This is a genomic window from Ramlibacter sp. AN1133 (genome assembly GCF_037890035.1).
Taxonomy (GTDB): Bacteria; Pseudomonadota; Gammaproteobacteria; order Burkholderiales; family Burkholderiaceae_C; genus Ramlibacter.
Genome location: NZ_JBBKTQ010000006.1, coordinates 165,191 through 221,679 on the forward strand (window position 1 = coordinate 165,191; position 56,489 = coordinate 221,679).

Here is a 56,489-nt window from a genome sequence, read left to right on the forward strand (position 1 = left end):
GGCGCAAGCGGACAACGACGACGACGACTCCGGATCTGCCGCGGCCGCCTACGGCGACGCCGACGGCGACCAGGACGGGTACGACGACGGCTTCGGCCGCTCCGAGTCGTTCGCGCAGTCCGGCCGCGAGCCGTACCCGCAGGTGCACGCCTACGAGGAACAGGCGGAGGACCGGTCCCACGGCGGCGACTACGCCGGGCACCGCGAGGTCCATGCGTACGCCTCCGAGGCCGCGCGCGAGCCGGTGCCCGAGATGCTGCCGGACGAGGACGCCGACAGCGCCCACAGCGCGCAGGCCGGCGAGCACGACGAGGACGAAGTCGAGATCGAGGCGTCGGCCCAGGCCTATGGCGAGGAGTCCGCCGACGGCTACCCCTGGGGCCAGGCCCAGGCCAGCGAACCGGCGCGCGTGCCCTTCGACATCGCCGCCTGCAAGGCGATCCTCGCGCGCATCATGCCCTTCGAGTCCGGCAGCGAAGGCTTCGCCCGCGTGCTGGAAGACGGCGAATACGCCGGCCGCTGCGGCACCGGCCACCCCGCGTACCAGCGCTTCCACCTGGGGCTCACCTTCGGCGGCTTCCCCTTCGTGCAGGAAACCGGCACGCTGGGGCAGTTGCTGGTGCTGATGCGCGAGCGCGACCGCGCCACCTTCGACCAGCTGTTCCCCGATGCCGACACGCTGATCGCGGTGACCACCGCGGCCGACGGGCCGCGCGCGTGGCAGTCCGGCGACGGCTTCTCGCAGCGGCTGCGGCCGGTGGGCGGCCAGCGCCTGTGGCAGGAGCCGTGGCCCGGGCGCTTCCGGCGCGCCGGCCAGCATCCGCCGTTCCAGGCCGCGCAGAACGAACTCGCCGCGAGCCTGTACGTGCAGCCGGTGATCGGCATCTGCCGCCAGATCGGCCTCGACTCCGAACAGGGCCTGGCGATGGCGATCGACCGCGCCGTGCAGATGGGCGCCGACGGTGCGCTGGCCTGGCTGCTGGAATGCGCGACACCCGTGGAAACGCTCGCGATGAAGCAGGCGGCCCTCACGGCGCTCGGCGCTGCGGACCTGCAGTCCTTCCAGGCGGCGCAGAAGCTGCCGCCCACGGGCACCTGGGACGTCGCCACGCATGCGGCGCTGATCGCGGCGATGCGCGCCAGCCCCAACAGCGCGTCTCCGGTGCTGGGCCGCGACGAGATCGTGGCGGCCATGCTGCGCCATGCCCAGGGCACGCCGTGGGCCGAGCGCATCCGGCGCATCCGCGATGCCTCGGCGGCCGACCGCCTGTTCCGGCTCTGAGCGGCCACGCCCACCGCCATGCGCGACTCCACCTTCGCCCCTGCCGCCCTGTCCGGCCACGAGATCGCCGCCGTGCAGCAGCTGCGGCAGGTCGTCCACCGCGCGCCGGCGTACCACGCGCTGAACCACGAGGCGCGGCGCGAGTTCGACCGCTCGCTGGAGCGCATCCAGCAGGTGCTCGCGCCGGCCGCGGGTTTCGCCGGCGCGCCGCGCCTGGCCGGGCAGATGGCACCGGACCTGCGCTCGCAGCTCGCGCCGGGCGGCGGTGGCGCGCCGGGGACCACCGCGCCACCGCAGTCCCCGCAGCCGATGCCGGGCGCAGCGCCCGCACCGGCGGCGGGACCGGCCGGCAGCGGCCCGGTGGGCCGCGTCGGCGAGGTCGCGCGGGCCACGCTCAACGCGATCGACTTCCCCACCTTCGTCGCCTCGCTGATCCAGGGCACCTTCCAGGCCATCGTCGACGCATCGATCCAGCAGATGGAGGCGTATGCCGAACTGCTGAAGAACGTCGCCGGCACCGTCGACCGCTTCATGGGCGACAACGTGTCGGACGGCATGGCCAAGGACTACCTGGCCGACCAGTACAGCGGCGTGCTGGGGCGCGACACCAGCGGCGGTGCCGCGAAGATGGTGGTGCGCCAGACCGGCGGCGAGCTCCCAAGCTTCTTCAAGGACCTGGGGCTGGACACGCCCGACCAGCTGACCGAGCAGAACATCAACGAGGTGGTGGTGCCCGCCACGCGCAGGCAGATGGCGGAGCGGCGCCAGCAGACGCTGGCCACGATGGTGCTCATGGGCATCAACCGCGTGATCGTCAAGGACGGCGAGATCAGCGCCAAGCTGATGTTCCACATCGACGCCACCGAATCCACCAACATCAAGTTCGACCAGAACAAGGTCACCAGCGGCAACATGAGCGGCACGGCCGGCCGCAACCCCTTCGGCGCCACCAGCGTGATGGTCAACACGACCAGCCTGAACGCGCAGAGCGCGATCAACGTGCGCGCCGACCTCACCGGCCAGGTCACCGTGCGCTTCGCCAGCGAGACCTTCCCGCTGGAGCGCTTCGCCGATTCCGCGGCCATCCAGTTGATCAACAACAACGCGAAGGTGCCGGCCCCCGCCGCGCCCGCGGTGGTGGTGCCGGGAACGCCCGCTGCACCGGCCGCGCCGCCCGCGCCGCCCGCGCTGCCCGCGCCGGTGGCCGCCGCGCCCGGGGTCGCTGCCAAGCCCGCCGCGCAAGGCATGGCCCTCGCGCCCGACCCCTGGGCTCCCGTGGGAGCCGCGGGATGAACACCGAGCTGGCCGTGACGCTGCTGCAGCTGTTCGAAGGCCTCGCCGCGCCGCCCGGAAGCGGCCTGGTCGTCACCTCGGTGGACGTCGACATGCCGCTGGAGATCACCGCTGCCGTCCGTGGCGACGACCTCGTGTTCCTCGCGCAGGCGCCCCATTCGCGCTGGGAGGCGGGCTTCCTGCCGCCGGTGCAGCGCCTGAGCCTGAAGCTGGCGCTGGAGGAGTGATGACTTGGCCGATCGCAACACGTCCGCCGGCGCTGCGTTCCTGGTCGAGGACTTCATCACCTCCATCACGACCCAGCTCGATCGCGTGCAGGACGCGCTGCGCATCAAGGCCGTCAACCGTCCCCTCACCTACGCACTGAAGGAGCTGCACCTGGAACTCAAGGTGTTCGTCGACATGGATGCCCAAGGACACGTGATGCTGCGCGCCGCCGGCCCCAACGAGGCCGGGGCCAGCACGCTCGCGCTCGACTTCACCACCATCACCAAGCCGATGATCGAGGAGAACACGATCTCGCTGGCGGCCACGCGCTCGACGCCCCTGGACAACCTGGGCCTCAAGCCCGAGGAGCAGATGCGGCTGGAGCGCCTGGGCGTGACCAACCTCGCGCAGCTCGACCGGCTCAAGGGCAGCACCGGCATGAGCACGGTCGCCCGCATGGCCGACATGCCGGTCGAACGGCTGCGGCGCGCCCTGGTGGCCGGGCGTCCGCAGATCGGTCCTTCCCCGGCGCCGGCGCCGGCGCCGCGTCCGCCGGCCGTGACGCCGCGTCCGCCGGTGGCATCGCCTCCGGTTGTCTTGCCGCGCCCGCCGGTGGCATCGCCTCCGGTTGTCTTGCCGCGTCCGCCGATCGCCTCGCCTCCGGTGGGCTCGCCGCGCCCGCCGATCGGCCTCCCGCGGCCGCTGCCCTCGCCGGTGCTGCGCGCGAAGCTGGGCCAGCCGTTCGAGGACGCGGATCTGGCGTCATCGCAGGCGTCGGCGGCCGACGATGCCGCGGTCCCCGCCGGCGTGCTCGAAGTCGCCCCCGGCACCCGCCGCCTCACGCTTGCGGGCCGCAACCTCCAGCACGAAGCCTATCCGCCCGCCGTGCGCCTCAATGGCGAGGCACTGGAGATCGACGAGATCGACGACGACCGACTGGTGGTGCTGCTGCCGCACGGCTTCGCGCCCGGCGCGCTGGAAGTGAGCCTGGGCGACGAGGCGCCGCACTGCTTCGCGCTGGTCCACCCGCTGCACATGGCACCGCCCGAGGCCGCGGGCGACGACCCCTGGGCGCCCGCGGGCGCCAGGAGCCGGCCATGAAGCGCGACGGCTTCCTCACCCTCACGCTGCGCTCCGGCGTCGCCGCGGCGGTCGTGCCTGCGCACCTGGATTGCCTGTCCGGCGCCGGCCGGCCCAGCCCCGTGCTCGATGGCGGGCGCATCGACGCGCTGGTGCGCCGGCAGGCCGACGGCGCGCGCTTTCGCCGCATCTTCCACGCGCGGCGCTCCCTCGGCCGCCCGGGCGAGCAGCACGTCGGCTTCGACGACGAGGAAGAGGCCCTGGGCCTGTCGCGCAGCTACCAGGTGGAACTCGGCAACCCCGACGCCGCGGTCCGTGTGCGCGAATCGCTGCGCGACCTCGGTTCGGTGGAACAGTGCCAGTTGCAGGCCCTGGCCGTCGCGCCGCTCGAAGCGGGCCCGCGCGCGGCCACCCCGCGCCGCGTGCTCACCCGCGAGGAAACGCTGGAGCCGCAACGCCGCATCCGTGCGATCGAGGCGCTCGCACGCGAACCGGGCGATGCCTCCCTCACCGTGGCGGTGGTCGACACCGGCGTGGTGGTCGGCCATCCGGAGTTCCAGCGCCGTTGCCTGGCCGGCTACGACACCGTGGACCTGGGCATGGGACGCCTGAACGCATCGACGAAACTGGTGGGCGACTCGCGCGGCTGGGACTACAACCCCTACGACGAGGTCGGCCACGGCTGCCTGGTGGCGGGCATCATCGGCGCGCAGGGCTTCCGCGTGCCGCGCGGCGTGGGCGGACTGTGCATGCTGCTGCCGGTGCGCGTGCTGGCCGCCGCGCAGCGCGACAACGCCAGCGGCCGGCTGATGGGCGTGGGCGCCCTGCCCGACATCGATGCCGGCATCAAGGTCGCGGTGGACCTCGGCGCCGTCGTCATCAACCTGAGCCTGGGCTCCTCGCTGGACGCCAGCGATGCCCACGCCGCGCCGCCCCATCACGCCGTGGTGCGCTATGCGACGGCGCGCGGCTGCGTGCTGGTGGCGGCGGCCGGCAACAGCGGCCAGCGGCAGATGTTCTATCCGGCCGCCCTGCCGGAGGTGATCGCGGTGGGCTCCGTCGACGCGCTCGGGCATCGCTCGCGCTTTTCCACCTGGGGCCCGCAGGTCGCGCTGTGCGCACCCGGCGAAGCCGTCGCGGGCGTGGGCCGCCGCGGCTACCAGACCAGCTCCGGCACTTCCTTCGCCTCGCCCTTCGTGACCGGCGCCGCGGCACTGCTGATGGCGCGCGCGCGCCGGCGCGGCCAGCGGCTCGACGCCGCGGGCGTGCGCCGGCTGCTGTGCGGAAGCGCTCGCGCGCTGCCCGGCGGCGCGGGCGAGGAGACCGGGGCGGGCCTGCTGGATTGCATGGCCGCGATCGAGGCGCTGGATGCCTCGCATGCCGAGACGAGGTGAACCATGGTGGCGAAGTCAACCCACAGCGACGATTCGAATGCGTGGACGCTGCTGCTCGACGAAATCGCGCGCCTCTCCGCGGCCGACCGCAGCCAGGCGATCCGCCAGCTGCAGCAGGCCCTGGGGGCCAGCGACGCCGCGACGGCGGAACTCCTGCTGACCCTCCTGGGCCGCGGCCCGGCGAAGGCGGCGCGGGCTCCCAGCGGGCCCGCACCGCCAGGCTACATCGCGATGCTGGCGAGCCTGCTGCGGCGGGCGTCCGAACGCCATCCCCTGCTGAAGACGCCGGAGGACAAGCTCAAGTCCCTGCCGGCAACGCTCGAGCGACGTCCCTTCGCTTCACTCCGGCCGCTCGTCGGGCCGGCCCTGCGCGTCGTCATCGGGCGAGCCACCGACGCCGACGTTCACCTGCTGGTCCAGTTCCTCAAGGAGATTTCCATGGCCACCACCTTCTTCGTCGACCCGAGCCCGATTCCCCTGTTCCAGGACCCGAGCACCCGCGATGCCCTTGTCAAGGCGCTGAGCGACAAGGTCACGAGCGAGCTGCAGCTGACCTTCGGCGTTTCGCCGGCGCAGGCCGACGTGAAGACGGTGCCCTCCGCCGCGGCCGTCCTGGGCATGCTGGTGCTCGATGGCGAGGCCGACGCCAACTCGGGCAGCCTGCGCACCGCCATGCAGCGCGCGTGGCTCGAGTCGATCGGGGAGATGCCCTCCACCGGCGCGCCCCCCAACGACAAGGTGCCGCTGTCCGAGGTGTACAAGTTCATCGCCGACACGCTGCCGAAGTTCAAGGGCGGCAACACCAACATCGCCGACCAGGAGTTCGCCTTCGTCGCACGCAACGTGATCGCCGGCGGCTCCAGCATCAAGTTCGGCCACCCCGATTTCGAATCCGCGATCCGCATCGCGCTGGACCAGTACGTGCAGACGCGCGCCACCGGCGACTCGCTCACGCTGCCGCCCGGCACCCTGCCCGGCGGCACCCAGAACGCCGGCGGCGACGCCGACCTGAACAGCGACAACATCCGCGTGATCGGCCTGGTCTACCCGCTGGCGCTGCTGGAGAAGGCGCTGCCGCTTCGGGTGGCCGACCGCGTCGCCGAACTGTTCATGAACGGCCTGCTGCCCTTCGGCCAGGGCTCCGCCGGCAAGGCGATCGACGACTACTACTGGGAGGCCGAGGACCGCCTCACCGAGGCGCAACGCCGCTCGCAGTACGCCCGCATGATCGGCATGCCGGGCGGCGAGGTGTCCAAGGAAGTGGCGCCGAACAAGAACTTCGAGCAGCTGTTCCTGCGCTTCATCTCCGCGGTCTCGGAGTTCACGCGCCAGCGCGAGGTCGACCGCATGTTCACCAACCGCACCGCGATCCTCGCCATCACCGACGAACAGGTGCGCAAGTGCGCCTTCGAGGTGGCGCAGAACGCGTCGCTCTATGCCTGGGGCGGCAGCTTCCACGTCGCCGCCCGCATCAACCGGCACCTGCAGCGGGCCATCGAGATCCTGAACCAGCCGCAGGTGCTGCGCACCTATGCCGCCAGCAACCACTGGCAGGTGATCGAGCGCGTCGGCCAGCAGGACTTCGGCGGCGCGCCGAACTGGGCCAAGTACAGCACCATGGCGCAGGCGGCCAGCCGCATCTTCGACGTGCTGGCCCGCAACACGCCGGCCCTTTCGGCCAGTGCGAGCGGCCTGCCCTTCCTGTTCGACCCGGCGCTCGCCGGCAACAGCAGCTTCACCATCAGCACCACCACCACGCGCACGAGCGGCCTGAGCCCCGGCGACACCAACCAGATCCTCACCAGCGTGCAGCTCTGGCTGGCCGTCAACGGCGTGCGCGACGAACAGGTCAAGCAGTACGCGCAGCCGGTGGAGATGAACACGCAACCCAGCATCCCGACCCTGCCCGGCCTGCCGGGCGGCGGCGACAGCTCGGGGCTGGAGGTGCTGAACAAGTTGAAGCAGCTCACCGCCGGCGGCACGCCCAACCCCGAACAGCTGCAGCAGCTGCTGGCCACCCTGCACTAGGGAGCACGCCGTGAAGCCCAGAGACACCCTCGCCCTGCGGGCGCGGCGGCTGCTTGCGCAGTCGGCCCGCCAGCTGGGAACCGCCGACCCGCTCGACGACGTCGGCGCGGCGCTCGACGAGCAGCTCGACGTCCCCTACGGCGAACCGACGGACGACGCGCCGCTGTCCACCCACTTCTCGGAGCAGACCCCCGAGCACCTGAACTTCGTGATGCGCGCCACCGGCCGCGGCGTCACCGGCGCCGACCGCATCGCGAGCGCCAGCCGGGCGATGACGCACGTGGTGGATCGCCACTTCGGCCGCGGCGCGCGCCACTGGCTCGACAACCAGCTGGAGACGATCCGCTCGCAGGACAACGGCCACCACGCCTCCTGGGGCGCGGCCTTCGGCAGTGCCTTCGACCGCGCAGGTCTCGCCGAATCGTACGTGCACTGCGAGTGGGGGCCCGGGCTGATGGATGCCCTGCCCGCACCACTGCACCGCATCGCGCGGCTCGCGCTGGAGGCGATGCCGGGGCTGCGGCCGGTGATCATGTCGGTGCGCTGCGGGCGTGCCGCGGGCGCCCAGCAGCTGTCGTTCGAGAGCGAACGGCCCCTGTCGCTGCCGGCGCTGCAGCCGCTGATGGACCAGCTCGGTCTCGCGCACCGCCATGCCGGCCTCATGAGCGCCGTGGCCTTCATCCTCGGCGCCCGCTTCGTGCTGCCCGCGGAAGCCGCGATGGTCACGCTGCGGCCGCTGCGCAACGGCGTGGAGATGCGGCTGGACGTGAGCCTGGACGCGATCCCCGACCTGCCCTCGCAGCTGATGGCGCTGATGCGCCTGCAGATGAGCGAGCGCCCGCGCAGCGTGCAGGGCATGGACCGCTGGCTGACCGCGCTGACGCCGGACGGCTATCCAGGCCCCGGCACCGTGTCGGTGCTGTCGGTCTGGGTGCGGCCCGACCTGCCGGCGCGCGTGGCGCTGTACCTGCGGCCCGCCTCGCTCGACCCGCGGCTGGAAGGCATGCGGCAGCGCAGCGCCGCGCCGGCTGCACCGCCGATGCCGGCGCCGCGGGCGCCCGAGCCGGTCGCCGGCCAGGCGCTGTGGTCCTCCTCGGCCTGGATGCCCGTCGCCTGACCTTCACCGGAGCCTGCCATGAACGCTGTCGCACTCCAGGACGATCGATTGCTCGGCGACATCCGCGCTCGCGTGCGGCAGGCCCTCACCAGCAGCTCCGCCTTCAACGCGCTGCCGGCGACGAAGCGCTCGGAGATCGCCCACGACACGGTGCGCGCCTTCCACTACATCCTGGGCGGCGCCGACGGTCGCTCGCGCCCTGGCGGCGTGGAGCTGGCGGGCAACAGCAGCGGCTACGCGCCGCTGGCGCAGGCGCAGGCCGGCGCCACCCCCGCCAGCGGTTTCGTGCCGCTGAAGACGCAGCCACAGGGCCCGCCGCCGATCGGCGAGGCCGCGCGCCAGGGCGGCAGCGCGATGGCCAACCTGGTGCAGGAGGTCGACTTCCCCTCCTTCGTCGGCGGCCTGGTGGACGGCGTCTTCAATTCCATCGTCACCAGCTCGATCAAGCAGATGGAAGCCTATGCGGAGCTGGTGAAGAACGTCAGCAAGTCCGTCGACCAGTACATGAAGGACAACGTCAGCGAGGGCAACGCGCGCGACTACCTGGTGCAGCGCTATCCCGAGCACCTGGAGATGGACTACACGCAGGAGACGCCCAAGCTCAAGCCGCGCGAAGGCGCCGACGAGGCCAACCTGCCCGACTTCTTCTCCGACCTCGGCCTCAAGATGCCCCTCGCGGGCGGCCTGGACCAGGACACCGCCGAACAACAGCTCGTGCCCGCGGCGCGCCAGCGCATCGCCATGGACCGCCAGCAGATGCTCGCCACCATGGTGATGATGGGCGTCAACCGGCTGGTGGTCACCAACGGCACGATCGAGGCCTCGTGCATGTTCCGGCTGGACACGCGCGACACGCGCGTGCGCGACCGCACGCGCACCAGCGGCGGCACCAGCACCAGCGGCAGCCACGACGAGTGGGGCGGCAAGGGCGACTACCACTCGGAGGCCGAACGCAAGGAGAACGACTGGATCAAGAGCGGCAAGTACGCGGGCAACCAGAGCTGGTACAACGGCCACACGCGCGACAGCACCGCCACCTTCAGCGTGTCGACCGTCGACACCAACAAGAACGAGGAGGAGATCAAGCTGCACGCCGAGCTCTCGGGCAAGGTGAAGCTCAATTTCAAGAGCGACTACTTCCCGATGGAGCGCATGGTCGACGCGCTGCAGATCAACCAGATCCGCGACAAGGTGCCGGCCGCCGCGCCGGCCCCCGCCGCGGCCGTGCCCGCCGCGCCGCCGCTGCCACCCATGCCGGCGCTGCCGCCGGTGCCGGGCGTCACCGCGCCGGCGCGCTGAGGAGGGAATGCCATGGCCATCGAAGACGACCGGCTGCTCCCGCTGATCCGCGAGCGCGTGAAGGAGGGCCTGACCTCCAGTGCCGCCTTCGCCCGCCTCCCCGCCGCGCAGCGCGCCAAGGTGGCCAACGACACCGTGCGCGCCTTCCACTACATCCTGGGCGGCGCCGACGGCAGCGTGCGCCCCGACGCCGTCACGCTGGCCGGCCGCACCCCCGTGGCGGCGATGGCCGACAAGCCGCCGCTGCCCGAGGGCGACAGCGCCGGCTCGCGCTTCGCCGAGAGCGGCGCCGTGGCCGCGCGGCAGGGCTCGGACGCCTTCACCGAGATGATCCAGAAGGTCGATTTCCCGCAGTTCGTGGCCGGTCTGATCGACGGCGTGTTCAACGCCATCGTGCATTCGTCGATCCAGCAGATGGAGGCGTACGCGGAGCTGGTGAAGAACGTCAGCAAGTCGGTCGACCAGTACATGAAGGACAACGTCAGCGAGAACAACGCGCGCGACTACCTGGCCGAGCGCTACCCCGAGCACTTCGAGATCGACATCTCCGGCGACAAGCCGCGCGTGCGCCAGCGCCAGGGCGCCAGCGAGGAGAGCCTGCCCGACCTGCAGGGCGACCTCGGGCTGCCGCAGCCGCTGACATCCATCGACGACGACGCGATCGAGACGCAGCTGGTGCCGGCCGCGCGCCGCCGCATGGCCCTGGACCGCCAGCAGCTGCTCGCCACGATGGTGATGATGGGCGTGAACCGGCTGGTGGTGACCAACGGCACCATCGAGGCGTCCTGCATGTTCGAGCTGAACACCACCGATGCCGTCAAGCGCCGCATGAAGCAGGATCGCGCGTCGGACTGGCATTCGCAGAACAAGTCCGAAGCGGGCTACGAAGGCAGCTACAGCCGCGAGAGCTCCGGCTTCCTGGGCCTGGGCGCCAAGAAGAAGCTCAACCAGAGCTGGTACGGCAAGTCCAGCCACGAGGACTCCGCCAACTTCTCGGTCAGCACCTCGCGCAGCGACGACTCCGAAGCCAAGGTGCAGATGCACGCCAAGCTCGCCGGCAAGGTCAACGTGCAGTTCAAGAGCGACTACTTCCCGATGGAACGCATGGTGGACGTGATGCAGATCCAGGCGATCCGCGGCAAGACGCCGGAAGGCGCGAAGCCGGCCGCCGGTGCGGCACCGGGCGCCGCGCTGCCCGCGCCGCGGCAAGCGGTGGCCGTGCGCTGAAGGGCCCGCCATGCGCAGCGCCCTCGACGTGCTCTCCCTCGCCCTGCGCACCGCGCAGGCCGGGCTGGCGACGCGCGTGCGGGCGATGGCCGCGGTGGACGACCCGCTGCGCCTGGCCTTGCCGCCGCTGCCCGCCGGTCCCGCCGCCATGCCGGGCGCCGACGTGCTGGCGGCGTACGCGGCGCTGTACCTGCACGCGGAGCTGGAAGAAGCCGGCGTGCAGCCGGCGGTGGAAGCGCTCGCCGACCAGCGCTACACCCTGTCGCTGCAGGACCGCGGCACGGCCGGCCGGCTGGAACGCTTCGCGCTGTCGGCGCGCGACCATCCTTCCCGCGCCGAGCGGGCGCTGATCTTCGGCCGCCTGTTCGGGCTCGGCGGCGGCCGCGCCGACGACGCCCGGCTGGATTTCATGCAGCGCCTGCTGCGCCTGGCCACCGCCGCCGTGCGGGCGGACCTCGAACGCAGCCGCCTGGGCGGCCAGCCGGGCCTGGCGACGCAGGCCGTCTGGCAGGCGGCCGCGCGGGACCTGCTGGCGCTGGTCGCCGCGCAACCGGCCGGCTGGCTGGTGCAGTGCGCACGCCGCATCCACGCGCGTTCGCTGCAGGCCTTCGAGATCCTCGGCGACGCCGGCCTGATGCGCGCGCTGCTCGCCCGCTCGCCGTGGGAGTCGCTCACCAAGCTGCTGCCCGAACAGGGCGCCGCGCAACGCGATGCCGCCGCGCGGCGCGGCGCTGCCGGCCAGGCGCTGCTGCGCGCCCTGCCCGCCACCGCATCGGCGCTGCCGGACGCGGACACCGTGCAGGCGGCGGTACGCTGGCTGGTCGCCAGCGGCCTGCCGGTGCCGCAGGTGCAGCTGCTGCCGCCGGCCTCCTCCACCATCGGCGTGCCGGACACCGCGTTCGGGATCCGCGAGCCGCCGGCGGGCGCCCTGGCGGACGATGCCTTGCCACAGGACAGGTGGGCGGAGGAGGTCGCATGACGACCGCCTTGCTCGCCCGCCCGGCGCGCGAGCTTGCGCTGCGCCCGGCGCCGCTGCGCCAGGTCCATGCCCCACCCAGCACGACGCTCAGCGGCGCCTTCGCCACGCCGCCCGACCCGAACGGGATCCTGCCCACGCCGGCCACCGAGAGCCTGGTGCGCTCGCAGGTCGCGAGCCTGCTGGAGGCCACGCCCTCGTACCACCAGCTCGCCGACGACGAGCGCCGCGGCCTCGAGGACAAGCTGGTGCGCGTGGCGGCCTATGCCGCCGAGTGCCTGCGCGACATCTACTGGCAGTCGGAGCGGCTCGGCCAGACGCCCGTGCTGAAGGAGACGCGCACCAGCCGGCCGCTGGCGGCGGCACCGACGCCCGCGCAGCAGCACCCGGCGCTGGCGGCCGCCCAGGCCAACGACTTCGCGCCGCGCGCCGCCAGCCAGATCGGCAACGTGACGCAGCAGACCCTGCGCGCCATCGCCTTCCCGACCTTCGTCGCCGACCTGATCCGGGGCACCTTCGACGCGATCTTCCAGACCAACATCAAGCAGATGGAGGCCTTCGGCCGGCTGCTGTCGAACGTGTCGAAGACGGTGGACCAGTACATGGAGGACAACGTCACCGACGAACAGGCCCACGGCTGGCTGGCGCAGACTTACCCCAAGCACCTGACGATGAAGAACGGCAAGGCGGTGCCGCGCGACAACGCGGACGAACTGCCGCCGCCGAACTTCGAGAGCGAGCTGCACACCAGCGCGAGCCTGGACGAATCGTCCATCGAGGAGACGCTGCTGCCGGCGGCGCGCCGCCGCCTGGCCGAGACGCGGCTGCAGATGCTCTCGACCATGGTGCTGATGGGGATCAACCGCATCGTGGTCACCGCCGGAAAGATCCGCGCGACGATGGCCTTCCACATCGACACCAGCGACAGCGCGTTCGAGCGCACGGCGGAGGACGTCGACGCGCGCATGGCGATGCGCGGCCACTACAACGCGCTGGTGTGGGGCGTGGAGGCCTCGGCCTCGCTGGCGTACGTGAGCAGCAAGCGCGCCGGCAGCGACGCCGAGATCAACACCAGCACGGACCTCACGGGCGAGGTGGAGCTGCACTTCAAGAGCGACTACTTCCCGGTGGAACGCTTCGCGACGGCCGGCACGCTGCGCACGATCTCCGGCAACACCGCCGTGCCCGAGGCGAATCCGCCGCCGACCTTCGCGCCGCCCACCGTGGGCGCGCCGCCGCCGCCGCCCGCCCCGGTGCGGCGCAAGCGCGAAGCGCCGCCGACGATGACGCCGGTCGGTTCACCCTTGCCCGCCGCACCCGCGCTGCCCGTCGCCCCGATCGGCAAGGGCACGCTCGATCCGGGCGCGAACGATCCGGTGCCGCAGCCGCAAGCGCCCAAGGAAGACGCCAAGGGCGAAGCGAAGCCGAAGGACGAGGGCAAGCCCGAGGACGGGACGAAGGGCAAGCCGAAGGACAAGGCCGAGGGCAAGCCCGCCGACGACAAGGCCGGCAAGACCGCCGGCAAGGGCGGCGCCACGAAGCCCGGACCCGAGCCCGAGCCCGAACCCCAGGCCGAGGATGCGGCGGCGCACGGCCTTGCCGTCGCCGCGAAAGGACTGCCATGGACCGTTCACTGAACGCCGTCGCGCCCAGCCTGCCGGGCCCGTTCGACACGGCGCCGCTGGCCCAGGGCATGTGCATCACCCCGCCCGTCTCGCGCCTGGTGCATGCCCAGGTGCGCGCGCTGCTGGAATCCAGCCCCGCGTTCCACGACCTGCCGGGCGAGCGCCGCGAGCTCATGGGCCGCGACCTGGAAAAGATCGCCGCCTACACCGCCGCCCTGGTGCACGAGGAATGGGCGCAATCCAAGCGGCTCGGCCAGACGCCGGTGCTGCACCAGCGCGCCACGCTGGCCGTCCCGCAGCAAGCCGCGCCGACGGCGCTGGCCGCCGCCGAAGCGATGCGCGGTCCGCCCCCGGTGCAGCAGGAACACTTCGAAGCGCGCGCGGCCAACCAGGTGGGCCGCATCACGCGCGACACGCTCAACGCGATCGCCTTCCCCACCTTCGTGGCCGACCTGATCAAGGGCACCTTCCAGGCGATCGTCAACGCCAGCATCCAGCAGATGGAGGCCTACGGGAACCTGCTGTCCAACGTCGCCAAGACGGTGGACCAGTTCATGGCCGACAACATCAGCGACAACAACGCGCGCGACTGGCTGGCCGGTGCTTATCCGAGCCACTTCAAGGTCGATACCAGCGGCGAGCGGCCGAAGATGGCGGTGCGCGACGGCGCCGACGGCGCCGGCAAGCCGGACTTCCGCGCCACGCTCGGACTGGAGGAGGACGTGGATCTCTCCGACGAGGCGGCGGAGGAGAAACTGGTGCCGGCGGCGCGCCGCTACCTGGCCAAGAGCCGCCACCAGATGCTCTCCACGATGATGCTCATGGGCATCAACCGCATCGTCATCACCAGCGGCCGCATCTACGCCCGCATGGGCTTCCAGATCAACGCGCAGGACCTCGGGCAGGCCGAGAGCGCCAGCCAGTTCGACGCCCGCCACCAGAGCACGGTGCACTTCGGCGGCGGCATCGCCGGCTTCTTCGGCGGCCCCGGCGGCGAGGCGACCACCAGCGTGGCCTACGTGTCCTCGAAGAAGGCCAACAGCAGCGACGCCATCGACGTGCACGCCGACCTCACGGGCGAGGTCGACCTGAAGTTCAAGAGCGACTACTTCCCGATGGAGCGCTTCGCCAAGCCCGAACTCATGTCGATGATCATGGGCAACACGCCCAACCCGGTGGCCAACACCCCGATCAACAGCCACGGCGGCGAGGGCGCGAAGGCGCCCGCGGCCGCGGCCTGAACGCCTCGCAAGGAGATCGCCATGCGCCAGCAGCAGCAGCCATCCACCCTGGTCCTCGCCACCCCCGCCAGCGCCCTCGTGTTCGGCGCCGAGACCGGCCCCGAGGTCAGCGCCTTCGACGTGCACGACGACGACGGCGAGCAGCTCGTGCACCTGCCGTCGCTGGCGGTCCCGCGCGACAAGCGCTTCAGCTACGACCTCAATGGCGACAACTGCATGATGCGCTGGGCGCGCCTGCCTTCCAGCTACAAGGGCCCGGTGGACGTCGTCATCCACTTCCACGGCTACAGCGGCCGCAACGCGATGAAGCTGGCGAGCAAGGCTGCCGACAGCGGCCTCGACCTGCGCGCACCGGGCGTGGGCCGGCCCACCCTCGGCCTGGTGCCGCACGGCGTCCCCCACGAGTGGTACCAGGTGGACAAGAAGACGAAGGCGAAGACGCGCGCGGGCGACGGCTTCACCTTCCCGCAGATCGCCACCCAGGCGCAGCTGGACGCCTTCGTCGACGAGGCCCTGCAGGCCTTCGCCAAGGTGCACGGCGGCCAGCCGACCCGCGGCCGGCTGGTGCTGACCTGCCACTCCGGCGGCGGTGCCGCGCTGAGCAAGCTGCTCGCCACGCTGAAGGACTACGGCCGCCTGCTGCATGGCTGCCAGTATTTCGACGCGACCTACGGCGGCGCGGACATCCTCACCGCCCCTGGCGGCTGGCTGGCCAAGGCGATGGACCGCGACGCCACCGCGCTGGCGAAGCTGAGCGGCGAGGAGGCGCGACAGCGCTACATGCAAAACGACGGCTCGCACCTGCGCATGGTCTTCATCGACGGCACCGGCACCGCGCCGGCGGCCATCGCCACCGAGGCGTTCATGCGCGACCGGCTGGGGACGCCCGAGGACGTGCGCGCCCTGCTGCACAGGCACTACCGCGCGCAGAAGGTGGCCGATCCGAAGAAGGTCTATCACGGCCGCGTGCCGCCGGTGTGCGGCGGCCGCCTGCTGGCCGATGCCGGCAACGACCTCTCGCCCGACGCGCGCGACCTGCCGGCGGCGAGCGCGCGCGCCCATTCCTACGAGGCCTGGGACGAAGACGTCGTCGAGGCCGAAGGCGCGCAGGCGCAGGACTGGGACGCCGAGGCCCAGGACGTGACGATGCCGGAAAAGCGCATGGAGCGCCCGGCCGGCGCGCCCACCGGCTCGGCCTTCATCGCCAGCCTCGGCGACCGGAAAGGCGTGGAGCGCGAGAACCGCATCTTCGAGCAGCTGCAGGGCGGCAACGTCCCGCCCTCGCTGCTGGTCTTCCACACGGTGCGCTCCAGCGGCAAGGCCAGGTCCGGCGCCAGCCACGAGTTCGAGTACTACGTGACGCCGGACGTGCTTTCCATCGGCACCGAGAGCGACGCCGTGCGCATCCCGATGGACCCCGTGACCGCGCAGCGCGTGGCCGATGCCTTCGACTGCCTGCTGCCCACGGCGCGGATGGTGGAGCAGATCTACCAGGCAGCGCCCACCAAGCTCGCGTTCATCCCGGGCAACTACGCGGGCACGCCGCGCGCGCACCTGCAGGACGCCAGCAGCGAATACCTGGGGCACAGCCGCAAGATCGACGCGCAGCTGCGGCGGCCGCCCACCATCCTGACGGCGGGCCACAAGAAGGAGATCGTGATCAGCAACGGCTACGTCAAGCAGCGCCGGAACAAGACGACCGGCGAGAGCAAGCCGGCGCCGATGCTCGCGTTCTACGGCGCCTTCACCGCCGCGGGCGTGCCGATCCAGGCGCCGCGCAACAACGGCGAGCCGATGCGCGGCTGGCCCTCGTTCGCGCACGAGCCGAGCTTCGTCGACTACAGCCACGGCGTGCGCCTGGTGTGGCCCACGATGAAGGTCGACGGCGCGGCGCGGCGTGTCGCCGACGTGCTGAAGGATCCCGATCTCTGCACGCTGATCGCCGCCGAGGGCCCGATCCCGACGCCGCGCTACACGCTCGATCGCGCCGGCCGGACGGCGAGCGCCAAGGCGCAGGCCCTGGCCAGCGAAGACCCGCTGGGCCTGGGCCTGCTCGCCGGCGCGCTCGGCTACGGCAGCACCTGGGACCCGCGCATCCGCAGCACGGTGGAGGACTTCCTGGCCGGCTGGCGGGCCATCCCCGTGCGCGTCGGCACGCAGACCGTGAAGGTGCACCCGCCCTACTACATCAACGTGAACGACAAGTCCGCCAAGGCGAGCAAGGAGCGGGCGCAGCTCGCCGAGCAGCACCGCGCCGCCGCGCCGGCCGCCCTGCGGGCCCTGATCAACGAGAAGCGCTTCCTCAATGCCCGCATCGGCAAGCCCACCACCGACATGCTGTGCGAGCTGCTGCAGGCGGCCGACGCCAAGGGCCTGCTGCTGACGGACCCGGTGGTCGGCGGCAACGCCACGCCGGACACGCTGCGGGCCTTCCTCCAGCACTACGGCCTGGGCATCGACTGCTCCGGCTTCGTCTCGCAGGCGATCAACCGGCTGGTCGCGCTGTTCAAGGACGCCACGGCGGCCGACCGCATCGCCGCGCCGCACAGCACCAACTCCGCGGCGCTCAAGGGCGGCCAGGGCCCCTTCGAGCGCGTGACCGATCCCACCCAGCTGTGCGGCGGCGACACCATGTGGCTGTCCGGGCACATCCGCATCCTCGCGTGGGCCGAGCGGCGCGGCGACCGCATCGTCTTCTGCACGGCCGAATCGCGCTCGTCCGACCCGCGCGACATCGGGCCGGCGGTGGCGTACTGGCGGCTGGTGCCGGATGCGAAGGCAGGAGAGGCCAACTTCAAGGGCTGGCGGCTGGAGCGCAGCAAGGACCTGCAGGCGGCGGATGCCGGCTGGGCGCCGGTGAAGACCACCCACGTCTACGGGCACTACAAGCCCCTGCGCAAGCTGCTGAAGGCCGAGGGCGTGAGCGCGGTGGCGCTGGAAGACGACGAGGCGTGGGCGCTGCAGGTGCCGCCGCAGGCCTACCTGCCCGCCGGCGGCCGTGCCTTCGTGCCGCGGCAGGGCACCTTCAACACGGCGCCCGCGGCGTTCACCGTCGTGCCGGCGTCCTTCCTGCCCGCGCCGACAACCAACACCGCGGCGGCGATCGACACCGCATTGACCGCGGCGGGACTGAATGCCGCGCAGCGGGGCCGCATCGTGCGCGCGGGCCTGGTGCCGATCGCCGCCGCCTTCGGTGCCAGCGCGCTCGGCGAACTGTTCTCGCGCCTGCGCTGGTCGCCCGCGTTCATCGGGCGGGCCGGCAATGCCGCCAACGGCATGCTGGTGCAGCGCCTGCTCCTGCACATCCCCGGGCACTTCCGCGAACTCGCGCGGCGCGCGCCGTCGGCGGTGGAGGCCTTCGTGCTCGAATGCCTGGGGTGGGCGATGATGGCGGACGTCCGCCAGGCGATCCACAACGCGACCGGCACGCGCTGGTGGCTGCCGCCCGCGCCCGACTTCGTCATCGCGGTGCCGAACCCGATCCCCGCGATCAGCGCGGAGGTGCGGCAACTGGTCATGCGCCTGGGCTTCATCGATACGGTGCTGCCGGCCGCGGACTGGAACGGCCGCTACCGGTCCTGGCGGGCGGGCCTCGCGGGCCGCCAGTGGGATTCGGAGATCCATGCCGCGCAACCGGGATTGCCCCTGTATGCGAGCCTGCTCACCGTGCCGGCGCACATCAGCACCGCCGCGATGCGTGCGGCGTTCCAGACCGCCTGGAGCCAGCGCCTCGCGGCGGTGGATGCCCAGCATCCGCGCATGGCCACGAACGCGGCGCAGGTGACGCTCTCCGGGCTGCGCAACGCCGAAGCGCTGCGCGACGACGTCGGCGCCAACCCGCCCGCCGGCGCGCTGGCTGCGCTCGGCCTCCAGGGCCTGGAGCTGGCGTCGGACCTTCCGCTGCGGGACGGCGGGCGCACCATCCGCAGGCTCACGCTGCTGTCGCAGCTGCACCCGGTCTTCACGGCGGTGTTCCGCGCCATCCGCGAGCTGGGATGGAACGATCTCCTGTACCAGACGAGCGGCTCCGCCGTCTTCCGCGGGATCAAGCACAACCCCCGGATCGTCGACGCCAGCGGCAACACGATCGCCGTGCGGCCGTTCTCGGCGCCCACGCAGCAGACCGTCGACCGCATCAACAACGACGCCAGCCCGGCGTCGCGCGCCGCCGTCATCCGCGCGGCGACCGTCAGCGCCCGCACGATGTCCGACCACGCGCTCGGGATCGCGGTCGACATGAACTACCCGGAGAACGTGGACAACGCGGCCGGCCGGCAATTCGGGAGCATGGACCCGCGCCTCGTGGCACTGTTCGAGGCTTTCCACTTTCACTGGGGCGCGGACTTCAGCCCGACCGACCCGCACCACTTCGAGTACTGCGAGACCCCGTGCGCGCCCGCCGCCGCGGCCGCCACGCCGGCACCGCCGGCAGGAGCCTTGCCGGGGATGATCCCGTCGTCCGGCCGGGCAGGCGGGCCCGCCATCGCCTGAACCATGCCCGCGCCCGAACCGCCCCCGGCGCCCGCGGCCGGGGCGACGCCCGCTCCCAAGGCGTCGCCCGAGCCGGCGGCCTACGCCAACCACTTCGAAGTGGGCTTCAACGCCTTCGAGTTCCTGCTGGATTTCGCGCAGAACTACGACAGCGCCGACGAGGTGGCGATCGCCCACACGCGCATCGTGACCGCGCCGGCGTATGCGAAGCTGTTCCTGGGCCTGCTGGATCGCAGCATCCTCGAATACGAGGCGACGTTCGGGCCGATCGCCGGCATGGAAGATCCCTGAGGCCCGCGGCCGTGCTCACTCGGCCACCGTGCCCCGGGTGATCTCGTGCTTGGCCATCTTGCGGTACAGGGTGACGCGCGACCAGCGCAGCTGGCGCGCGGCCGCGGACTTGTTCCAGTGGGTGGCGCAGAGGCTGTCGAGGATGCGCTGGCGCTCGTCGATGCCGGGCTCGCCCGCGTCTTCGCCCCCGTCGTCCTCCCAGCCCTGCGCGTGCGTGAGGTAGGCGGGCAGGCAGCGCTCGGTGATCGGACCGTCGGGCGGGTCGATGAAGATCGCCTCGATCACGTTGCGCAGCTCGCGCACGTTGCCCGGCCAGACGTGCGTGAGCAGCCGGTTGAGCGCGGAGGCATCGAACCAGCCGACGCGCGCGCCCTCCTGCGTCTGCCGCAGCGGCGCCATGAAATGCGCCGCCAGTTCCAGGATGTCGTCGCGCCGGTTGCGCAGCGGCGGCAGGTGCACGCGCGCGACGTTGAGGCGGTAGAACAGGTCCTGCCGGAAGCGCTGCTCGCGCACCATGCGTTCCAGCGGCTGGTGCGTGGCGGCGACGATGCGCAGGTCGACCTTGCGCGCGCGCGTGCTGCCCAGCGGCGTGATCTCGCCGTGCTCGATGGCGCGCAGCAGCTTGGCCTGCGACGCGAGCGGCAGGTCGCCGAGCTCGTCGAGGAACAGCGTGCCGTGATCCGCCGCCATGAAACGCCCCGGGTAGGAGCGGCCGGCGCCGGTGAAGGCGCCGCGCTCGTAGCCGAACAGCTCGCTTTCGATCAGGGTGTCGGGCAGCGCCGCGCAGTTCAGGCTGACAAAGGGGCCGTCCGCGCGGGGGCTCAGCGCGTGCACGAGGCGCGCGACCTCGTCCTTGCCGGTCCCCGTCTCGCCCACGATCAGGAGCGGACAGGCGTGGCGCGCGGCCTTGCGCGCGAATTCCAGCGCCGCGCCGAAGCCGCGGTTGTGGCCGATGAGTCCCGCATCGGCGGCTGCTGTGAAGGACATGATTCCACCTCCGGACAGGCCGTTGGCGCACTGTCGGCGTGCGCTCGTGGGGCGGGCGTATTTGACGGCCCGCCGAAGCGGCGAGTCAATCCTGCCGGGGGATGGTTCCGCGCGACGGCATCCGGCTCTAGGCAGATTGCCTAAGCACCCCGCTTTGAGCTGGCGCAATCCCGCGTCGCGCGAGGGTGGCTACGCTGCGCGTCACCATCCGCACAGCCGAGGAGCCCAGATGACCAGCGACACCGTCGACCAGGCCCTGACCATTCGCCCGCTCGCCCGCGAGGACCTGCCGGCCGTGATCGCGATCGACACCTCGATCGAGGGGCAATCGCGGCGCACGTACGTGGAGCGCCGCCTGGCCGCGGCCCTGCGCGAACCGGCGCTGCACGCGCAGTTCGCCGCCTGCGACAGCAGCGGCCTGGTGGGCTACATCCTCGCGCGGGTGCTGGTCGGGGAGTTCGGCCGCAGCAAGGCATCGCTGCGGCTGGAGCTGGTCGGCGTGCGTCCCGATGCCCAGCGCAGCGGCGCCGGCAAGCAGCTCTTCGACGTGCTGGCCCAGTGGGCGGGGCGGCATGCCATCGCCACGCTGCGCACCGGCGCGCACTGGCGCAACGCGCAGATGCTCGGGTGGCTGCATGCGATGGGCTTTCGGCTGGCGCCCGAAATCGTGCTGTGCCTGGGCGTGGACCAGCCGCGGCCCTCGGACGACCCGGCCATCACGCTGCCCGCAGGCCACGGCCCGGGACACGAAACCGACTTCGGCCGGGGCGAGGCCAACGACCACGAGCGCATGGCCAGCGGCCAGGTCGAGATCCGGCCGATGGCGCCCGGGGACCTGAACGAGATCCTGCGCATCGATCGCGCCGTCACCGGCCGCGACCGCAGGGGCCACATCGAGGCCCTGCTGGCCGAGGCCATGGAGGCGTCGCGCACGCGCGTCTCGCTGGTCGGCCGCCTGGACGGCGCGATCGTTGGCTTCGTCATGGCCCGCGCCGACGTCGGCGACTTCGGCCGCACGGATCCGGTGGCCGTGCTCGACACGATCGGCGTCGACCCGGAATACGCGCGCCGCGGCATCGGCCGCGCGCTGCTCGCGCAGCTGTTCGACAACGTATCGCAGCTGCAGGTGGAACGGGTGGAGACGATCGCGCGGGTCGCGGACCTCGAACTGCTCGGGTTCTTCCAGGGCGTGGGCTTCGCGCCCTCGCAGCGGCTGTCGTTCGTGCGGGAGCTCGGCGCGTAGACACTTCGAAGGCAGCCGCGGCACCGCTTCGCCGGGCCACCCCCGGGCGGCGCGCCCCGCGCGCACGGTATCCTTCCGGGATGTCGTCGTTGCAGAGGAAGAGGGACCGGGGATGAGCCATCGTAGCCACGTGAGCGCCGCCTGCGGAGGGTCGGTGCGATGAGCGCGAGCGTGCATCGCTGGCGCGTGCTGTGGGCGACCTTCGTCGCCTACCTGTTCGACAGCTACGACCTGACGGTTCTCGCGCTGGCGCTTCCCGTGCTGCTCAAGCTGCTCGGCATGTCGCTGCCCGAGGCCGGCCTGCTCGGCACGGCCACCGCCCTGGGCGCCATGGCGGGCGGCGTCGCCTTCGGCCTGATCGCGGAGAACTTCGGCCGGCGGCTGGCGCTGGTGGCCGCGCTCGTCTGGCTGGGCATCGGCATGGCGGCCGTGTACGCGCCGCAGTCCTGGGGCGGGTGGATGGTGCTGCGCTTCGTCACGGGGCTGGCCATCGGCGGCGTGTGGGGGCCGTGCGCGGCGCTCATCGCGCAGCACTGGCCGGCGGAGCATCGCGCCCGCGCCGCCTCGTTCGTCTTCAGCAGCTTCGCCATCGGCGCGGCCGTCGCCGCGGCGGTGGGCCGCGTGGTGCTCGGCACGCACTGGCAGTGGCTGTTCGTGGGCGGTGCGCTGTCGATCCCGGCGGCGGTGCTGGCCTGGTACCTGATCCCGCGGGATGGCGCGCCTTCTTCCGCCGATGCCGCCGCCAACGGCGCGAAGCCGCCAGCGCGGGTGGGCGTCGGCGCGATCTTCGCGCCCGGCATCGCACCGATCACGCTCGCGGCCACGCTGGTCAGCGTCGTGAACCTCGCCGGGTTCTGGGGCGCGGCGTTCTGGATCCCCACGTTCCTCACCAAGGAACGCGGCGTGGACCTGTCGACGATGCTCTACTTCCAGTTCGTGCAGTACGTGGGCATGTTCATCGGCTTCCAGTTCTTCGGCTGGCTGGCCGACGCCGCAGGCCGACGCCGCTCGATGATGGCCGCCTTCGCGACCTGCGCGGTCTCCATCGGCGTGTACATCGCGGTGCGCGATCCGGCCTTCCTGTTCTGGTGGGGCGCGGTGGTGGGATTCGGCCTGTGCGGCGCGGGCGGCATCCTGGGCGCCTACTACGCCGAGCTGTTCCCGCCGCACCTGCGCGCGTATGCCGGGGGCTTCTGCTGGAACATGGGCCGCATCGGCTCCATCGCCGCGCCGTTCACCATGGGCGTAATCGGCCAGACCTACGGCCTGCAGTCGGGGCTGGCCGTGACCTGCGGGATCTACGCCGTGGGCGTGCTGATGCTGCTGCTGCTGCCGGAGACCTTCCAGCGCGAGGCGGGCAAGCCGGTCGCCGCATGACGGTGCCAGCCGAAGCTGGCGATGCCCTCGGGCGCAGGCTGCTGATCGTCGGGGACGTCAACACCGGCAAGACGACGCTGGCGCGGCGCATCCTGCAGGACTTGTGCACTCGCGGCCTCGGCGCGCGCATCGCGATCCTCGACCTGGCGCCGACGATCCCGCCGGAGGTGGCGCGCCAGCGGGGCGTGCGGGGCGTCGGCGGCACGCTCGAGGCGGATCCTTCGTCCGACGTGGCGTACGTGCGGCCGCTGCTGCACGCGCCCCGGCTCACGTCCGCCTCGGAGGAGGAGGCCGCCGCGAAGGCGGCACAGAACCGGCAGCGCATCGCGGCGGCTTGGCAGGAGTTGCCGCCGCGCGCCATCCTGTTCGTGAACGACATCAGCCTGTACGTGCAGGCGGGGCACGCGAGCGACCTTGTCGAACGCCTCGGCCAGGTGGAGACCGTGGTCGCCAACGGCTACCTCGGCGAGCGGCTCGGGGGCGGCGAGCTCACGCGGCAAGAACGTGCGCAGATGGAAGAACTGCGCGAGTGGTTCGCCCGCGTGGGGCAGGTGATCACGTTGACGACGCGCCACGACCAGGCCTGAGGCCCCCGCTCACCCCGTCCTGAGGGCCGGCAGGCGCTGCAGGCCGTTCATGCTGGAGGCGAGGATGATCGCCGCCTGCAGCACGAAGCCCGCCAGCGCCAGCCACAGGCACGCCGGCTCTCCCCACAGGCCACCGACGACCGCACCGATGGCGGCCCCCACGGGCCGCGCGCCGGCGTTCACGGTCAGGAACACCGATCCCACGCGCCCCAGCATCGCGCCGGGCGTGATCGCCTGGCGCAGCGTCGTGGTGGTGATGGTCCAGATGATGGGGCCGGCACCGAACAGGAAGAACGACAGTCCGGCGAGGACACCGCTCGGCACCAGCAGGGTCGCCACCATGGCGCTCATGGCGAGAACGGACACCGCCGGCCCGAGCTGGATCGCGCGTCCGAAGGCAAGGGAGCGCACCACGGGCGGCGCCGCCAGCGCGCCCACCACCATGCCCGCGCCATAGCAGCCCAGCGTGACGCCGACGGCCTGCGCCGACAGGCCGAGAACGCGCACCGCATACGGAACGTAGGCCGCCTGCAGCACGAACCAAGCGATGTTCCAGGCGATCCCCGTCAGCAGGATCGGCCGCAACAGCGCGTCGTGCCAGACGAACCGCGCCCCCTCGCGGATCTCGATCAGCGCATGGCGCGCCGGCGCCGGCGCCCGCGGCGGCTCGGCCACGCGCCACAGCAGCGCCACGGCGCTGGCCGACAGCAGCGTCGCCAGCACGAAGGCAGAGGCGGCACCCGTCCACGCCACCAGGGCACCGGCGAGCGCGGGCCCGCCGGCGTAGGCCGCGCTGCGCGCGAGTTCCAGCCGGCCATTGGCGCGCGCGTGCAGCTCGCGCGGCACCAGCGCCGGCACCAGGGCCGGTGCGGCGACCGTGAAGCCGACCGTGCCCAGGGCGCCGATGAATCCCAGCACGGCCAGTGCGGCGAAGCTGATCCGGCCGGAGGCCACGATCAGGAGCAGCAGCAGCAGGGACAGCGCGCGCAAGGCCTCGGAAGCCAGCATCACGCGCCGGCGCGGCATCCGGTCGGTGAGCAGGCCCATCGGAATCGACAGCAGCAGGAAGGGCAGCGTCTGCATGGCGCCCAGCAGCCCGACCTCGCCGGCCCCGGCGTCGAGCGCCAGCACGGCCACCAGCGGCGCCGCGGCAAGGCTCAGCTGCTCCGCGGACTGGGCCCCGAGGTTGGCCGCGGCCAGGAGGCGGAAGGCGGGGGAAAAGCGGCTCGTCATGGGCCGCATCGTGCCGCACCCGGGCCGTGGGGTGCGCGCTGGATCCGGACATGCGATCGCGACGGCCAAGGGCCTACAGCGCGCATGGCATGCGCACCTTAACGCATCCTTCACACCGAGGCCTCTACATTGACACCACGCCCGCCCCGCCTGCCTTCGACGAGGAGCGCAGCGCAGGCGCGGGGCCGTGCTGCACCCGAGGAGTCTACGCAGGAGTGGCCATGGGAAGAAGCCGCATCGCCGTCCTGGAGTTGCGTGCTTCACCCATGGATTAATTCAGGATCAACGAGCGCCAGCCACGCGGTGGAAGAACCTGCGTGATCAAACTATTTGTACGCGCTTATCTCGCGCGATCAAATCACCTTTTTTTACAGTTCTGATTAGCAGAAGCCTTAGCGTCGATAGGTCGATTGGCTGAGTTTCGCTTTCCAACAGGTCTCGGCGAACCATGGTCGGCGCGCCCAGCGTCGCCCCGCCATTCCCCACGATTCCCCCCGCTAACGGGTGAATTCCCCCTCGGCGTCCCCACCGGTGCGCCCGAGCGTGGGGCAATGCCCGTGCGTCGATTCCCTACCCTCTTTCCCTCGGCCGGCTGGGCGCTTCGAGCGTTTCCTTGGTGGCGAACTACTTCGTGTTTATTGCGGGCGTGAAATATGCAATTGGTAGTAAGCCGTGTGGCGCAACGCCGCGCGGCGATACCGAGTGTTTTCATTCCCACAAGGAGTCCCCCATGAAGCCACGTCGCAACCTGATCGCAGCCGCGGCGCTGCTGGCGATCTTCACCGCGCCCGCACACGCCGTCTTCGAGCGCGTCGGCCCCGTCAACAACGCTCCCACCGCCGGCGGCTTCGCAGCCTGGTACCAGGACAGGACCGGCATCACCTTCGAGTTCTGCGACGTCCTGACGCAGGCCGAACTCGATGGCGGCTGGTGCGTGCTGCTGCCCGGCGACGCCGTCATCCCGGAGGCCTTCCCGGGCAACTTCTTCGACGAGCACTTCTATTACGTGGCCGACAACACGATGCTCGATGCGGCGACCGGCTTCCGCGCGCGGCTGCGCGTGGCGGTGGAAGCGGCGTTCGCCAACGGCCCCGCGGCGCCCGGCGACCAGATCACGTTCGGCCGCCTGCGCGTGCAGACCACGGGGCTCCCCTTCGACGGCCACTACCGCTTCGTGACGCCCTACTCCGACACCACCTACGAGAACCAGGTGGCCGGCGACCGCATCTTCGACACCCTGGATGTCGGCGCCGGATGCCAGGCCGACTTCACGTGCACGCTCGGCGCGTCGATCGGCCCCTACCTGCTGCCGTCCGCGGTCGCCGGCGGCGCCGAAGTGCCCCCCATGCCCGACCTGAGGTTCGCGCCTCCCGGCACCGACCCCTTCTTCGACGAGGCCGTGGCGCTGGGCGCCGCGCCCACCGCCGACCCGCAGACCGGCCGGAAATACATCGCGGATCCGGGCCGCGTCGGCACGGTCACCGGCAGCCCGCTGCCGGACTTCATCGCGCGCAACACGGACGGAACGACGACCGTGCGCAACCACAACACCTTCCGGCTGGAGGTGAGCACGCTGGACACCAACCAGGTGTTCTACACGCTGGACGGTGAAACCAACTTCTCCCTCAGCGGCCGCCTGAAGGACGGCGCGCTCGAAGGCGATGTCGGCATCGGCCGCTCGGTGTACAAGGCGGATGCGACCGGCACGGTCACCGCGCTGGATGTCTTCACCACGGCCTCGCCGGCCGTGCAGGCCCGCATCCCCGGCCAGCCGCAGACCCCGGCCGTCAAGCCGATCCTGGCCTTCTACGACCAGCCGTGCGGCGGCGCGATCACCGTCGACCCGCTGACCGGCGCGGTCACCATCAACGACGGCCCCTACACCGCCCCGCCCGTTCCCGCGCACAGCATGCTGACGACGGGCAACAACTACTGGGGCCAGAGCCAGCCGGGCGGCCTGCCGCCCAGCCATGTCTGCATCGTCGACACCAACGCGAAGAACGCCGCCGGCCAGGTCGTGCCCGTGTTCTACCTGCGCAAGCTGACCGACGAGATCACGGTGGCGACGGCTTCCTTCAACGGCGTGAACAACGGGACCCTGAGCGTCACCGCGACGTCCAGCGACCCCACGGCGGTGCTGATGCTGGCCGGCTTCGGGCCTGCGACGACGACGCCGGGGGAGTCCTCCGGGGTCGGCGCCGGAACGGGGCTCGAACTGGTGGGCAATGCCGCCACGGTGAGCGGCCTGCAGGCGCCGCCCGGCGTCGTGCAGGTGGTTTCGACCAGGGGCGGCACCGGCCGCCGCGACACCGACACCAACACGGGCACCACGGTGCTGCTGGGCGTGCCCACCGCCAACTCCGATTCGCTCACGCTGAACGAGGACTGCTCCGCCGCTTCGGCCGGCTCCTGCCCCGCGGGAGCTAGCCTGACCGTGGACCTGCTGGCCAACGACACGATCCTGCTCAACGGCCAGGTCACCACGCTGCGCAACGTGGTGGCGAACAACCTGGGCACCGTGGTCGTCACCGCGCAGCCGGCCCGCCTCGGGACCGGCACCGTCAGCCCCGCGGGCATCCTGACCTACACCCCGGACGCCAACGCCAACGGAACGGACAGCATCGCCTACACCGTCAGCGTCAACGGCGCGGTGTCCAACCAGTCGCAGGTGTCCATCACCATCGTGCCCGTCAACGACGCGCCCGTCGCGGGCAACACGCTGGTCGGCGCCGTGGCGAACAAGCTGAACGTCGTCAACCTGATCGCCAATTCGACCGACCCCGACGGCAACGGCGACGTGAAGGACGCGGTGATCCTCACCTGGCCCGCGCAGCTCGGCCCCAGGCCGCTCCCCACCAACGGCATGATCAGCTACACGCCGGTCGGGCTCGGGGCCTTCTCCTTCACCTACCAGGTCAAGGACGTCGCCGGCGCGCTGTCGGCGAACACGGCGACCGGCACGGTCACGGTGGCAGCGAACGAGGTCATCGCGTTCGGCAAGCACCAGTACGTCCAGAACAAGAACCGCTGGACCGTCGATGGCACCGACAACATCATCGAAGGCCAGACGATCACCATCGTCTACGAGAACGGCCTGCTGGTCGGCGCGACCACCCCCTGCAACGGCACCGCGACCAACCCGAACTGCGTGATCGGCACCTCCCTGGTCGACGGCCTCGGCGCCTGGGGGATCGACAAGGTGGGCGTGGCCGGCAACCTGAACCCGAAGGCCGGCGCCACCATCTGGCAGACCCCGCCGACGCACATCCGCGCGTTCTCGACCCTGCCCAGCCTGGGCGGCACCGTGGCGATCGACATCGTGTTCAAGTGATGGCGGCCTGAGCGCAGGGCTAGTGTCCTGTCCCGCAAATATCTAGGCTCTCGTTCGGTGCAGGCGGGGATGATCGGTGGTTGGCCAGAGTGGGTCCAGCCTGGCCGGCTGGACCCATTCTGGACGACCGCCGAGGGCCCCGCCTGCGCCGAACCCTCCGGGCTGCCCCGTATCGGGCCGCATGCCGCGTTGCGTGCACGGGTCAAGCCGTCCAGGCTTGACCCGCGCCCGCCCTTGCCTGCGGCCCGATACGGGGCAGCGAGAGCCTGGATATTTACGGGACAGGACACTAGGCGTGGCCGGGTGCCAGCGGCCCTTCGGGGCTCGCCGCCGCGGCGGCTGCCTGCCGCGCCGGAATGGCGGCCGTCCAGGTGGCGACGTCGGCGTCGGTCATGGTGCTGGCCGAAGTCAGGCGGCCGTCCACGTACCCGAGCTGCTCGACGTCGTGCAGGTACTGCTCGCGCGACAGCAGCGTGCCGGCGCAGACGTGCTGGTCCAGGAGCGCGCCCTGCTTCACTTCCCGCGCCAGCCGGCCCATCAGGTCCTGCATGACCCACGCCGGGACGCGATGGCGTTCGCCGGGGTAGATGAAGCCGAACAGGGTCAGGTGGGCCAGCAGCACCCGCCAGTTGGCGCCGAAGCGCTGCAGCAGGCCGTGCCAGTCCAGCCGCTCTGCATTGGCCTGCAGCAGGTGGGCGACATCCGCGCCGTCGTAGCGCTCGCGCTCCATGATGAAGGCCTTGGACAGCATGCCGTCTTCCATGTTGGCGATGCGCACCGGCACGCCCAGGATCTCGGCCACGGCGTTGTCGTGGAACCAGCGCTCGTCCACCGGCGTCACGCCGTTGCCCGAATTGAAGATGAGGTCGATGAAGTCCTCGCCCGCGTAGACCTTGGCCAGCCAGTGCGGATAGGTCATCTCCGTTTCCCAGCCCTGGCCCCGCATCAGCCCGGCCACGCGCTCGTAGTCCGCGCGCTTGATGAAGAGATCGAGGTCCTTGGTGGAGCGGCGGATGCCGGTGAAGCAGGCGTGGGCGAAGGCGCCGCCGACCAGGAAGGGCACGCCCCCGTCCACGAGCGTCTGGAGGGCGCGGCGGTAGAACGCGGCCGTGTCCGGCGCGACTTCCTCTTCCAGCGATGGGGCAAGGGGCATGGTGGAGCACATGGCTGAAAGATTAGGCAGCCCGTACGGGCCGTCATCTCGGCGGGGACGCTGTGACGCACAGGCCAAGGTACCGCATCGACCGTCGGCGCGCGCCTACAGCCGTCCGCAGGGATGGACGATCCCGACGGCCCTGCAGGCACGGCAGCATGGCAGTCCATGAGCAAGCCCTCCAGCACCGTGCGCTTCGCCGTCGTCGGCGACATCCATGTCACCAAGGACTCGGCCGGCAGCCTGCGCGCCTTCTTCGCGCAGGCGGCGGAAGCGGCGGATGCACTGCTGCTGTGCGGCGACCTCACCGACTACGGCACCGCCGAGGAAGCCCACGTGCTGGCCGACGAACTCGGCGGCCTGAAGGTCCCCGTGGTCGCGGTGCTGGGCAACCACGACTACGAATCCGGCACGCCGGAGATCGTGATGGAGACCCTGAAGAAGGCCGGCGTGCGCGTGCTCGATGGCGAGGCCTGCGAGATCGAGGGCGTCGGCATCGCCGGCACCAAGGGCTTCGCCGGCGGCTTCGGGCGCGGATCGCTGGGCGCCTGGGGCGAGCCGATCATCAAGATGTTCGTGCAGGAGGCCCTGCACGAGGCGATGAAGCTCGAATCGGCGCTGGCGAAGCTGCGCACGCCGCGGCGCATCGCGCTGCTGCACTACTCGCCGATCTGCGGCACGGTCGAGGGCGAGCCGCAGGACATCTTCCCCTTCCTCGGCAGCAGCCGGCTGGAGGAGCCGCTGCTGCGCTATCCTGTCGATGCCGTCTTCCACGGGCATGCGCACCGCGGCACGCTGGAAGGGCGCACCATCAACGGCGTGCCGGTCTTCAACGTGGCGCGGCCCTTGCTTCTGCGCAAGAGGCCCGACCAGCCGCCGTTCCACCTGTACGAAGTGCCGCGCGAAGCGCCCGACACGGAGACCCTGGTGGGAACGGTGAGCGCCGGGGCGGCCGCAGCAGCGCATGGACACCACTGAACCCCACCCACCCCGCATCGCCCTGATCGCGCACGACCGCAAGAAGGCCACCATCGTCGAGCTGGCGCGCGAGTTCGCGCCCGTGCTGCGCCAGTGCGCGTTGTGCGCGACCGGCACCACGGGCAGCCGCATCGCCGCCGAAACCGGCCTCGAGGTCGAGCGCATGCTCAGCGGCCCGCTGGGCGGCGACCTGCAGATCGGCGCCCGCCTGTCCTCCGGCCTGGTCGACATGGTGATCTTCCTGCGCGACCCGATGACGCCGCAGCCGCACGAGCCGGACATCAACGCGCTGGTGCGCGCCTGCGACGTGCACGACGTACCCTGCGCCACCAACGAGGCGAGCGCGCGCATGCTGCTGTCGTTGGTGGCGGCGCGGCATGGGCTCGCGGCGCCCTAGCGAGGAGCGCGCGGCGCGGGCGGGCGGCCGGGCGGTGCCGGCGGGCAAGGAAGCGAGGCAGGACGTGGGAGCTTGGCGAGACGGCGGTGGATGCGCCCGGTGGGTCGGCGCTCTGCTCGCGCTCGGCCTCGCCGCATCCGCGTGGTCCCTGCCGCCATTGAAGGTCGCGGTGTACGCCAACCCGCCCAAGGTGGTGCTGCAGGACGGCCAGCGGCCGCAGGGCATCTTCGTCGACGTGCTGGAGCAGATCGCGCGCGAGGAGGGCGGCACGCTCCACTACGTCCCCGGCACCTTCCAGGAGGGCCTGGACCGCCTGGAGCGCGGCGAGGTCGACCTCATGGTGGACGTGGCGCGCACGCCCGAGCGCGAGCGGCATTTCGAGCTGTCGCGCGAAGCGGTCCTGTCGACCTGGAACCAGGTCTACGCGCGGCCGGGACTCGGGATCCGCAACCTGCTGGACCTGAAGGGCCGGCGGCTGGCGGTACTGGCCGGCTCGGTGCAGGAGCAGTTCTTCCGCGAGGCCGCGCAGTCCTTCGGTGTCGAGGCGCGCATCCTGACCTTCCCGACTTTCGATGCGGCCTTCCGCGCCGTGCGCGAGGGCCGGGCGGACGCGGTCGTCGCCAACCCCTTCTTCGGCGAGGAGCACCTCGCGGGCCTGGACGACACCGCCATCATCTTCGGCCCGAGCACGCTGCACTTCGCGGCGCGCAAGGGGAGCGACCCCGCGCTGATGGCCGGCATCGATGCCCACCTGCTGCGCTTCAAGGCCGATCCCGCCTCGGTCTATTCCGTCGACTACCAGCAGCTGATGCGCCTGCAGACGACACGCCGCGTTCCTGCGTGGCTGTATCCCGCGCTGGCCACCGGCCTCCTGGTCCTCCTCCTGTCGGCCGGGTGGACCTGGACCGCACTGCGCGCGGCCGCCCGCCTGCGCGTCTCGGAGCAGCGCCAGCGGCAACTGGCCGCCGAGCGCATGGCCCTGCTGCGGTCGGTGGAGCAGCGCAGCGCCGAGATCGAGCGCGCCAACGAAGACCTGCAGATCGTCAGCTACTCCCTGTCCCACGACCTGGGGGCGCCGCTGGCGGCGATCCGCGGCTTCGTGGCCGCCACCCTGGACGGCTGGCGCGACAGCCTCGATCCCCGCGCGGCGCGCATGCTCGAGCGCGCCCTGGCAGGCGCCGGGCGCATCGACGCCATGCTGCTCGACCTCGCCGGCCTGCTGCGCGTGGCCGGCGAGCCCCTCGACCCCGCGTGCTGCGACCTGACGCAGCTGGCACACGACGTGGTCGACACCCTGCGGGCACGCCACGAGATCGATGCCGTGGTGACGGTCGCGCCGGGCCTGCAAGTGCGTGCCGACGCCCGCCTCATGCGGGTGGTGCTGGAGAACCTGATCGGCAACGCCTGGAAGTTCGCCTCGCGGGTGCCGTCCCCCCGGATCGAGCTGGGCGAAGTGGACGGCGCCCCCGACCGCCCCACGTTCTTCGTCCGCGACAACGGCGCGGGCTTCGACATGGAGTACGCGAGCCGGCTGTTCCGCCCGTTCTCGCGCCTGCACGATGCGTCCGAATTCCCCGGCGCGGGCATCGGGTTGAGCATCGTGCAGCGCATCGTGGCCCGGCATGGCGGCCGGGTCTGGGCGGAGGGCGCGGTGGGCCGGGGCGCCACCTTCTATTTCACGCTGGAGGGGCGCGAGGACGCCGGCGCGGCGGCGGCCGGCGGGAGTTCGCCGGGGGCGTGATCCCGTTGGCCTACCATGCGCGGATGAGGCGCCCCGGCCGTCCGCTGCAATGGCTGCTCGCAGCCGCGGCCACCGCGGTGGCGACGCTCGCCTGCGTGGCCCTCGATGGCGCGATGTCGGTGGCCGGGCTCGCCATGCTGTACCTGTGCGCGGTGGTGCTGACCTCCCTCACGCTCGACCGGGCGCCGGGGATCTTCGCCGCGCTGCTGTGCGTCTCGGCGCTCAACTTCTTCTTCGTGCCCCCGCGCTACACCTTCGACGTCGACAGCGCCGAGTACTGGTGGACGCTCGCCGTGCTGCTGGGCCTGTCGCTGGCGCTGAACACCCTGATCGGCTGGCTGCGCGCGGGCCGCAGCCGCGCGCAGGCGGGTGAGGCGCGGGCGGCGCAGCTGCACGCGCTGAGCGAGGTGCTGGCTGCCTGCGAGGGCCACGAGGCGATGGCGCAGCGCGCGGCCGAGTGGCTGCAGCTGGCGCTGCAGCGGCCTAGCGCGGTCTTCGTGCGGCAGCCCGGCGGGGAGGACCTGCGTTGCTTCGCCGCGGCCAGCGACTACGCCCGCTTCCATCCCGCCTCGGCGCGCTGGGCGATCGAGCATGGCCGCCCCCTGGGCCGCGGCTGCGACGACTGGGCCGACCTGCCCCTGTGGTGCGCGCCCTTCGCCGCCCGCCAGCCGGCGGGCGCGGTGCAGCTCCTGCTCGATCCCGGCGTGCGCCCGGCCGCCGAAGAACAGCAGCACCTGCTGGCGCTGGTGCGGCAGGTCGGGCTCTCGGTCGAACGCGAGCGCGCCGGCGAGGCCGCCCGCAGCGCGCAGGACAGCGCGCGCTCGGAAGCGGCCCGCAACACCCTGCTGGCCTCCCTGTCGCACGACCTGCGCACACCGCTGGCGGGCATCCTGGGCAGCGCCAGCGCCCTGCGCACGCAAGGCGCGGCGATGGGCGAGGCGCAGCGCGCGACACTCCTGGCCAACCTGGAGAACGACGCGCGCGACCTGGCGCTGATGGCCGACAACATCCTGCAGATGGCCCGCCTGTCGCAGCCGCAGACCGAGCTGAAGACCCAGTGGGAAGCGCTGGAGGAGATCCTCGGCGCCGCCGTCGCCCGCATGCGCCGGCGCTGGCCGCAGGCGCGCCTGGAGCTGCGCGTGGCGCGGCAGCTGCCGCCGGTGCGCGCCGAGGCGAACCTGCTGGCGCAGCTCGTGGCCAACCTGGTGGACAACGCGGTGCGGCATGGCGGTGCGGTGCCGCACATCGTCGTGCGCGCCGGGCGCAGCCGCGAAGGCGTGTTCGTCGCCGTGCGCGACCACGGCGAGGGCCTGCCGGCGGGCGATCCGCGGCAGCTGTTCGAGCGCTTCCGCCAGCGCGATCGCGAAGGCACGTCGGGGCTCGGACTGGCGATCTGCCGGCTGATCGCCGAGGCCCACGGCGGGCAGGTGGAGGCGCGGCGCTGCGAACCCGGCGCCGAGTTCCGGCTCGACCTGCCGGTGGTGGTGCAGGAGCAGCCGCAATGACGCGGACCGCCATCCTGGTGGTGGAGGACGACAGCTCCATCGCGCAGTTCGTCGCCGCCAGCCTCAGCGCCGCGGGCATGGCCCCGCGCGTGGCCGGCAGCATCGCCGCGGCCGAAGCCGACCTGCGCGCCGCACCGCCGCAACTGCTGATCGTGGACCTCGGCCTGCCCGACGGCGACGGCGTGGACTGGATCGCGCAACTGCGCACCCGCTTGCCGGCGACGCCGATCCTCGTGCTGTCCGCCCGCATCCAGGAGGCGCAGAAGATCGCCGCGCTCGACGCCGGCGCCGACGACTACCTGGGCAAGCCCTTCGGCGTCGGCGAGCTGCTGGCGCGCGTGCGCGCCATGCTGCGGCGCGCCGGCGCGGCACCGGCACCGGCGCCGCGGCTGGAGGTCGGCGAACTCGCTTTCGACCGCGACGCGCACGCCTTGCGCCTCGCCGGCCAGCCGGTGCACCTCACGCCGCTGGAATGGCGCCTGTTCGAGCGGCTCGCCCGCACGCCCGGCAAGGTGGTCACGCACCGCCAGCTGCTGGCCGACGTGTGGGGCAGCGAGCAGGTCGACCAGCTGCACTACCTGCGCATCTACATGGGGCACCTGCGCGCCAAGATCGAGCGCGACCCGGCCGAGCCGCGCTACCTGCTCACCGAACTCGGCGTGGGCTACCGGCTGGCGGACGAATAGCCGCGGACCGCTTCCCGTCGGCTGTCCCATCCCCGACATCGAAGCCGCTTTTATGCGGCTTTTATGCGCGGGCAGCGACAACCGGGGCCTGTCGAACACGGGAACAGGACCCCATTCATGGAAGCTTCGGCGACGCTGGGCCGCGCCCCGGCGGAACACGAGCAGCCCCAGGGCGGCACCGCCGCCCTCACGCTGGCCGCGCTGGGCGTGGTGTACGGCGACATCGGCACCAGCCCGCTGTACACGATCAAGGAGATCTTCGCCCCCTCCACCGGCGTACCGCTCGACGCGCAGACACTGACCGGCGCCGTGTCGGTCGTGCTGTGGGCGCTGATGCTGGTGGTGACGCTGAAGTACGTGACGCTGATCATGCGCGCAGGCAACGACGGCGAGGGCGGCATCATGGCGCTGCTGGCGCTGGCGATGCGCACCGCCGCCGACCGCCCGGTGCTGCGCCGGCGGCTGCTGCTGCTCGGCACCTTCGGCGCCTGCCTGTTCTACGGCGACAGCGTGCTCACGCCCGCGATCTCGGTGCTGAGCGCGGTGGAAGGCCTGGAGGTGGTCGCGCCGCGCCTGAAGCCCTGGGTGCTGCCGCTGGCCATCGCCATCCTCGTGGGCCTGTTCGTGGCGCAACGGCGCGGCACGGGCACCGTGGGCCGGTGGTTCGGGCCGGTGGTGATCGTGTGGTTCGCGACGATCGGCGGCATCGGCGCCTGGCAGATCGCTCAGGCGCCCGAGATCCTGCAGGCGGTCGATCCGCGCCACGCCTGGCACTTCCTGGCGGCGCGCGGAGCCGGCCTGTTCCTCGCCGTGGGCGCCGTGGTGCTGGCCATCACGGGGGCCGAGGCGCTGTATGCGGACATGGGGCATTTCGGCAAGCGGCCGATCCGGCTCGCCTGGAGCGGTCTGGTGCTGCCGGCGCTGGCGCTGAACTACGCGGGCCAGGGCGCGCTGCTGCTGCGCGACCCGCAGGCGGTGGGGAACCCCTTCTTCCTGAGCTTTCCCGCCGCCGCGCTGGTGCCCGCCGTGGTGCTGGCCACCGCCGCGACCATCATTGCCTCGCAGGCGGTGATCTCGGGCGCCTACTCGCTCACGCAGCAGGCGATCCAGCTCGGGCTGCTGCCGCGCATGCAGATCGTGCACACCTCGGCACGCGCGCGGGGCCAGATCTACATCCCCTTCCTCAACTGGCTGCTGCTGGCCGCCGTGGTCGTGGCCTGCCTGGGCTTCGGCTCGTCGTCCGCCATGGCTTCGGCCTACGGCATCGCGGTGACCGGCACCATGCTGATCACCAGCCTGCTCACCTTCTTCGTGGTGCGCCGCGCCTGGGGCTACCCGCTGTGGCTGTCGGTGGGCGCCACGGCCTTCTTCGTCGCCGTCGACCTGCTCCTGGTGCTGTCCTGTTCGATCAAGTTCCTGGAAGGCGGCTGGTTCCCCGTGGCGCTGGGCGCCTGCATGCTGGTGCTGATGACCGCGTGGCACCGCGGAAGGGAGTTGCTGATGGAAACCCTGCACGCCGACCTGCTGCCCCTCGCCGGCTTCCTCGAAGGGCTGGCAGCGGAGACGGAGATCGTGCGCGTGCCCCGCACCGCCGTCTTCCTCTCCGCCGAACCGATGGTGGTGCCGCAGGCCCTGCTGCACAACCTCAAGCACAACCTCGTGCTGCACCAACGCAACGTGATCCTCACCCTGTGCTTCCACGAACAGCCGTGGGTGCCGCCCGCCGGCCGGGTGGAGGTGGCGGAGGTCGGCCATGGGTTCTGGCAGGTCCTCCTGCACTTCGGCTTCATGGACACGCCCGACGTGCCGGCGGCGCTGCAGCTGTGCGCCCCGCACGGGCTGGAGATCGACCTGTTCGCCACCTCGTTCTTCCTGAGCCGCGAAACCGTGGTGCCGCGCCCGCGGGGCGGCATGGCGCGCTGGCGGCAGAACCTGTTCGAGGCGATGTCCCGCAATGCCGGGCGCGCAGTGGACTACTTCGGCATCCCGAGCAACGCCGTCATCGAGCTGGGGACCCGCGTGCAGTTGTGACCCGATGCCGGTCGGCCCAGCCCGCCCACAGCGGAAACAGCCACGTGGCGAGGCCGGCCCAGGCGACTGCGCTGTCGCTCGGCGGCGGCGGCGACACCTGGCCGGCCAGCCAGATCGCCAGGTAGAACACGATGAGCGACCAGAACGCATAGCGGCCGGCGGCGTCGCGCGAGCGCGTGGTGCGCAGGTACAGCCACACGCCCGCGGCCATCAGCGCGCCTTCCACGACGAGCGTCGCGGCGACGCTGTTCCACAGGCCCAGCCCCACCTTCACCGAGTCGCCCGGCGTGATCGGCAGGTCGGGCCGGTGCGAGACGAAATCCAGCAGCCAGTGGCTGAAGACGAGCGCGGCGAGCACGAGAAGCGCGCGGCGCCCGCGCACCCACGGCGACAGCGCCAGCGCGAAGGCCGCCGACCAGGCGAGCGCCAGCACGAGGCTGTGCGTCCACGGGTACGAGACGAAATCGAGCGGCGTGAAGGCGGTGTTGCCGGGATCGATGCGCACCACTTCGACGCCCGCCAGCACCAGGATGGGCCACACCAGGTCGAGCCAGGTGGCGGCCGCGAGCAGCACGCCGAGCGAGACCTCGGGCGCGAGCTTCTTCGCCGCCAGCGCGACGGCGGCATGTCCGATGAACATGGTGCGTCCTTCGTGTTCTGTTGGCGAGGTCGCTCCTGCGGCCGCGGATCGCGGCCGCACCGTCCGTCAGCCAGCTCCGGGCTTGAACTTGCGCCGCTGTTCTCGGTGTGCGTCCGGGCCCATCTTCTTCCCGTTGGCGGCTCTCTCCGTTCCCGGTGAAAGGGTCAACGCAAATGGGGCAAGCTCCGTGTGCGTGTCGGACGACCTGTTCGCTATCACTCCACGCTCACTTCGATGAAGCTGCCTGGGCGCGTCGAGTCCACCGCTTCGAGCACCTTCGCAGTGACTGCGCGGATTCTCGGCCAGCTCGTGGTAGACAAGACGATGACAGCCAAGCGGCGCCCTGCGAGGTTCTGCTGGTACTTCAGGTTCTTATCCGTGGTCAGAAAGACCTCGAATCCTTCGGCCTCCGCGGCAGCGATGAGCGCCCCATTCTGCAGCGTGCCCCATCCCAACTCAAATGCGGTCTCGACGGAGTGCCCGACCAGTGCGTGGCGCAGCGGCGCCGGCGTACCTTGGTCAAAGAGGATGCGCACTACACGACGGCCGCAGAACTCCGGGCCGCGTGCTCCAGAACGGCCCGCACCTGCTCCAGGGACACGCCCTGGAACCACTGGACGAAGTCTTGAATTGACGCGCCGTCCTCGAGGTTCTCGAACAGGGCGGCGACCGGAACACGCGTGCCGCGGAAAACCCACGCGCCGCTGACACGGCTGGGGTCTCGCTCCACGGCAGTACAGCTGGACCAGTCCATCATGGCACTCATGCTAGCACTGGCGCTCGGTGATGGCGAACGTTGGAGTGGACCGGGCGCAGCGGCATTGCGCCGTGAGACGTATGCTCCCACGCACGCCTTGCGGCGCAATGCCGGTGCGTGTCCGCGTCGAACGACCTGTTCAACCGCAACTCATGCAGGCTGCGCATGGAACCGGGGGAGCCTTGGATACGAGCGTGTCTGGTTCTCCGCCTCTGAAACAGCCTTGGCGTCGCACCAGACGACGCCTTCTCCTCAGAGGCGAGGCGCATCGCGTCTTCAAGACCGCGCGAAGTGATTGCAAGCTGCACCATGTGAGGCCTGACGTTTGACTTGGTTATCGCCGAAGTCGGGTCCGCTTAAAGGAGGTGTTCGGCGGATCCGGTATTACCCTTTCTTGCTGCCCAGGACGAGCAGGAGCCCGCCGACCACGATGGCGCCGATGCCAGCCCACATAGGAACATTGACGGTCTGCTTCTCCTTTGCGGAGAGCTCGATCGGCCCAATCTTGACGACCGTAGTGTCTTTCGTGTAGCTGAAGCCACCATAGGCCAGGCCGAGAACGCCCAGCACGATGAGAGCGATTGCGACAAGCCTGATTGGATTCATCTTTTCTGACCCGTGAGTGGTGACGAATGGAGTCTGCGCGATCTCAAGAACATCGCCGTTTGATCGAGTGGCCGATTCGTGCAAGAGATCGGCCGGATATTGGCACAACTCGTCTTCCGCAACGAATTCTGGAACGATGAAGTCCTGCGGAACGGCGCTTGCCGCCCGAGCCGAGCGCGTAGGCAGGACCCTCGGCGATGTTCAATTCTGCAGGGCCTGACGCGTGCGGTCTAACGTTGGAGATGACCGGCGGACAGTAGGCCGGCGAAGCCGGCCGATGGGACGTCCGTGCCGATCGATCTGTTCGACATCACGGCTCAGAGCTTCGGGCCACGACCGCGACTTGCATGCCAGAACGCCAGGACAATGAGCTTCTCCCCGGTCACGCGGTAGTACACGTGGTACCTGGTGCGCGCGAGATAGAGCCGGCGAACGTCAGCGTAGTGACGCGCACTACAGCGAGCGCCTATGCCGGGTTGCTGGGCTAGAACTTCGAGCGCTTCAGCCAGGTCTAGCCGAATGGCGCCTGGCGCTGCAGGGCGGTTGTCGGCCCACCACTGTGCGGCACGCTCGATTTGAGCTAACGCTCGGGGTGTGATCCCAACCGCGAGCACACTGAGTCAGGCAATGCGACGGAGCCGTTCGAAGAGCTCCACGGAGGTGATGGTCTCGCCGCGGTCAGCCTCCGCGATGGAGGCTGCCAATTCGGCCTCGAGTTCCGGGGGCAACTCAAAAGTCTCGTCGCTGTCGCGGGCGAGGATAGTCACGACCGTTCCCTCAGGCAACGTCGCGCCTTCCAGGACGATCTTCCCATCAACGACGGTGCCAGTAGCGAGCTGCATGGCCAGATGCTACACCGGGATGGCGACGGTGCAAAACCGTGACGTCGGACGTCGGAGTTGACCGGCACGCAGCGGCATTGCGCCGCACGCCGTATGCTCACCTGCACGGCTTGCGGCGCAATGCCGGTGCGTGTCCGCGTCGACCTGTTAGACGGCACCGTCACCTGAGGCATGGCGAGCAGGGTTGATGGCAAATGCCAAGACGATGCCAACCATCATAGGCAGCATCGCCACAAACCGGAACAGGCCTAGGCTCTGAGTCGAAAACCAGTTCAATGTTTCGTCAAATGGTAGAACTCCCGCGAAGGGCGTGACCAGACCAGCGACGACAATGAATGCCCCAACAGCCCGAAGCGTCCGCGGCATGCGAGATCCAGCGGCTACGACGACAAGAAGGACACCAAAGGCGACGCGCACCACAGCGACTCCATAGAGCGCCGGGGGCAGCAGCAACGACTGAGCAAACTCAAGAAGGAGAGTCGGGAAGGCAACGCCGAGCAGACCAACGCCGGCGAGACCAAGGCTGAACAGGGTGGCGCAGAGTCTCAGGATTTTCATGCCGTAGCCACGCGCCCCACCATCCAGGGATGCCCGCCTCACTCCAGCCTGATATCGGCTTCCTTCACCACCTTGCCCCAGCGCGTGAGCTCCTGCTGCAGGTAGTCCCCCATCTCCTCGGGCGTCGAGGGCGTCGGCTCCACGCCGGCATCGAACAGCGCCTTCCGCGTGTCCGGCGCGGCCATCAGCTTCGCGATTTCGGAATTGAGCTTGTGCACGATCTCCCTGGGCGTGCCGGCCGGCGCCAGCAGCGCGAGCCACACGGCGGCGTCGTAGCCCTCCACCCCGGCTTCCTCCAGCGTGGGCACGTCGGGCAGCTGCGGCGCGCGCTTCGCCGTCGTCACCGCCAGCGCCTTCAGGCGCCCCTGGGGCACCTGCGCCAGCGCGTTGGGCACGCCGGCGAAGCTGCTCTCGACGACACCGGCCACGAGGTCCTGCGCGGCGCCGCTGCTGCCGCGGTAAGGCACGTGCTTCAGTGGCGCGCCCGTCATCGACACGAACAGGCCGCCCATCAGGTGCTGCGCGCTGCCGTTGCCGGACGAGGCGTAGTGGATCGCCTCGGGGTGCGCCTTGGCGAGCGCGATGAACTCCTGCACGTTCTTCGCCTGCACCTTGGGGTGCACCAGCAGCACGTAGGGCGATTCGACCAGCTTGCCCACCACGGTAAAACTCTTGACCGGGTCGTACGGCAGGTTCTTGTACAGCCAGGGGCTGATCACGTGCGTGCTGGAGACCATCAAGAGCGTGTAGCCGTCCGGCGGCGACTTGGCGACGAAGTCGCTGCCGATGGTGGAGCCCGCGCCCGGCTTGTTCTCGATCACGAACTGCTGGCCGAGCGCCAGCGACAGCTTCTGCCCCAGGATGCGGGCCGTGACATCGGTGAAGCCGCCCGGCGCGAAGGGCACGATCAGCTTGACCGGCCGCGTGGGCCAGGCCGGCTGCTGCGCGAACGCCGGAGCACCCACCACCGAGAGGGCCGCACCCAGTGCCAGTGCGGAAAGCGCGAGGCGCATGGCATCACCCCTTGTAGACGGGCTCCTGCAGCGTGTAGTACGCGTGCAGGATGTGATACACGTTCATGTAGTTCTTCTGCTGGAAGCTCGCGTGCGAGATGCCTTCCATCACGCTGAACTGCTTGTTCGGGTGCGGCAGCTTCGCGAAGAAGGCCAGCAGGTCCTCGACGCTCGCGATGCCGTCGAACTCGCCGCGCAGGATGATGGTGGGCACCTTGATCTGCTGCGGGTCCACCAGCGGCAGCTTCGAGCACATGTCGACATAGGTGCCGGTGGGCATCGAGGAATCGAGCGTGAGGATCGCGTCGGCGAAGGCCTCGATCGTGGCCTCGTCCGCGGTGCCGGGGTGGTCGCGCTCGAAGATACTGTGCACGAAGGCGCGGTCGATGGGGCGGCGGTTCTTCGCCTGGAACTCCGGCAGCTTCTTGCGCCGCTGCTCCAGCGTGGGGCTGCCCTCGCCGGTCCACACGAAGGCGTCGAGCGCCAGCCTGGCCACGCGCTCCGGATGGCGCTGCGCGAACAGCGCCGCCTTCAGCGCCCCGGAGGAGATGCCGTACATCAGCAGGTTCTTCGCGCCCGTCGCCTTCAGCACGTAGTCGGTGCCGGCCTCGAGATCGTCCGCGCCGTTGGCGATGTCGCTGTTGATCGGGCGCTCCTTGCCCGAGCGGCCGTAGCCCTCGTTGTCCATCGTCCAGGTGTCGTAGCCCTGGGCCGCGAACCAGTCCATCGCGGAGGAGAAGGGGCGCCCCGGCACCTGCAGGTCGAAGGTGGGCTGCGAGGCCATCGAGGAGCCGTGCACGAAGAACAGCGTGCCCCGGTGCGGCACGCCGGGGGCGGCCTTCTTGTTCCACAGGAAGAGGCGCACGTCCCCCTTGTGCGTCCAGTGTTCGGTGCCGCCGGTCCACTTCACTTCAGCCATGCCTGAGCCACTCCTTGGAATCGAGCGGGCCATTCTGGAAGGCCCGCGGCGGCATGGGAATGCGGGTTTGCTAGGGAGGCGGATCGCCTAGGGCTGCAGCACGTTGCGGCCGCGCACGTGGCCGGCACGCAGCTCGTCGAGCGTGGCATTCGCGTCGGCCAGCGGCCGCGGGGTGACGGGCAGCTCGGGCAGCACGCCGCGCCGCGCGATGGTCATCAGCTCCCGCAGCTCCTGCAGGCTGCCGACGTAGGAGCCGACGATGGACACGGCCTTCAGCGACAGCATGGCGGGCACCACGCTCGTCGCCCCGCCCAGCAGGCCGACCGCGACCAGCCGGCCCTCCTTGCGCAGCGCGCCCAGGCCGAAGGCGAAGCTCGCCCCGGCGCCGACGAAATCCACCGCCGCCGCGACCCCGCCGCCGGTGGACTTGAGCAGCGCGCGCAGCGCGCCATCGGCATTGGGATCGATCACGTCGCTGGCGCCGGCCGCGCGCGCCAGGTCCCACTTGCCCCGATCCACTTCGGCGACCACGATGGGCGCCGCCTCGAACAGGTGGCGCGCCAGCCGCACGCCCGAGAGGCCCACGCCGCCGGCCCCGATCACCAGCAGCGCGTCGCCTGCACCCAGCGCATCGAGCTTCTTCAGCGCGCTGTACGCGGTCAGGCCGGAACAGGCATACGTGCAGGCCTGCTCCTGCGCCAGCGGCTCGTAGTCGACCAGGTAGCGCGGATGCGGCACCACCACGTGCGTGGCGAAGCCGCCGTCGCGCGCCACGCCCAGGTTGCGGCCGGCGGGGCACAGGTGCTCCTTGCCCGCGGCGCACAGCGCGCAGGTGCCGCAGCCGATCCAGGGAAAGGCCACGCCGCGCTGGCCGACGTGCACGTCCTGCGCGTCGGGGCCGACGGCGATGACGGTGCCCGCGATCTCGTGGCCCAGGGTGCGCGGCGGCTGCACGGCCCGCGCCATCTCCAGCTTGTTGCCGCCGCCCAGGTCGAAGTAGCCGTCGTGCAGGTGCACGTCGCTGTGGCACACGCCGCAGCTGCCCACCTTGAGGATCACCTCCGTGCCTGACGGTTGCGGCACTTCGCGCAGCGCGCGCGCCAGCGGCTTGCCGAAGGACTCGACCTGGTAGCTGACCATGTCCATGGGGCTCCTCCTCGTGGTGCCGCCATCTTGCCATCGCGCCGCGTTGCGGGGTGTTGGCCGATTCGCACAGGCCCGGCGCCCGCCGGTCCGCTCGGCACGGTGCCGATCTTGATCCACGTCAGCGAAGGCGCAGAACACGCACTTGGTGCCATTGATGGAGGAATCGTCCTACACAGGCGCGCCGCCACGGCCCTATCCTCGCGGGTTCGCGCCAGGAGAAGTCGGAGGGGACATGGATATCTGCGATCGGGATCAATGCATGCGCGCATCCCGCCGGAACTGCCCGGAGCCGGTGGGCTACCGCATCCGCAGCAGCGCGCCCGTCTGGGGCGCGCTCTGGCCGCAGCCCGGCACGCGGGAACTCGATGTCGCCCACCGCTGCGTGGCCGTCTCGATCGCCGCCAAGAGCCGAACCGAACCCGGCGCCGCCATCCAGGTGATCCACGTCGGCTCCGGACAGGTCGTGTACCAGAAGCCCACGGAACCGCCGTGGGAGCTGCTCGCGGCTGCTTAGCAGCCTGCGCGGCGCAGCCCCCTCGCTGCTCGGCGGCCCGCCACCCGCGCGCGGCCTTGACCTGCCGCAAAGTTGTGGGAACCCCCAATATCAGGGTTTTCCCGGTCTGCCTAAAGTTCGCGGTTTTCCACGCAGCCAGAAACCCGCCATGCTTCCCCCCACCTTCGAAGCGGCAGCGCGCAAGCCGCTGTACCGCTCCCTGTACTTCCAGGTGATCTGCGCCGTCATCGCCGGCGTGCTCCTGGGGCAGTTCTATCCCGCGCTCGGCACGGAGATGAAGCCGCTGGGCGACGGCTTCATCAAGATGATCAAGATGATGATCGCCCCGATCATCTTCTGCACCGTGGTGGTGGGCATCGCGGGCATGGAGGACATGAAGAAGGTCGGCAAGACCGGCGGCCTGGCGCTCCTGTACTTCGAGGTGGTCAGCACGATCGCGCTGATCATCGGCCTGGTGGTGGTGAACGTGCTGCAGCCCGGCGCCGGCATGAACGTGAACCCGGCGACGCTGGACACCAAGGGCATCGCCGCCTATACCGGCCCCGGCAAGATGGGGACGACGGTGGACTTCCTGCTGGGCGTGATCCCCACCACGGTGTTCGACGCCTTCGCCAAGGGCGAGATCCTGCAGGTGCTGCTGATCTCCGTGATGTTCGGCTTCGCGCTGCACCGCTTCGGCGGCCGCGGCACGCTGGTGTTCGACTTCATCGAGAAGACCTCGCACGTGCTGTTCACGATCATCGGCTTCATCATGAAGGTGGCCCCGATCGGCGCGTTCGGCGCGATGGCCTTCACCATCGGCAAGTACGGCGTGGGCTCGCTGTTCTCGCTCGGCAAGCTGATGGGCGCGTTCTACCTGACCTGCCTGCTGTTCGTGTTCGTGGTGCTGGGCACGATCGCGCGCTTCCACGGTTTCTCGGTGTGGAAACTGATCAAGTACATCAAGGAGGAACTCCTGATCGTGCTGGGCACCTCCTCCTCGGAGTCCGTGCTGCCGCGCATCATGGAGAAGATGGAGAACCTGGGCGCGAAGAAAAGCACCGTGGGCCTGGTGATCCCCACCGGCTACTCCTTCAACCTCGATGGCACCTCGATCTACCTGACGATGGCGGCCGTGTTCATCGCGCAGGCCACCGACACGCCGCTGTCGATCATGCAGCAGGTCACGCTGCTGGCCGTGCTGCTGCTCACCTCCAAGGGCGCCGCCGGCATCACCGGCAGCGGCTTCATCGTGCTGGCGGCGACGCTGTCCGCGGTGGGCAACGTACCGGTCGCGGGCCTGGCGCTGATCCTGGGCATCGACCGCTTCATGTCGGAAGCGCGCGCGCTGACCAACCTGGTGGGCAACGCGGTGGCGACGCTGGTGGTGGCGCGCTGGACCGGCGACCTCGACATGGCGCAGCTGGCGACGCACCTGTCGCACCCGACCGCGCTGGAAGTCGACGAGCCGGAAGTCGTGCTCGATGCCAAGACCGAGCACATGTCCGGCACCGTTTCGCCCACGCCCCAGCCGAATTGACCTTCGGCAACCGCGGCCCATCGGGGCCGCACCAGAATCCTGCATGGCTCACGCCCTGCAGGATTTGCTGTTTCTGAAGCGCACGCGCCCGCTCGTTGCCGCCGTCGCACTCGTGGCCGGCGCGCTCGCGATCGTCGGCTGCGCCGTGGCGCAGGACGCCAGCGCGCAGGCGCCCGCGCAAGCCCAGGCGCAGCCCCGGCCGCCGGAGTGGCCGGCGGACCTCTTCGGCTCGCTGCCGGAGCCGCCCACCGACGCCCCGCCGCCTGCGGTGCTGGACCCGGAGAACCCCGATCACTGGAAGCTGCAGCAGCCGAAGGATGCGTTCTCCGCGCTGCCCGCCGACGCGCGCGGCCGGCCGGACTGGATGCGCGCCTTGCGCGAGGGCCTGATCCAGCCGCGGGCCTCGGTGCGCGGGGGCGACGCGGCCCCGCAGGTGCTGGAGCTGGACATCCTGATGAAGAACACGGCGCAGATGCCGTACGTGAAGTTCCCGCACGGCGCGCACACGGAGTGGCTGGCGTGCACGAACTGCCACGACACGCTGTTCGTGCCGAAGGCGGGGGCGAACCCGACCACGATGCCGAAGATCCTGGCCGGCGAATCCTGCGGCACCTGCCACGCCAAGGTGGCCTTCACCGCGATGTTCACCTGCGAGCGCTGCCACTCGGTGCCGCAGCCGGGGCAGCAGCGGTGGTGGTGAAATCCTGAAGACGGACTACCGGACGCAGAGGACGCGAAGGGTACGCAGAGGACGCAAAAGAACATCCATTGAAAGGTATTCCTTTTGCGCTCTCTGCGTACCCTTTGCGTCCTCTGCGTCCGGCTGTCCGGCTGTCCGGTCTTCTACGCGGCCCGCCTAGACGTACGCCCCCCGTATCGGCGGCGCATGGCGCAGGTGCAGCGCCACGTCCAGCGCCGCCATGTGGTTGGCGTCGCGGCCGAGGATGGCGTCGGCGAGCGGCAGGAACACTTCCTCTTCCAGCTGCGCGTGCTCCAGGTAGATCTCCACCAGCTTCGCCACTTCGGCCCGGAAGTCCGGCACGCCGTGGAACTTGCCCTGCGCCGTCATCGCCACCGCGGGGCGCAGCTTCAGCCACATCTTCTCGATGCGGCGATGGTCGGCGGCCAGCCGCCCGACGAGTTCCTGCACGCGATGGCCTTCACGGATGTCCGTGCAGCTTTTCTGCACGTGCACGAACAGTTCCTGCTCCTCGTCCGCATGGTGCTCGTGCACCACCTTGTCGAACAGCATCAGCGTGGCGTTGGCGATGTGCCTGGCACGGTCCAGCGCCTCGGCCAGTTCGGGCAGCTTCTCCATGGCGTGCAGGCCATCGACGATGTGCTGGTGCGATCCGTGGAATTCGTTCACCGGCCCGTGCAGCTGCGTGGCGGGAACGGTGTCGGGGGCCTTGTCCTGGGCGTCCATGTCTGCTCTCCTTACTGCCTGATACCAGTCTCGGCGCGGGTGCGTCCCTGCCTCTTGACGTGCATCAACCAGGGCCCATGCCCGCAGCCCAAGATCGACCCATGAAGCTGGCCCTGCTGTCGGACCTGCATGCGAACCGGGGCGCGCTGCTGGCGTGCCTGGCGCACGCACGCCGCTCGGGCGCGACGCGCTTCGCGATCCTGGGCGACCTGGTCGGCTACGGCGCCGAGCCGGTGCAGGTGCTCGACACCGTGATGGAACTCGCCGCGCGCGGCGCCCTCGTCGTGCGCGGCAACCACGACACGGCGGTCTACGACGACAGCGGCACCGGGGGCACCGGCGAGCAGCTCGCGGCCGGCTGGACCAAGGCGCAGCTGGGCGTGCGCCACCGCAATTTCCTCGCCAGCCTGCCGCTGACGGCGACCGTCGACGACGCCCTGCTGGTGCACGCCGACCCCTACGACCCCGCACGCTGGCAGTACCTGGATCGCCCCGCGCTCGTGCGGCGCGCGCTCGGCGCGGCGCAGCGGCAATGGGGCGCCAGCAAGGTCTTCTGCGGCCACGTGCACCAGCAGCAGCTGTACTACCGCGCGGCCGACGGCCACCCGATGGCCTTCGCGCCGGTCCCCGACGTGCCGGTGCCGCTGGGGGCGCACCGCAACTGGCTGGCGCTCGTCGGCTCCGTCGGCCAGCCCCGCGACGGCGACCCGCGGGCCATGTATGCCCTGTTTGACGTGGCTCAGGCGCGCCTGTCGTTCCACCGCATAGCCTACGACCACATCGCCGCCGCCGCAGCCATCCGCGCGGCCGGCCTGCCGGAAAGCTTCGCGATACGACTGGAACGGGGACGATGAGACTGCAAGAGGGATCGGTGATCGACGGCTTCGTCGTCGGCCCGAGGGTGCACATGGGTGCCATGGCGGAGATCTACCGCGTCCGCTACGACGGCGGCCGCCCCGACCCCGGCTTCCCCATGATGATGAAGCTGCCGCGCATGGGCGGCGGCGAAGGCGCCGAGAACCTCGTCGGCTTCGAGGTGGAGCACCAGATGCTGCAAGCCGTGCACGGCCCCCACGTGCCACGCTTCGTGGCCGCGGGCGACATGCACCGGCTGCCCTACCTCGTCATGGAATACATCGAGGGCCGCACGCTGCAGCAGATGCTCGACGAGATGTCGCCGCTGCGGCGCCGCCCCGCCGCCGAGGACATCGCCCGCTGGGGCCGCGCCATCGCGCTGGCCGCGCACAGCCTGCACCGGCAGAACGCGGTGCACCTGGACCTGAAGCCAGCCAACGTGATCTTCCGCCCCGACGGCAGCTGCGTGCTGCTCGACTTCGGCCTGAGCTGGCATGCGCACTACCCCGACCTGCTGGCGGCCGACCTGCGCCCCGCCATCGGCTCGCCCGCGTGGATGGCACCCGAGCAGGTGGTGGGGGTGCGGGGCGACCCGCGCAGCGACATCTTCGCCATCGGCGTGATGCTGTACGAGCTCGCCACCGGCGAACTGCCCTTCGGCGCGCCGGCCACCACCGGCGGCCTGCGCCAGCGGCTGTGGATGGATCCCTCGCCGCCGCGCGCGCTCAACCCGGACGTGCCGCCCTGGCTGCAGGAGATCATCCTGCACTGCCTGGAAAGCGCCGCGGCCAACCGGCCGCCCTCGGCGGCGCACCTGGCCTTCGACCTCGGCAACCCGCAGCAGGTGGAGGTGGGCCCGCGCGGCCTGCGCACCCGGCGCACCTCCTTCAGCACGCAGTTCCGCCGCTGGATCCGCGCGGCCGGCATGCATTACGAGCCCAGCCCGCTGCCGACGGAGCGCATCACCGAAGTGCCGATCGTGATGGTGGCCGTGCCGCACCGCGACACCACCGATGCCGTGCTGTACGGGCTGCGGCAGGCCACCGGCCGTTCGCTGGGCATCCGCCCCGGCGCGCGCCTGGCCTGCGTGACCGTGGTCGACGCCGACCCGCAGGTGGAGGAAGCGGCCGTGCACCGCTACCACAGCGAGCAGCTGCGCCAGTGGTGCCGCGGCATCGACCTGCACGGCCGCCAGGTGTCGTTCCACGTGCTGCAGTCGGACGACGTGGCGGGCGCACTGCTGGCCTACGCGGAGGCCAACCACGTCACGCTCATCGTGATCGGCGCCGCCACCCACGGGCTGGCGCTGCGCCGCTGGATCCCGACGATCCCGGCCCGCGTCGCGGCCGAAGCGCCCTGCAGCGTGCTGCTGGTGAAGGACGCCCCGCCCTTCCAGCTGCTGCAGCAGGCGGCCGAGGAAGAAGAGGAGACTTAAGTGATCGGGTAAGACCCGACGGCCCGCGCCGCGGCCCGCGGGGATACTGCGCGCTCCAGTTCCGGAGCACGCATGACACAACAACAGGCGTACCAGTCGCCCACCGAACGCGTGCAGGCCTGGGCCGACGGGTCCACCCTGCACATCCGCTTCAACAATCCCACCCGCCACAACGCGCTGTCCGTCGACATGTGGCAGGCCGTGCCGCCGCTGCTGCGGCAGGCCGAGAGCGACGACGCCATCCGGCTGGTCGTGTTCTCCGGCGCGGGCGAGAAGTCCTTCGTCTCCGGCGCCGACATCTCGCAGTTCGAGGACATGCGCGCCGCGCGCGAGGCCGTCAAGCAGTACGAGGCCATGGCCGAAGAAGCGCTGATGGCGATCTACCTGTGCGCCAAGCCCACGCTGGCATGCATCCGCGGTTACTGCATCGGCGGCGGCGTGAACGTCGCGATCAGCTGCGACATCCGCATCGCCAGCGACGACTCCACCTTCGCGATTCCGGCGGCGCGCCTGGGCCTCGGCTACCGGCTCTCGGCGCTGAAGAACCTGGTGGACCTGGTGGGTGTGGGCGTCGCCAAGGACCTGTTCTTCACCGCGCGCCGCATCGACGCCGCGGAGGCGAAGTCGCTAGGCCTCATCACGCGCGCCTGCCCCGGCGACGGTCTGGATGCGCTGCTCAAGGAGTACACCGACGCGATGGGCCAGAACGCGCCTCTAACGGTGTACGCCGGCAAGCGGATCATGCAGGAGATCCTCAAGCCCGACGCCGACCTGGACCGCGACCTGTGCCAGCAGTTGATCCGCAACTGCTTCGACAGCGAGGACTACGCGGAGGGCCGGCGCGCCTTCATGGAAAAGCGCAAGCCCGCGTTCCGGGGGAAATGAGATGCGTGCCTGGTGGTTGAACACCGATGAGACGCAGTCGCGCACCGAGCTGCGCGAGGCCCCCGTTCCCGAACCAGGGCCGCGCCAGATGCTGGTGCGCGTGCGCGCCGCGGGGTTGAACCGCGGCGAATTCATCATCGGCGGCCTCACCAAGGCCGGCAGCGCCAAGCCCCTGGGCATCGAAGGCGCGGGCGAGGTGGTGAAGGTGGGCGCCGAGGTGGCCCGCTTCGCGGTGGGTGAGCGCGTGATGGGCCGCTTTGCCGGTGCGATGGCCGACTACGTGCTGGCCAACGAGGCCGATGCGATGCCGGTGCCGCAGGGCCTCTCGTGGGAGGAGGCAGGCGCGCTGCCCGTCACGTACCTGACCGCGCACGACATGCTGGTGCTGCAGGGCGGCCTGCGCGCGGGCGGCTGGCTCCTGGTGACCGGCGTCTCGTCCGGGGTCGGCGTGGCTTCGCTGCAGATCGCCAGGGCGCTGGGCGCGAAGGTGATCGGCACCTCCGGGTCGCGCGAGAAGCTCGAGCGGCTGCAGGCCGTGGGGCTGGACGTGGCGATCTGCACGCGGGCCCCCGACTTCCACGCGCAGGTGATGGATGCCACCGCCGGCGCGGGCGTCAACCTCGTCGTCAACAACGTGGGCGGGACGGTGTTCGCCGAGTGCGTGCGCTGCCTCGCCTTCGAGGGGCGGCTGGCAACCGTCGGCTACGTCGATGGCGTGCTGAAGTCCGAGATCGACCTGCAGGCGCTGCACGCGAAGCGGCTGGTGCTGTTCGGGGTGTCGCAGAAGATGACCAGCCCGGCGCAGAAGGCCGAGGGCGTGCGCCGTTTCGGCGCGGAGATGCTGCCGCTGGTGGCGCAGGGCAGCCTGCGGCCGCTGGTGGATCGCGCGTTCCCCTTCGAGGAGCTGCCCGCCGCGCGGGCGCTCATGGAGGCGAACGCGCATGTCGGAAAGATCGTGATCACAGGAGTAGCGTGATGTCGAAAATCCTTGCCGGCTGCGCGCTGGCCTTCGTTCTCTGCGGCAGCGCCGCTGCGCAGACCACCGCCTGGCCCGAGCGGCCGCTGAAGCTCGTCGTGGGCTTCACGCCCGGCGGCGCGGCCGACTACGTGGGGCGCTCGGTGGGCGATGCGCTCGCGCGCGCGCTCGGCCAGCCGATCATCATCGACAACAAGCCGGGCGCGGGCTCGAGCATCGCGGCGGACTTCGTCTCCAAGGCGGCGCCGGACGGCTACACGATCCTGATCGCCAGCCCCAGCGCCATCTCGGTCAATCCCGCGATCGACGCGAAGTGGGCGGCCGGCGTGGGAAGCCTCATCCCGGTGGCCAAGCTCACGGCGTCGCCGCTGGTGGTGGCGGCCAATCCGCAGATCGGCGTGAAGTCGATTCCCGAGCTGCTCGAGTACGCGAAGAAGAACCCCGGCAAGGTGAACTTCGCGCACGCCGGCATGGGTTCGGCGCCGCACCTGGGGGGCGTGCTGTTCAACCAGCTCACGGGCGCAAACCTGACGCCGATCCCCTTCAAGGGCGGCGCGCCTTCGGTGCAGTCGGTGATCGCGGGCGACACGCAGGTCACCTTCGCCACGCCGCCTTCGGTGCTGCCGCAGATCAAGGGTGGGCGCCTGGTCGGGCTGGGCGTGACGACGACGGAGCGTTTCCCGCTGGTGCCGGACCTGCCGGGCATGAAGGAGGCGGGCCTGCCGAACTACAAGATCGACTTCTGGTACGGCTTCTTCGTGCCGGCGGGCACGCCGCCGGAGATCGTCAGGAAGCTGTTCGACGCCACGCAGGTGGCGCTGCAGAAGCCGGAGGTGAAGGCCGCGCTGGCGCGCGAAGGCACCGACGTCTCGGCCTCCTCCTCCCCGGCGGACTTCGCCGCGTTCATCAAGGAAGAGAACCGCTTCTGGGCGAAGCTGGCGAAGGATTCGGGCGCGAAGGCGGACTGAATTCCTCCCTCCCCCTCCGGGGGAGGGTCGGGGTGGGGGCGCTCAGGGCGTCAGGTCCAGCGCCACGCTCACGTTGTCGAACGGGATCTTCGCCTTCTCGTTCAGCGCCTTCACCGTGCCCTCGTCCTTGCTCTCGAACAGGCACATGCACTGCCCGCTCTCCGGCACGAAGGTCGAGCGGATGTAGCGGATCGGCGTGCCGGCGGCAGTCATCTCCTTCGCGGTCGCGATGGCGCGCTGCTGCGCGGCGGCGAGCTGGTCCATCGGGATGCCCTTGAGCGAACGTTCGACCATGAAGACTTCCATGACGCTCTCCTTCGAGGTGGTGTGGGGGACCGCCAGTGTCGCGAGAGTGCGGCCGCGTCGCAAGTGCATCCTGCGCAGGTTTGCACGGCCGAGCTGAGCGCCGCCGGCACGCGCGCCCCGCTGCTCGAAGCACCAGGCCGCGACGGTCGGGGACAATCGCAGCGCATGAAGGACTCTCCCATCGCCCCCCGCGCCGTGCTGTTCGACCTCGGCGGCGTGGTGCTCGACATCGATCCGGGCCGCTCCCTCGCGCTGTGGCAGCCGCACTCGCGCCTGTCCGCCGAAGAACTGCGCGCGGCCTTCCACGCCGACGAGCCCTGGTGCCGCCACGAGACCGGGCACCTGCCGCCGGAAGGCTTCCTGGCCCACCTGCGCGAGGTGCTCGCCCTGGACTGCGACACGGACACGGTCCGGGCCGGCTTCAACGCCCTGCTGGTGGCCGAGATCGAGGAGACGGTGCGCCTCCTCGACGCGATCCGCGCCGGCGTGCCGCGCTACGCGATCAGCAACACCAACCCCGTGCACGTGGCCGAGATCGAGCGCGCGTTCCCGCGGCTGCTGCCGCGGTTCGACCGCGTGTTCGTCTCGCACGAGATCGGGCACCGCAAGCCGGACGAGGCGGCGTTCCGGCATGTGCTCGCTGCGATCGGCGTGGCCGCGCCCGAGGCGCTGCTGTTCGACGACCTGCTGCCGAACATCGAGGCCGCGCGCGCGATCGGGATGCAGGCGGTGCAGGTGCGCGGGCCGGAGGACGTGCGGCGGGGGCTGGCCGATCGCGGGCTGCTGGAGCGCTCGTAGGCTGGCGGTGAGGAACGAACCCCAGCGATGCAGCGAGCGCAGCGCTGGGGTTCGCGCGCTGGCGCGGCTCACCACCAGCCTACCGGTTCGGACATTGCGATTCGCAGCACGAGCTCACCGAGCGCCAACGCGCCGCTGCAACTCCGCCCACGACACCAGCTCCCCCGCCAGCGCGCTCGCCATCACCGTCGCCGGACTCGCCAGCCACACCTGCCCCGGCCCCGACCGCCCCGGGAAGTTGCGGTTGATCGCGCTCACGGTCACCTGGCCCGCCTCGGTCGACGAGCCCGGCCCGCAGTTCGCGCACGCCCCGCACGAAGGCTGCAGGATGCGCGCGCCCGCCGCCGCGAAGGTACGGTCGTAGCCGCGCGCGCTGCAGTAGTCCCGCACGGCCGTCGTGCCGTACTGCAGGAACAGCTGCACCTGCGGCGGCACCGTCAGGCCCTGCGCGAGGCCCCAGGCGAGCACCGCGTGATACTGGTCGAAGTCCTCGCGCTTGCCGGCGGTGCAGGAGCCGCCGTAGGCGATGTCCACCTTCACGCGCTCGCCCACCTGGTCCAGCGGCACGCCGTTGCCCGGGTCGCCCGGCCGCGCGACCATCGGTGACAGCGCGGTGCAGTCGACGCGGATCGTGTCGCTGTACGCCGCCCCGGGGTCGCTGCGCATCCAGGGCTCCAGAACGCAGTCCACGCCGCGGCGCTCCTTCAGGAAGCGCAGCGTCTCGGCGTCGGGCTCGACCATCCCCGTGAGGCCACCGAGTTCGGCCGTCATGTTGGTCAGCGTCGCGCGTTCGTCGGTGCCCAGCGCCGCCAGCGCGGGGCCGCCGAACTCGAACACCTTGCCCACGCCCGCGCCGGCCCGGATCGCCGGCAGTTGCAGCAGGTGCAGCGCCACGTCCTTGGCCGCCACGCCCGGCGGCAGCGCGCCGGCCAGCTCGATGCGCAGCACCCGCGGCAGCGTGAGCCGCACCGCGCCCGTGACGAAAGCATTGGCCATGTCCGTCGTGCCGACGCCGAAGGCCACGCAGCCGAGCGCGCCGCTGTGCGGCGTGTGCGAATCGGTCCCCACCACCAGCTGCCCCGGCAGCGCGTAGTGCTCCGCCATCATCGCGTGGGAAATGCCGGCGACGTTGCCGCCGTCATCGGCGCGCGCCTCCTCCTCCGTCAATGTGCGGTGGCTGCGCAGGCCGTACGCGGCGGCGAAGTCGCGCTGGGCCTGCTGCATGGCATGCATGTTCGGCAGCAGCAAGGAGCCCGCGTGGGCCGGGCTTTCTTCCACGTAGGAGGTGTGGTCCTCGAACACGAGGATCGAGTCCATCCCGTGCAGCGCGAGCGGCCGGCCCAGCGTTTCGTGCAGCATGTGCGCCGCCATGCCGGTGTAGTACTCGTGGATGAAGCGCCAGTCGGCGCGCACGAAGCAGCCCTCGCCGGGTTGCGGCGCGTCGGGCGTGACCGGCGTGTGCAGCATGTGCCGCTGCACGATCTTCTCGAACAGCGTGAGGGGGCCGCAGGCTGCAGGCAGGCGAACGGGACGTGCGTCACGCAGGTGCTGCCGGCCGAAGCGCAGCAGCCCGCCGCTGCGCAGGATTGCGGCGGCCAGCGCATCGCGGCCGCCCACGAGTTCGGCGACGGGAATCGCCTCGCCGCGCTGCAGCCGCTCGACGAGGCCGAAGTCGGTCGACGTGAAGAGGCCGATGTTGTCGGCGTTCTGGCGGTAGATGCGCTCGAAGCTCTCGGCGATCACGAGCCGGATGCCCGCCAGCTGCTCCGCCGCCGGACTGTGCTCGCGCGAGGAGCCCTTGCCGTAGCGCCGGCCCGCCACCGTCACCTGGAAGCCGCCCGCCTGCACGGCGCCGGGCGCGATCGGCTGCTGGCGGTCCGCGGTGGTGAAGCCGGTGTAGGGGAAGCGCGCGAGCCTGGCGTCGTAGTGCGACATGATGCGCACCGGGCTGATCTCGTCGGTGGAGATGTCGTCGCGCAAGGCGCCCGCCTCCGCGCGCGTGAGGCGGCGGCCGGCCAGCTGCGCTCGCACGGCCTCGGCGGACTGCGACAGGAACAGCAGGCGCGGCTGCCCGCCGAGATCCAGGACTTCTTCGTTCATGGTGGGGTGGCGAGCGACGCCAGGTGGTCCAGCAGCAGCTGCGCCGCCGGCGCGAGCGCGTCGGCGGCGCGGAAACAGAGGATGAAGCGCCGCTGCGCCCACGGCTCGTCGAGCGGCAGCAGCTTGAGGCCGGGCGGCGGCGTCGTGCCGGCTTCGGCCACTTCGCGCGGCATGATGCTGATCGCCAGCCCGGCGCGCACGACGCGCATGGCGGCTTCGAAATTGGTCACGACCACGCGGTGGTTCACGCTGCGTCCGGCCGCCGCGGCGCGCCGCTGCAGCATCACCTGCACCGCGCTGTTGACCGGCAGGCTCACGTGCTCGTAGGGCAGCGTGTCGACGAAGCGCAGCTTGCGGCGCGCAGCCAGCGCGTGGCCCTCGGGCACCGCGACGCAGAGCGTGTCCGTGCGGTAGGGCCGCGACTGCAGCGCGCCGACCTCGGCCGCGTCCCAGCACACGCCCAGCGAGGCATGGCCTTCGCGCACGCCGCGCACGATCTCCGGGCTCACGCGCTCCTCCAGGTCCACCTTGATCGCGCGATGCTGCGGCTCGCGCAGGAAGGCCGCCACGTCGTCGGCCAGCGATTCCGTCATCGCCGAGACGGAAGCCAGGATGCGCACCTGCCCCCGCCCACCCGCGACGTAAGCCTCCATGTCGCGCTCGATGCGCGCGGCGCCATCGAGCATGCCGCGGGCGTGTTCCAGCAGCGTCTGCCCCGCCGGCGTGGGCACCACGCCATGGCGCTTGCGCACCAGCAGCGGCGTGCCGAGCTGGTCTTCCAGCTGCGCCAGCCGCTTGCTGATGGCGGAGCCGACGATGCTCGCCTTCTCGCCCGCGCGGGCGATGTTGCCGGTCTCGCAGACGGAGACGAACAGGCGCAGCGTGGTCAGGTCGAGGTCGCGCAAGGTTTTCCGGATCGGAACTTCATCGTTCCGAAATTGAGTTCAAAGGCCGATACGGAAATTCTAAACTCGCGGCCTCATGCAAGCGTCTTCCTTCACCGAATCCCTGCCGCGCCGCGTGGTCGTGCGCGAGATGGGCCTGCGCGACGGCCTCCAGAGCGTCGCCACGATCGTGCCCACCGCCGCCAAGATCGAGTGGATCCGCGCGGCGTACGACGCCGGCCAGCGCGAGATCGAGGTCGGCTCCTTCGTGCCGCCCAGGCTGCTGCCGCAGCTGGCCGACACGGCCGAAGTGCTGGCCTTCGCGCAGACCCTGCCGGGCCTGCGCGCCACCGTGCTGGTGCCGAACCTGAAGGGGGCCGAGCGCGCCCTGGCGGCGAGGGCGGAAATGATGCTGCTGCCGCTGTCGGCCAGCCACGCGCACAGCCTGGCCAACCTGCGCAAGGCGCCCGACGAGGTGGTGGCGGAGATCGGCCGCATCCGCGCCGAGCGCGATGCGCGCGGCGCGCGCACCGAGATCGAGG

At 71.0% G+C, this 56,489-nt stretch carries 51 protein-coding genes and 1 pseudogene (2 of these 52 running past the window's edge); 34 read left to right on the forward strand and 18 right to left on the reverse strand.

The window, feature by feature from the left end; genetic code table 11:
• The 14 genes in view from WG923_RS10525 to WG923_RS10590 are tightly spaced (at most 21 nt apart) and all read left to right on the forward strand, a layout consistent with a single transcriptional unit that may run on beyond the window.
• On the forward strand, window positions 1–1,282 hold the 3' portion of the coding sequence (locus WG923_RS10525) for a hypothetical protein (protein ID WP_340350908.1). The gene continues 719 nt to the left of window position 1, outside the view; only the last 1,282 of its 2,001 coding nucleotides appear in the window; its start codon lies off the left edge, out of view; it ends in the stop codon at window positions 1,280–1,282.
• 18 nt (window positions 1,283–1,300) lie between these two features.
• Window positions 1,301–2,575, forward strand: a complete 1,275-nt coding sequence (locus tag WG923_RS10530) for a hypothetical protein (protein ID WP_340350909.1) — start codon at window positions 1,301–1,303, stop codon at window positions 2,573–2,575.
• On the forward strand, window positions 2,572–2,802 hold the full coding sequence (locus WG923_RS10535; protein WP_340350910.1) for a hypothetical protein: 231 nt from the start codon (window positions 2,572–2,574) through the stop codon (window positions 2,800–2,802). Before WG923_RS10530 ends, WG923_RS10535 begins: the two co-directional genes overlap by 4 nt.
• Window positions 2,803–2,806: 4 nt before the next feature.
• The gene (locus WG923_RS10540; protein WP_340350911.1) at window positions 2,807–3,883 is read left to right on the forward strand and encodes a hypothetical protein; all 1,077 of its coding nucleotides are present in this window, start codon (window positions 2,807–2,809) and stop codon (window positions 3,881–3,883) included.
• Complete coding sequence (locus WG923_RS10545; protein WP_340350912.1) at window positions 3,880–5,256, forward strand: S8 family peptidase; 1,377 nt, start codon at window positions 3,880–3,882, stop codon at window positions 5,254–5,256. The genes WG923_RS10540 and WG923_RS10545 overlap by 4 nt, the downstream gene beginning before the upstream one ends.
• A gap of 3 nt (window positions 5,257–5,259) precedes the next feature.
• The gene (locus tag WG923_RS10550) at window positions 5,260–7,284 is read left to right on the forward strand and encodes a hypothetical protein (RefSeq protein ID WP_340350913.1); all 2,025 of its coding nucleotides are present in this window, start codon (window positions 5,260–5,262) and stop codon (window positions 7,282–7,284) included.
• Window positions 7,285–7,294: 10 nt separating this feature from the next.
• Window positions 7,295–8,401: a hypothetical protein gene (locus tag WG923_RS10555; RefSeq protein WP_340350914.1), complete on the forward strand. Its 1,107-nt coding sequence runs from the start codon at window positions 7,295–7,297 to the stop codon at window positions 8,399–8,401.
• Window positions 8,402–8,419: 18 nt separating this feature from the next.
• Entirely contained in the window at window positions 8,420–9,700 is a 1,281-nt protein-coding gene (locus WG923_RS10560; RefSeq protein WP_340350915.1) for a hypothetical protein, read from the forward strand.
• A gap of 12 nt (window positions 9,701–9,712) precedes the next feature.
• Window positions 9,713–10,927 (forward strand): hypothetical protein, encoded by a 1,215-nt coding sequence (locus WG923_RS10565; protein ID WP_340350916.1) that lies wholly within the window; start codon window positions 9,713–9,715, stop codon window positions 10,925–10,927.
• 10 nt (window positions 10,928–10,937) lie between these two features.
• The gene (locus tag WG923_RS10570; protein ID WP_340350917.1) at window positions 10,938–11,906 is read left to right on the forward strand and encodes a hypothetical protein; all 969 of its coding nucleotides are present in this window, start codon (window positions 10,938–10,940) and stop codon (window positions 11,904–11,906) included.
• Window positions 11,903–13,540, forward strand: coding sequence for a hypothetical protein (locus WG923_RS10575; RefSeq protein WP_340350918.1), 1,638 nt, complete (start codon window positions 11,903–11,905; stop codon window positions 13,538–13,540). Before WG923_RS10570 ends, WG923_RS10575 begins: the two co-directional genes overlap by 4 nt.
• Window positions 13,525–14,769: a hypothetical protein gene (locus WG923_RS10580; RefSeq protein WP_340350919.1), complete on the forward strand. Its 1,245-nt coding sequence runs from the start codon at window positions 13,525–13,527 to the stop codon at window positions 14,767–14,769. Before WG923_RS10575 ends, WG923_RS10580 begins: the two co-directional genes overlap by 16 nt.
• Window positions 14,770–14,790: 21 nt before the next feature.
• The gene (locus WG923_RS10585) at window positions 14,791–19,260 is read left to right on the forward strand and encodes a M15 family metallopeptidase (RefSeq protein WP_340350920.1); all 4,470 of its coding nucleotides are present in this window, start codon (window positions 14,791–14,793) and stop codon (window positions 19,258–19,260) included.
• Window positions 19,261–19,263: 3 nt separating this feature from the next.
• The gene (locus WG923_RS10590) at window positions 19,264–19,551 is read left to right on the forward strand and encodes a DUF3467 domain-containing protein (RefSeq protein ID WP_340350921.1); all 288 of its coding nucleotides are present in this window, start codon (window positions 19,264–19,266) and stop codon (window positions 19,549–19,551) included.
• A 15-nt stretch (window positions 19,552–19,566) separates the two neighbouring features.
• Here the strand turns inward: WG923_RS10590 and WG923_RS10595 are convergent, their stop codons facing one another.
• Complete coding sequence (locus tag WG923_RS10595; protein ID WP_340350922.1) at window positions 19,567–20,538, reverse strand: sigma-54 interaction domain-containing protein; 972 nt, start codon at window positions 20,536–20,538, stop codon at window positions 19,567–19,569.
• 229 nt (window positions 20,539–20,767) lie between these two features.
• On the opposite strand from WG923_RS10595, the gene WG923_RS10600 reads away from it, so the two are divergent.
• The 3 genes from WG923_RS10600 to WG923_RS10610 all read left to right on the forward strand — a co-directional run bounded on the left by WG923_RS10600 (window position 20,768) and on the right by WG923_RS10610 (window position 23,745).
• The gene (locus WG923_RS10600; protein WP_340350923.1) at window positions 20,768–21,781 is read left to right on the forward strand and encodes a GNAT family N-acetyltransferase; all 1,014 of its coding nucleotides are present in this window, start codon (window positions 20,768–20,770) and stop codon (window positions 21,779–21,781) included.
• Window positions 21,782–21,940: 159 nt separating this feature from the next.
• Window positions 21,941–23,158 (forward strand): MFS transporter, encoded by a 1,218-nt coding sequence (locus WG923_RS10605; protein ID WP_340350924.1) that lies wholly within the window; start codon window positions 21,941–21,943, stop codon window positions 23,156–23,158.
• Window positions 23,155–23,745, forward strand: a complete 591-nt coding sequence (locus tag WG923_RS10610; protein ID WP_340350925.1) for a hypothetical protein — start codon at window positions 23,155–23,157, stop codon at window positions 23,743–23,745. The genes WG923_RS10605 and WG923_RS10610 overlap by 4 nt, the downstream gene beginning before the upstream one ends.
• Before the next feature lie 9 nt (window positions 23,746–23,754).
• Here the strand turns inward: WG923_RS10610 and WG923_RS10615 are convergent, their stop codons facing one another.
• A complete protein-coding gene (locus WG923_RS10615) occupies window positions 23,755–24,978 on the reverse strand; it encodes an MFS transporter (RefSeq protein WP_340350926.1) in 1,224 nt (407 codons plus the stop codon).
• 730 nt (window positions 24,979–25,708) lie between these two features.
• Between WG923_RS10615 and WG923_RS10620 the strand changes: the two genes are divergently transcribed.
• Window positions 25,709–28,309, forward strand: a complete 2,601-nt coding sequence (locus WG923_RS10620; RefSeq protein ID WP_340350927.1) for an Ig-like domain-containing protein — start codon at window positions 25,709–25,711, stop codon at window positions 28,307–28,309.
• Window positions 28,310–28,598: 289 nt separating this feature from the next.
• Here the strand turns inward: WG923_RS10620 and WG923_RS10625 are convergent, their stop codons facing one another.
• A complete protein-coding gene (locus WG923_RS10625) occupies window positions 28,599–29,462 on the reverse strand; it encodes a nucleotidyltransferase (protein WP_340350928.1) in 864 nt (287 codons plus the stop codon).
• A gap of 168 nt (window positions 29,463–29,630) precedes the next feature.
• On the opposite strand from WG923_RS10625, the gene WG923_RS10630 reads away from it, so the two are divergent.
• The 6 genes from WG923_RS10630 (at window position 29,631) to WG923_RS10655 (ending at window position 36,800) form a co-directional block, all read left to right on the forward strand.
• Complete coding sequence (locus WG923_RS10630) at window positions 29,631–30,440, forward strand: metallophosphoesterase family protein (RefSeq protein ID WP_340350929.1); 810 nt, start codon at window positions 29,631–29,633, stop codon at window positions 30,438–30,440.
• Window positions 30,427–30,837, forward strand: a complete 411-nt coding sequence (locus WG923_RS10635; RefSeq protein ID WP_340350930.1) for a methylglyoxal synthase — start codon at window positions 30,427–30,429, stop codon at window positions 30,835–30,837. The genes WG923_RS10630 and WG923_RS10635 overlap by 14 nt, the downstream gene beginning before the upstream one ends.
• A 169-nt stretch (window positions 30,838–31,006) precedes the next feature.
• On the forward strand, window positions 31,007–32,578 hold the full coding sequence (locus tag WG923_RS10640) for a sensor histidine kinase (protein ID WP_340350931.1): 1,572 nt from the start codon (window positions 31,007–31,009) through the stop codon (window positions 32,576–32,578).
• Window positions 32,579–32,601: 23 nt separating this feature from the next.
• Window positions 32,602–34,083, forward strand: a complete 1,482-nt coding sequence (locus tag WG923_RS10645) for a sensor histidine kinase (RefSeq protein ID WP_340350932.1) — start codon at window positions 32,602–32,604, stop codon at window positions 34,081–34,083.
• On the forward strand, window positions 34,080–34,769 hold the full coding sequence (locus tag WG923_RS10650) for a response regulator (protein ID WP_340350933.1): 690 nt from the start codon (window positions 34,080–34,082) through the stop codon (window positions 34,767–34,769). Before WG923_RS10645 ends, WG923_RS10650 begins: the two co-directional genes overlap by 4 nt.
• A 117-nt stretch (window positions 34,770–34,886) precedes the next feature.
• On the forward strand, window positions 34,887–36,800 hold the full coding sequence (locus tag WG923_RS10655; protein WP_340350934.1) for a potassium transporter Kup: 1,914 nt from the start codon (window positions 34,887–34,889) through the stop codon (window positions 36,798–36,800).
• Here the strand turns inward: WG923_RS10655 and WG923_RS10660 are convergent.
• From WG923_RS10660 to WG923_RS10700, 11 genes and pseudogenes are all read right to left on the reverse strand, one after another.
• Window positions 36,769–37,440 (reverse strand): hypothetical protein, encoded by a 672-nt coding sequence (locus WG923_RS10660; protein WP_340350935.1) that lies wholly within the window; start codon window positions 37,438–37,440, stop codon window positions 36,769–36,771. The genes WG923_RS10655 and WG923_RS10660 overlap by 32 nt on opposite strands.
• A 215-nt stretch (window positions 37,441–37,655) precedes the next feature.
• Window positions 37,656–37,976 (reverse strand): hypothetical protein, encoded by a 321-nt coding sequence (locus WG923_RS10665; RefSeq protein ID WP_340350936.1) that lies wholly within the window; start codon window positions 37,974–37,976, stop codon window positions 37,656–37,658.
• Window positions 37,976–38,197 carry a DUF433 domain-containing protein gene (locus WG923_RS10670; RefSeq protein WP_340350937.1) on the reverse strand — a complete coding sequence of 74 codons (222 nt, stop codon included), beginning with the start codon at window positions 38,195–38,197 and terminating at the stop codon, window positions 37,976–37,978. The genes WG923_RS10665 and WG923_RS10670 overlap by 1 nt, the downstream gene beginning before the upstream one ends.
• A gap of 384 nt (window positions 38,198–38,581) precedes the next feature.
• Window positions 38,582–38,803 (reverse strand): hypothetical protein, encoded by a 222-nt coding sequence (locus WG923_RS10675; protein ID WP_340351064.1) that lies wholly within the window; start codon window positions 38,801–38,803, stop codon window positions 38,582–38,584.
• 51 nt (window positions 38,804–38,854) lie between these two features.
• Window positions 38,855–38,989, reverse strand: a pseudogene (locus tag WG923_RS30410) (DUF7661 family protein); the annotation flags it as partial.
• 131 nt (window positions 38,990–39,120) lie between these two features.
• Complete coding sequence (locus tag WG923_RS30415) at window positions 39,121–39,417, reverse strand: type II toxin-antitoxin system RelE/ParE family toxin (RefSeq protein ID WP_445322913.1); 297 nt, start codon at window positions 39,415–39,417, stop codon at window positions 39,121–39,123.
• 6 nt (window positions 39,418–39,423) lie between these two features.
• Window positions 39,424–39,645 (reverse strand): hypothetical protein, encoded by a 222-nt coding sequence (locus WG923_RS10680; RefSeq protein ID WP_340350938.1) that lies wholly within the window; start codon window positions 39,643–39,645, stop codon window positions 39,424–39,426.
• A 147-nt stretch (window positions 39,646–39,792) separates the two neighbouring features.
• On the reverse strand, window positions 39,793–40,203 hold the full coding sequence (locus WG923_RS10685) for a hypothetical protein (RefSeq protein WP_340350939.1): 411 nt from the start codon (window positions 40,201–40,203) through the stop codon (window positions 39,793–39,795).
• A 38-nt stretch (window positions 40,204–40,241) separates the two neighbouring features.
• A complete protein-coding gene (locus WG923_RS10690; RefSeq protein WP_340350940.1) occupies window positions 40,242–41,216 on the reverse strand; it encodes a Bug family tripartite tricarboxylate transporter substrate binding protein in 975 nt (324 codons plus the stop codon).
• 4 nt (window positions 41,217–41,220) lie between these two features.
• On the reverse strand, window positions 41,221–42,135 hold the full coding sequence (locus tag WG923_RS10695) for an alpha/beta hydrolase (RefSeq protein ID WP_340350941.1): 915 nt from the start codon (window positions 42,133–42,135) through the stop codon (window positions 41,221–41,223).
• An 87-nt stretch (window positions 42,136–42,222) separates the two neighbouring features.
• A complete protein-coding gene (locus tag WG923_RS10700) occupies window positions 42,223–43,281 on the reverse strand; it encodes an alcohol dehydrogenase (RefSeq protein ID WP_340350942.1) in 1,059 nt (352 codons plus the stop codon).
• A 259-nt stretch (window positions 43,282–43,540) separates the two neighbouring features.
• Here WG923_RS10700 and WG923_RS10705 point away from each other — a divergent pair, with 259 nt between their 5' ends.
• The 3 genes from WG923_RS10705 to WG923_RS10715 all read left to right on the forward strand — a co-directional run bounded on the left by WG923_RS10705 (window position 43,541) and on the right by WG923_RS10715 (window position 46,014).
• Window positions 43,541–43,795: a hypothetical protein gene (locus tag WG923_RS10705; RefSeq protein WP_340350943.1), complete on the forward strand. Its 255-nt coding sequence runs from the start codon at window positions 43,541–43,543 to the stop codon at window positions 43,793–43,795.
• 148 nt (window positions 43,796–43,943) lie between these two features.
• Window positions 43,944–45,314, forward strand: a complete 1,371-nt coding sequence (locus tag WG923_RS10710; protein ID WP_340350944.1) for a dicarboxylate/amino acid:cation symporter — start codon at window positions 43,944–43,946, stop codon at window positions 45,312–45,314.
• A gap of 43 nt (window positions 45,315–45,357) precedes the next feature.
• Window positions 45,358–46,014 (forward strand): c(7)-type cytochrome triheme domain-containing protein, encoded by a 657-nt coding sequence (locus WG923_RS10715; RefSeq protein ID WP_340350945.1) that lies wholly within the window; start codon window positions 45,358–45,360, stop codon window positions 46,012–46,014.
• Window positions 46,015–46,170: 156 nt separating this feature from the next.
• On the opposite strand, the gene WG923_RS10720 is transcribed toward WG923_RS10715, so the two are convergent.
• Window positions 46,171–46,740 carry a hemerythrin domain-containing protein gene (locus WG923_RS10720; protein ID WP_340350946.1) on the reverse strand — a complete coding sequence of 190 codons (570 nt, stop codon included), beginning with the start codon at window positions 46,738–46,740 and terminating at the stop codon, window positions 46,171–46,173.
• Window positions 46,741–46,841: 101 nt separating this feature from the next.
• Here WG923_RS10720 and WG923_RS10725 point away from each other — a divergent pair, with 101 nt between their 5' ends.
• The 5 genes from WG923_RS10725 (at window position 46,842) to WG923_RS10745 (ending at window position 51,859) form a co-directional block, all read left to right on the forward strand.
• Window positions 46,842–47,594 carry a metallophosphoesterase family protein gene (locus WG923_RS10725; protein ID WP_340350947.1) on the forward strand — a complete coding sequence of 251 codons (753 nt, stop codon included), beginning with the start codon at window positions 46,842–46,844 and terminating at the stop codon, window positions 47,592–47,594.
• Window positions 47,591–49,030 carry a serine/threonine protein kinase gene (locus WG923_RS10730; RefSeq protein WP_340350948.1) on the forward strand — a complete coding sequence of 480 codons (1,440 nt, stop codon included), beginning with the start codon at window positions 47,591–47,593 and terminating at the stop codon, window positions 49,028–49,030. Before WG923_RS10725 ends, WG923_RS10730 begins: the two co-directional genes overlap by 4 nt.
• 72 nt (window positions 49,031–49,102) lie before the next feature.
• A complete protein-coding gene (locus tag WG923_RS10735; protein WP_340350949.1) occupies window positions 49,103–49,915 on the forward strand; it encodes an enoyl-CoA hydratase in 813 nt (270 codons plus the stop codon).
• A gap of 16 nt (window positions 49,916–49,931) precedes the next feature.
• Window positions 49,932–50,891 (forward strand): zinc-binding dehydrogenase, encoded by a 960-nt coding sequence (locus WG923_RS10740; RefSeq protein ID WP_340350950.1) that lies wholly within the window; start codon window positions 49,932–49,934, stop codon window positions 50,889–50,891.
• A complete protein-coding gene (locus tag WG923_RS10745; protein ID WP_340350951.1) occupies window positions 50,891–51,859 on the forward strand; it encodes a Bug family tripartite tricarboxylate transporter substrate binding protein in 969 nt (322 codons plus the stop codon). The genes WG923_RS10740 and WG923_RS10745 overlap by 1 nt, the downstream gene beginning before the upstream one ends.
• Before the next feature lie 42 nt (window positions 51,860–51,901).
• Here WG923_RS10745 and WG923_RS10750 read toward each other — a convergent pair whose 3' ends face one another.
• Entirely contained in the window at window positions 51,902–52,165 is a 264-nt protein-coding gene (locus tag WG923_RS10750) for a DUF4242 domain-containing protein (protein WP_340350952.1), read from the reverse strand.
• Window positions 52,166–52,330: 165 nt separating this feature from the next.
• Between WG923_RS10750 and WG923_RS10755 the strand changes: the two genes are divergently transcribed.
• Complete coding sequence (locus tag WG923_RS10755) at window positions 52,331–52,963, forward strand: HAD family hydrolase (protein WP_340350953.1); 633 nt, start codon at window positions 52,331–52,333, stop codon at window positions 52,961–52,963.
• A gap of 114 nt (window positions 52,964–53,077) precedes the next feature.
• Here WG923_RS10755 and WG923_RS10760 read toward each other — a convergent pair whose 3' ends face one another.
• Window positions 53,078–55,063 (reverse strand): aconitase family protein, encoded by a 1,986-nt coding sequence (locus tag WG923_RS10760; protein WP_340350954.1) that lies wholly within the window; start codon window positions 55,061–55,063, stop codon window positions 53,078–53,080.
• Complete coding sequence (locus WG923_RS10765) at window positions 55,060–55,968, reverse strand: LysR family transcriptional regulator (RefSeq protein WP_340350955.1); 909 nt, start codon at window positions 55,966–55,968, stop codon at window positions 55,060–55,062. Before WG923_RS10765 ends, WG923_RS10760 begins: the two co-directional genes overlap by 4 nt.
• Window positions 55,969–56,044: 76 nt before the next feature.
• Here WG923_RS10765 and WG923_RS10770 point away from each other — a divergent pair, with 76 nt between their 5' ends.
• Window positions 56,045–56,489, forward strand: partial view of a hydroxymethylglutaryl-CoA lyase gene (locus tag WG923_RS10770; protein WP_340350956.1) — the 5' end (the start) only. 509 nt of this gene lie beyond the right edge of the window; 445 of the gene's 954 nt are visible here — the first part of the coding sequence; it begins with the start codon at window positions 56,045–56,047; the stop codon falls past the right edge of the window.

Excerpts from the sequence above, each read along its gene's own strand:
- WG923_RS10530 (WP_340350909.1), top strand. The coding sequence starts at position 1,301 with ATGCGCGACTCCACCTTCGCCCCTGCCGCCCTGTCCGGCCACGAGATC.
- WG923_RS10535 (WP_340350910.1), top strand. The coding sequence starts at position 2,572 with ATGAACACCGAGCTGGCCGTGACGCTGCTGCAGCTGTTCGAAGGCCTC.
- WG923_RS10545 (WP_340350912.1), top strand. The coding sequence starts at position 3,880 with ATGAAGCGCGACGGCTTCCTCACCCTCACGCTGCGCTCCGGCGTCGCC.
- WG923_RS10550 (WP_340350913.1), top strand. The coding sequence starts at position 5,260 with ATGGTGGCGAAGTCAACCCACAGCGACGATTCGAATGCGTGGACGCTG.
- WG923_RS10560 (WP_340350915.1), top strand. The coding sequence starts at position 8,420 with ATGAACGCTGTCGCACTCCAGGACGATCGATTGCTCGGCGACATCCGC.
- WG923_RS10565 (WP_340350916.1), top strand. The coding sequence starts at position 9,713 with ATGGCCATCGAAGACGACCGGCTGCTCCCGCTGATCCGCGAGCGCGTG.
- WG923_RS10570 (WP_340350917.1), top strand. The coding sequence starts at position 10,938 with ATGCGCAGCGCCCTCGACGTGCTCTCCCTCGCCCTGCGCACCGCGCAG.
- WG923_RS10575 (WP_340350918.1), top strand. The coding sequence starts at position 11,903 with ATGACGACCGCCTTGCTCGCCCGCCCGGCGCGCGAGCTTGCGCTGCGC.
- WG923_RS10580 (WP_340350919.1), top strand. The coding sequence starts at position 13,525 with ATGGACCGTTCACTGAACGCCGTCGCGCCCAGCCTGCCGGGCCCGTTC.
- WG923_RS10585 (WP_340350920.1), top strand. The coding sequence starts at position 14,791 with ATGCGCCAGCAGCAGCAGCCATCCACCCTGGTCCTCGCCACCCCCGCC.
- WG923_RS10590 (WP_340350921.1), top strand. The coding sequence starts at position 19,264 with ATGCCCGCGCCCGAACCGCCCCCGGCGCCCGCGGCCGGGGCGACGCCC.
- WG923_RS10595 (WP_340350922.1), bottom strand. The coding sequence starts at position 20,538 with ATGTCCTTCACAGCAGCCGCCGATGCGGGACTCATCGGCCACAACCGC.
- WG923_RS10600 (WP_340350923.1), top strand. The coding sequence starts at position 20,768 with ATGACCAGCGACACCGTCGACCAGGCCCTGACCATTCGCCCGCTCGCC.
- WG923_RS10605 (WP_340350924.1), top strand. The coding sequence starts at position 21,941 with ATGAGCGCGAGCGTGCATCGCTGGCGCGTGCTGTGGGCGACCTTCGTC.
- WG923_RS10610 (WP_340350925.1), top strand. The coding sequence starts at position 23,155 with ATGACGGTGCCAGCCGAAGCTGGCGATGCCCTCGGGCGCAGGCTGCTG.
- WG923_RS10615 (WP_340350926.1), bottom strand. The coding sequence starts at position 24,978 with ATGACGAGCCGCTTTTCCCCCGCCTTCCGCCTCCTGGCCGCGGCCAAC.
- WG923_RS10620 (WP_340350927.1), top strand. The coding sequence starts at position 25,709 with ATGAAGCCACGTCGCAACCTGATCGCAGCCGCGGCGCTGCTGGCGATC.
- WG923_RS10625 (WP_340350928.1), bottom strand. The coding sequence starts at position 29,462 with ATGCCCCTTGCCCCATCGCTGGAAGAGGAAGTCGCGCCGGACACGGCC.
- WG923_RS10630 (WP_340350929.1), top strand. The coding sequence starts at position 29,631 with ATGAGCAAGCCCTCCAGCACCGTGCGCTTCGCCGTCGTCGGCGACATC.
- WG923_RS10635 (WP_340350930.1), top strand. The coding sequence starts at position 30,427 with ATGGACACCACTGAACCCCACCCACCCCGCATCGCCCTGATCGCGCAC.
- WG923_RS10645 (WP_340350932.1), top strand. The coding sequence starts at position 32,602 with ATGAGGCGCCCCGGCCGTCCGCTGCAATGGCTGCTCGCAGCCGCGGCC.
- WG923_RS10650 (WP_340350933.1), top strand. The coding sequence starts at position 34,080 with ATGACGCGGACCGCCATCCTGGTGGTGGAGGACGACAGCTCCATCGCG.
- WG923_RS10655 (WP_340350934.1), top strand. The coding sequence starts at position 34,887 with ATGGAAGCTTCGGCGACGCTGGGCCGCGCCCCGGCGGAACACGAGCAG.
- WG923_RS10660 (WP_340350935.1), bottom strand. The coding sequence starts at position 37,440 with ATGTTCATCGGACATGCCGCCGTCGCGCTGGCGGCGAAGAAGCTCGCG.
- WG923_RS10670 (WP_340350937.1), bottom strand. The coding sequence starts at position 38,197 with ATGATGGACTGGTCCAGCTGTACTGCCGTGGAGCGAGACCCCAGCCGT.
- WG923_RS10675 (WP_340351064.1), bottom strand. The coding sequence starts at position 38,803 with ATGAATCCAATCAGGCTTGTCGCAATCGCTCTCATCGTGCTGGGCGTT.
- WG923_RS10680 (WP_340350938.1), bottom strand. The coding sequence starts at position 39,645 with ATGCAGCTCGCTACTGGCACCGTCGTTGATGGGAAGATCGTCCTGGAA.
- WG923_RS10685 (WP_340350939.1), bottom strand. The coding sequence starts at position 40,203 with ATGAAAATCCTGAGACTCTGCGCCACCCTGTTCAGCCTTGGTCTCGCC.
- WG923_RS10690 (WP_340350940.1), bottom strand. The coding sequence starts at position 41,216 with ATGCGCCTCGCGCTTTCCGCACTGGCACTGGGTGCGGCCCTCTCGGTG.
- WG923_RS10695 (WP_340350941.1), bottom strand. The coding sequence starts at position 42,135 with ATGGCTGAAGTGAAGTGGACCGGCGGCACCGAACACTGGACGCACAAG.
- WG923_RS10700 (WP_340350942.1), bottom strand. The coding sequence starts at position 43,281 with ATGGACATGGTCAGCTACCAGGTCGAGTCCTTCGGCAAGCCGCTGGCG.
- WG923_RS10705 (WP_340350943.1), top strand. The coding sequence starts at position 43,541 with ATGCGCGCATCCCGCCGGAACTGCCCGGAGCCGGTGGGCTACCGCATC.
- WG923_RS10710 (WP_340350944.1), top strand. The coding sequence starts at position 43,944 with ATGCTTCCCCCCACCTTCGAAGCGGCAGCGCGCAAGCCGCTGTACCGC.
- WG923_RS10715 (WP_340350945.1), top strand. The coding sequence starts at position 45,358 with ATGGCTCACGCCCTGCAGGATTTGCTGTTTCTGAAGCGCACGCGCCCG.
- WG923_RS10720 (WP_340350946.1), bottom strand. The coding sequence starts at position 46,740 with ATGGACGCCCAGGACAAGGCCCCCGACACCGTTCCCGCCACGCAGCTG.
- WG923_RS10725 (WP_340350947.1), top strand. The coding sequence starts at position 46,842 with ATGAAGCTGGCCCTGCTGTCGGACCTGCATGCGAACCGGGGCGCGCTG.
- WG923_RS10730 (WP_340350948.1), top strand. The coding sequence starts at position 47,591 with ATGAGACTGCAAGAGGGATCGGTGATCGACGGCTTCGTCGTCGGCCCG.
- WG923_RS10735 (WP_340350949.1), top strand. The coding sequence starts at position 49,103 with ATGACACAACAACAGGCGTACCAGTCGCCCACCGAACGCGTGCAGGCC.
- WG923_RS10745 (WP_340350951.1), top strand. The coding sequence starts at position 50,891 with ATGTCGAAAATCCTTGCCGGCTGCGCGCTGGCCTTCGTTCTCTGCGGC.
- WG923_RS10750 (WP_340350952.1), bottom strand. The coding sequence starts at position 52,165 with ATGGAAGTCTTCATGGTCGAACGTTCGCTCAAGGGCATCCCGATGGAC.
- WG923_RS10755 (WP_340350953.1), top strand. The coding sequence starts at position 52,331 with ATGAAGGACTCTCCCATCGCCCCCCGCGCCGTGCTGTTCGACCTCGGC.
- WG923_RS10760 (WP_340350954.1), bottom strand. The coding sequence starts at position 55,063 with ATGAACGAAGAAGTCCTGGATCTCGGCGGGCAGCCGCGCCTGCTGTTC.